General features: G+C 36.3%; 50 protein-coding genes (2 of these 50 only partly in view). 32 read left to right on the top strand and 18 right to left on the bottom strand.

All coding sequences use genetic code 11. The features are described 5' to 3' along the window. The 3 genes from VBZ51_RS04990 to VBZ51_RS04980 all read left to right on the top strand — a co-directional run. On the top strand, positions 1–217 hold the end of the coding sequence (locus VBZ51_RS04990) for a DUF3050 domain-containing protein (protein WP_416576242.1). It extends 557 nt beyond the left edge of the window; the window shows 217 of its 774 coding nt (coding positions 558–774); the start codon falls outside the window, past its left edge; its stop codon occupies positions 215–217. Positions 218–266: 49 nt separating this feature from the next. Then, positions 267–1,643 carry an MATE family efflux transporter gene (locus VBZ51_RS04985; RefSeq protein WP_416576241.1) on the top strand — a complete coding sequence of 459 codons (1,377 nt, stop codon included), beginning with the start codon at positions 267–269 and terminating at the stop codon, positions 1,641–1,643. Between the two features lie 69 nt (positions 1,644–1,712). Further along, a complete protein-coding gene (locus tag VBZ51_RS04980) occupies positions 1,713–1,853 on the top strand; it encodes a hypothetical protein (RefSeq protein ID WP_416576240.1) in 141 nt (46 codons plus the stop codon). 1 nt (position 1,854) lies between these two features. Here VBZ51_RS04980 and VBZ51_RS04975 read toward each other — a convergent pair whose 3' ends face one another. Continuing rightward, entirely contained in the window at positions 1,855–3,159 is a 1,305-nt protein-coding gene (locus tag VBZ51_RS04975; protein ID WP_416576239.1) for an alpha/beta hydrolase family protein, read from the bottom strand. A 272-nt stretch (positions 3,160–3,431) separates the two neighbouring features. Between VBZ51_RS04975 and VBZ51_RS04970 the strand changes: the two genes are divergently transcribed. The 4 genes from VBZ51_RS04970 to VBZ51_RS04955 all read left to right on the top strand — a co-directional run bounded on the left by VBZ51_RS04970 (position 3,432) and on the right by VBZ51_RS04955 (position 11,627). After that, the gene (locus VBZ51_RS04970) at positions 3,432–6,575 is read left to right on the top strand and encodes a WD40/YVTN/BNR-like repeat-containing protein (RefSeq protein ID WP_416576238.1); all 3,144 of its coding nucleotides are present in this window, start codon (positions 3,432–3,434) and stop codon (positions 6,573–6,575) included. A 155-nt stretch (positions 6,576–6,730) separates the two neighbouring features. Beyond that, positions 6,731–9,856, top strand: coding sequence for a VPS10 domain-containing protein (locus VBZ51_RS04965; protein WP_416576237.1), 3,126 nt, complete (start codon positions 6,731–6,733; stop codon positions 9,854–9,856). Positions 9,857–9,985: 129 nt separating this feature from the next. Further along, positions 9,986–10,537 carry a CopD family protein gene (locus VBZ51_RS04960; RefSeq protein ID WP_416576236.1) on the top strand — a complete coding sequence of 184 codons (552 nt, stop codon included), beginning with the start codon at positions 9,986–9,988 and terminating at the stop codon, positions 10,535–10,537. 91 nt (positions 10,538–10,628) lie between these two features. Beyond that, entirely contained in the window at positions 10,629–11,627 is a 999-nt protein-coding gene (locus VBZ51_RS04955; protein WP_416576235.1) for an alpha/beta fold hydrolase, read from the top strand. Positions 11,628–11,695: 68 nt separating this feature from the next. Here VBZ51_RS04955 and VBZ51_RS04950 read toward each other — a convergent pair whose 3' ends face one another. Next, positions 11,696–14,944 carry a two-component regulator propeller domain-containing protein gene (locus VBZ51_RS04950; protein WP_416576234.1) on the bottom strand — a complete coding sequence of 1,083 codons (3,249 nt, stop codon included), beginning with the start codon at positions 14,942–14,944 and terminating at the stop codon, positions 11,696–11,698. A gap of 297 nt (positions 14,945–15,241) precedes the next feature. On the opposite strand from VBZ51_RS04950, the gene VBZ51_RS04945 reads away from it, so the two are divergent. The 5 genes from VBZ51_RS04945 to VBZ51_RS04925 all read left to right on the top strand — a co-directional run bounded on the left by VBZ51_RS04945 (position 15,242) and on the right by VBZ51_RS04925 (position 21,897). Beyond that, positions 15,242–16,654: an ATP-binding protein gene (locus VBZ51_RS04945; protein ID WP_058104423.1), complete on the top strand. Its 1,413-nt coding sequence runs from the start codon at positions 15,242–15,244 to the stop codon at positions 16,652–16,654. 18 nt (positions 16,655–16,672) lie between these two features. Next, the gene (locus VBZ51_RS04940) at positions 16,673–17,455 is read left to right on the top strand and encodes an enoyl-CoA hydratase/isomerase family protein (RefSeq protein WP_416576233.1); all 783 of its coding nucleotides are present in this window, start codon (positions 16,673–16,675) and stop codon (positions 17,453–17,455) included. 17 nt (positions 17,456–17,472) lie between these two features. Further along, positions 17,473–19,026, top strand: coding sequence for a hypothetical protein (locus VBZ51_RS04935; RefSeq protein ID WP_058104421.1), 1,554 nt, complete (start codon positions 17,473–17,475; stop codon positions 19,024–19,026). A gap of 47 nt (positions 19,027–19,073) precedes the next feature. Then, positions 19,074–20,147 (top strand): PA0069 family radical SAM protein, encoded by a 1,074-nt coding sequence (locus tag VBZ51_RS04930; RefSeq protein ID WP_416576232.1) that lies wholly within the window; start codon positions 19,074–19,076, stop codon positions 20,145–20,147. Positions 20,148–20,463: 316 nt separating this feature from the next. Then, positions 20,464–21,897: a glycosyltransferase gene (locus VBZ51_RS04925; protein ID WP_074671118.1), complete on the top strand. Its 1,434-nt coding sequence runs from the start codon at positions 20,464–20,466 to the stop codon at positions 21,895–21,897. Between the two features lie 84 nt (positions 21,898–21,981). Here the strand turns inward: VBZ51_RS04925 and VBZ51_RS04920 are convergent, their stop codons facing one another. From VBZ51_RS04920 to VBZ51_RS04910, 3 genes are all read right to left on the bottom strand, one after another. Next, on the bottom strand, positions 21,982–22,659 hold the full coding sequence (locus VBZ51_RS04920) for an HD domain-containing protein (RefSeq protein WP_058104418.1): 678 nt from the start codon (positions 22,657–22,659) through the stop codon (positions 21,982–21,984). Beyond that, positions 22,656–23,240: a lysophospholipid acyltransferase family protein gene (locus tag VBZ51_RS04915; RefSeq protein ID WP_317038729.1), complete on the bottom strand. Its 585-nt coding sequence runs from the start codon at positions 23,238–23,240 to the stop codon at positions 22,656–22,658. Before VBZ51_RS04915 ends, VBZ51_RS04920 begins: the two co-directional genes overlap by 4 nt. Before the next feature lie 234 nt (positions 23,241–23,474). Continuing rightward, positions 23,475–23,885 carry a BrxA/BrxB family bacilliredoxin gene (locus VBZ51_RS04910; RefSeq protein WP_058104416.1) on the bottom strand — a complete coding sequence of 137 codons (411 nt, stop codon included), beginning with the start codon at positions 23,883–23,885 and terminating at the stop codon, positions 23,475–23,477. A gap of 130 nt (positions 23,886–24,015) precedes the next feature. Between VBZ51_RS04910 and VBZ51_RS04905 the strand changes: the two genes are divergently transcribed. The 4 genes from VBZ51_RS04905 (at position 24,016) to VBZ51_RS04890 (ending at position 27,529) form a co-directional block, all read left to right on the top strand. Further along, a complete protein-coding gene (locus VBZ51_RS04905; RefSeq protein ID WP_074671123.1) occupies positions 24,016–24,756 on the top strand; it encodes a TerB family tellurite resistance protein in 741 nt (246 codons plus the stop codon). A 25-nt stretch (positions 24,757–24,781) separates the two neighbouring features. Next, positions 24,782–25,366: a HupE/UreJ family protein gene (locus VBZ51_RS04900; RefSeq protein WP_348099900.1), complete on the top strand. Its 585-nt coding sequence runs from the start codon at positions 24,782–24,784 to the stop codon at positions 25,364–25,366. Between the two features lie 85 nt (positions 25,367–25,451). Next, a complete protein-coding gene (locus VBZ51_RS04895; protein ID WP_058104413.1) occupies positions 25,452–25,889 on the top strand; it encodes a deoxycytidylate deaminase in 438 nt (145 codons plus the stop codon). 14 nt (positions 25,890–25,903) lie between these two features. Next, positions 25,904–27,529 (top strand): S41 family peptidase, encoded by a 1,626-nt coding sequence (locus VBZ51_RS04890; protein ID WP_416576262.1) that lies wholly within the window; start codon positions 25,904–25,906, stop codon positions 27,527–27,529. Here the strand turns inward: VBZ51_RS04890 and VBZ51_RS04885 are convergent. Then, positions 27,526–27,729, bottom strand: coding sequence for a hypothetical protein (locus VBZ51_RS04885; RefSeq protein ID WP_416576231.1), 204 nt, complete (start codon positions 27,727–27,729; stop codon positions 27,526–27,528). The genes VBZ51_RS04890 and VBZ51_RS04885 overlap by 4 nt on opposite strands. A gap of 38 nt (positions 27,730–27,767) precedes the next feature. Continuing rightward, positions 27,768–28,346, bottom strand: coding sequence for a MarC family protein (locus VBZ51_RS04880; protein ID WP_058104411.1), 579 nt, complete (start codon positions 28,344–28,346; stop codon positions 27,768–27,770). A gap of 115 nt (positions 28,347–28,461) precedes the next feature. Between VBZ51_RS04880 and VBZ51_RS04875 the strand changes: the two genes are divergently transcribed. Beyond that, complete coding sequence (locus VBZ51_RS04875; protein ID WP_058104410.1) at positions 28,462–29,031, top strand: DUF3109 family protein; 570 nt, start codon at positions 28,462–28,464, stop codon at positions 29,029–29,031. Here the strand turns inward: VBZ51_RS04875 and VBZ51_RS04870 are convergent. After that, the gene (locus tag VBZ51_RS04870) at positions 29,024–30,859 is read right to left on the bottom strand and encodes a tetratricopeptide repeat protein (RefSeq protein ID WP_082642952.1); all 1,836 of its coding nucleotides are present in this window, start codon (positions 30,857–30,859) and stop codon (positions 29,024–29,026) included. The two genes, VBZ51_RS04875 and VBZ51_RS04870, sit on opposite strands and share 8 nt — an antisense overlap. A 146-nt stretch (positions 30,860–31,005) precedes the next feature. Then, entirely contained in the window at positions 31,006–31,740 is a 735-nt protein-coding gene (locus VBZ51_RS04865; protein ID WP_058104409.1) for a LytR/AlgR family response regulator transcription factor, read from the bottom strand. A 305-nt stretch (positions 31,741–32,045) separates the two neighbouring features. Here VBZ51_RS04865 and VBZ51_RS04860 point away from each other — a divergent pair, with 305 nt between their 5' ends. The 4 genes from VBZ51_RS04860 to VBZ51_RS04845 all read left to right on the top strand — a co-directional run bounded on the left by VBZ51_RS04860 (position 32,046) and on the right by VBZ51_RS04845 (position 36,847). After that, on the top strand, positions 32,046–32,186 hold the full coding sequence (locus VBZ51_RS04860) for a hypothetical protein (RefSeq protein ID WP_157490883.1): 141 nt from the start codon (positions 32,046–32,048) through the stop codon (positions 32,184–32,186). 22 nt (positions 32,187–32,208) lie between these two features. Then, positions 32,209–32,766 (top strand): hypothetical protein, encoded by a 558-nt coding sequence (locus VBZ51_RS04855; protein WP_157490882.1) that lies wholly within the window; start codon positions 32,209–32,211, stop codon positions 32,764–32,766. A gap of 491 nt (positions 32,767–33,257) precedes the next feature. Further along, positions 33,258–34,244, top strand: a complete 987-nt coding sequence (locus tag VBZ51_RS04850) for a ribonucleotide-diphosphate reductase subunit beta (protein ID WP_058104406.1) — start codon at positions 33,258–33,260, stop codon at positions 34,242–34,244. Between the two features lie 122 nt (positions 34,245–34,366). After that, positions 34,367–36,847 (top strand): ribonucleoside-diphosphate reductase subunit alpha, encoded by a 2,481-nt coding sequence (locus tag VBZ51_RS04845; protein WP_058104405.1) that lies wholly within the window; start codon positions 34,367–34,369, stop codon positions 36,845–36,847. A 557-nt stretch (positions 36,848–37,404) separates the two neighbouring features. On the opposite strand, the gene VBZ51_RS04840 is transcribed toward VBZ51_RS04845, so the two are convergent. The 3 genes from VBZ51_RS04840 to VBZ51_RS04830 all read right to left on the bottom strand — a co-directional run bounded on the left by VBZ51_RS04840 (position 37,405) and on the right by VBZ51_RS04830 (position 40,766). Then, positions 37,405–38,328 carry a hydroxypyruvate isomerase family protein gene (locus tag VBZ51_RS04840; RefSeq protein ID WP_416576230.1) on the bottom strand — a complete coding sequence of 308 codons (924 nt, stop codon included), beginning with the start codon at positions 38,326–38,328 and terminating at the stop codon, positions 37,405–37,407. 78 nt (positions 38,329–38,406) lie between these two features. Continuing rightward, positions 38,407–39,054 carry a gluconate 2-dehydrogenase subunit 3 family protein gene (locus VBZ51_RS04835; RefSeq protein ID WP_071340965.1) on the bottom strand — a complete coding sequence of 216 codons (648 nt, stop codon included), beginning with the start codon at positions 39,052–39,054 and terminating at the stop codon, positions 38,407–38,409. Then, on the bottom strand, positions 39,054–40,766 hold the full coding sequence (locus VBZ51_RS04830) for a GMC oxidoreductase (RefSeq protein WP_074671152.1): 1,713 nt from the start codon (positions 40,764–40,766) through the stop codon (positions 39,054–39,056). The genes VBZ51_RS04835 and VBZ51_RS04830 overlap by 1 nt, the downstream gene beginning before the upstream one ends. Positions 40,767–40,937: 171 nt before the next feature. Here VBZ51_RS04830 and VBZ51_RS04825 point away from each other — a divergent pair, with 171 nt between their 5' ends. From VBZ51_RS04825 to VBZ51_RS04810, 4 genes are all read left to right on the top strand, one after another. Then, positions 40,938–41,930 carry a sugar phosphate isomerase/epimerase family protein gene (locus tag VBZ51_RS04825; RefSeq protein ID WP_416576229.1) on the top strand — a complete coding sequence of 331 codons (993 nt, stop codon included), beginning with the start codon at positions 40,938–40,940 and terminating at the stop codon, positions 41,928–41,930. A gap of 17 nt (positions 41,931–41,947) precedes the next feature. After that, positions 41,948–42,391 carry a DinB family protein gene (locus VBZ51_RS04820; protein WP_305522277.1) on the top strand — a complete coding sequence of 148 codons (444 nt, stop codon included), beginning with the start codon at positions 41,948–41,950 and terminating at the stop codon, positions 42,389–42,391. After that, positions 42,392–43,621 (top strand): nucleoside permease, encoded by a 1,230-nt coding sequence (locus tag VBZ51_RS04815; RefSeq protein ID WP_416576228.1) that lies wholly within the window; start codon positions 42,392–42,394, stop codon positions 43,619–43,621. A gap of 151 nt (positions 43,622–43,772) precedes the next feature. Continuing rightward, complete coding sequence (locus VBZ51_RS04810) at positions 43,773–44,912, top strand: Gfo/Idh/MocA family protein (RefSeq protein WP_071340970.1); 1,140 nt, start codon at positions 43,773–43,775, stop codon at positions 44,910–44,912. 67 nt (positions 44,913–44,979) lie between these two features. Here VBZ51_RS04810 and VBZ51_RS04805 read toward each other — a convergent pair whose 3' ends face one another. Then, on the bottom strand, positions 44,980–45,441 hold the full coding sequence (locus VBZ51_RS04805; RefSeq protein ID WP_416576227.1) for an ASCH domain-containing protein: 462 nt from the start codon (positions 45,439–45,441) through the stop codon (positions 44,980–44,982). Positions 45,442–45,505: 64 nt separating this feature from the next. Beyond that, the gene (locus VBZ51_RS04800) at positions 45,506–47,209 is read right to left on the bottom strand and encodes a GMC oxidoreductase (protein WP_416576226.1); all 1,704 of its coding nucleotides are present in this window, start codon (positions 47,207–47,209) and stop codon (positions 45,506–45,508) included. 158 nt (positions 47,210–47,367) lie between these two features. Here VBZ51_RS04800 and VBZ51_RS04795 point away from each other — a divergent pair, with 158 nt between their 5' ends. The 6 genes from VBZ51_RS04795 (at position 47,368) to nadD (ending at position 52,170) form a co-directional block, all read left to right on the top strand. Further along, the gene (locus VBZ51_RS04795; RefSeq protein WP_058104395.1) at positions 47,368–48,420 is read left to right on the top strand and encodes a sugar phosphate isomerase/epimerase family protein; all 1,053 of its coding nucleotides are present in this window, start codon (positions 47,368–47,370) and stop codon (positions 48,418–48,420) included. Between the two features lie 11 nt (positions 48,421–48,431). After that, positions 48,432–49,172 (top strand): 3-keto-disaccharide hydrolase, encoded by a 741-nt coding sequence (locus VBZ51_RS04790; RefSeq protein ID WP_210706439.1) that lies wholly within the window; start codon positions 48,432–48,434, stop codon positions 49,170–49,172. Between the two features lie 12 nt (positions 49,173–49,184). Beyond that, positions 49,185–50,006, top strand: coding sequence for a 3-keto-disaccharide hydrolase (locus VBZ51_RS04785; protein ID WP_416576225.1), 822 nt, complete (start codon positions 49,185–49,187; stop codon positions 50,004–50,006). Between the two features lie 133 nt (positions 50,007–50,139). Then, positions 50,140–50,997, top strand: a complete 858-nt coding sequence (locus VBZ51_RS04780) for a YicC/YloC family endoribonuclease (protein ID WP_091607635.1) — start codon at positions 50,140–50,142, stop codon at positions 50,995–50,997. Further along, positions 50,998–51,579 (top strand): guanylate kinase, encoded by a 582-nt coding sequence (gmk, locus tag VBZ51_RS04775; protein ID WP_071340976.1) that lies wholly within the window; start codon positions 50,998–51,000, stop codon positions 51,577–51,579. Positions 51,580–51,585: 6 nt separating this feature from the next. After that, on the top strand, positions 51,586–52,170 hold the full coding sequence (nadD, locus tag VBZ51_RS04770; RefSeq protein WP_058104390.1) for a nicotinate (nicotinamide) nucleotide adenylyltransferase: 585 nt from the start codon (positions 51,586–51,588) through the stop codon (positions 52,168–52,170). Positions 52,171–52,190: 20 nt separating this feature from the next. Here the strand turns inward: nadD and VBZ51_RS04765 are convergent, their stop codons facing one another. The 4 genes from VBZ51_RS04765 to VBZ51_RS04750 all read right to left on the bottom strand — a co-directional run bounded on the left by VBZ51_RS04765 (position 52,191) and on the right by VBZ51_RS04750 (position 56,608). Then, a complete protein-coding gene (locus VBZ51_RS04765) occupies positions 52,191–52,910 on the bottom strand; it encodes a hypothetical protein (RefSeq protein WP_416576224.1) in 720 nt (239 codons plus the stop codon). Between the two features lie 66 nt (positions 52,911–52,976). Continuing rightward, the gene (locus tag VBZ51_RS04760) at positions 52,977–53,693 is read right to left on the bottom strand and encodes a DUF6503 family protein (RefSeq protein WP_416576223.1); all 717 of its coding nucleotides are present in this window, start codon (positions 53,691–53,693) and stop codon (positions 52,977–52,979) included. Positions 53,694–53,721: 28 nt separating this feature from the next. After that, complete coding sequence (locus VBZ51_RS04755) at positions 53,722–55,989, bottom strand: anion permease (protein WP_416576222.1); 2,268 nt, start codon at positions 55,987–55,989, stop codon at positions 53,722–53,724. A gap of 220 nt (positions 55,990–56,209) precedes the next feature. Next, a complete protein-coding gene (locus tag VBZ51_RS04750; protein ID WP_416576221.1) occupies positions 56,210–56,608 on the bottom strand; it encodes a carboxypeptidase-like regulatory domain-containing protein in 399 nt (132 codons plus the stop codon). 179 nt (positions 56,609–56,787) lie between these two features. Here VBZ51_RS04750 and VBZ51_RS04745 point away from each other — a divergent pair, with 179 nt between their 5' ends. Then, positions 56,788–57,671, top strand: the 5' portion of a protein-coding gene (locus VBZ51_RS04745; RefSeq protein WP_416576220.1) for a deoxyguanosinetriphosphate triphosphohydrolase. The gene runs 460 nt beyond the window's last position; only the first 884 of its 1,344 coding nucleotides appear in the window; its start codon is at positions 56,788–56,790; its stop codon lies beyond the right edge, outside the window.

The following is a 57,671-nucleotide window of genomic DNA, read 5'->3' as shown; positions in this document are numbered from 1 at the left end:
ATACCCTAAATTAGAATACTACCTAAGAAGGCATATAGAATTGGATGGGGATGAACACGGTCCGCTTTCATTAAAAATGATTCAAGAATTGTGTGGTGATAATGAAGACAAATGGCACGAGGTGTTAGAATGTTCAGAAAAAGCATTAAAAGAGCGCATTAATTTGTGGGATCATATTGCAGATTCCATTGTTAAGAACCAAGCATCAGTAGTGTAGCGCCGTTATTTCTTTTAAGAATGAAAAATAAAAGTTAAAACTCAATGCAATGGCAAACGTTTCCGCAGAACAATTAGGAACGGAATCAATATCTAGTTTGCTTATAAAACAAGCATTGCCTGCCAGTATCGGTATTTTGGTAATGTCACTCAATGTACTTGTAGATTCTATCTTCGTTGGTAATTGGATAGGGTCCATTGCTATTGCAGCTATAAACGTAGTTTTACCCATTTCTTTTTTTATAGGAGCTTTAGGTATGGCCATTGGTATTGGCGGTGCCAGTATTATTTCAAGGGCCTTGGGTGCCGGAAATAAAGAAAAGGCATTACGCACTTTTGGTAATCAAATTTCATTTACCATTTTGATCACCACAACAATGGTTGCCCTAGGGCTTACTTTTGTAGATACCCTAATCCCTGCATTTGGCGGTAAGGGCTCTATTTTTGAGTTGGCTAAAATCTATTATGTTATTGTACTGTATGGTGTCCCTTTCTTGGGTCTTAATATGATGGGCAATAATGTGATCCGATCGGAAGGCAAACCCAAATTTGCCATGATCGCCATGATAATTCCGTCAATCGGGAATTTGATTTTGGATTATTTGCTTATTAACGTGATGGATTACGGTATGGAAGGAGCCGCTTGGGCCACAACCATAAGTTACTTGCTATGTTTTCTATACATCGTTTATTTTTTTCTGTCCCATAATTCAGAATTAAAACTGAGTCCAAAATATGTACGCATCAAGTTTTCAATAATCAAGGAAATAAGCTCACTTGGGATGGTGACCCTTTCTCGACAGGCTGTAGTGAGCGTAATTTATCTATTGATGAATAATATTCTTTTTGATTTGGGAGGTGAGGCAATGGTAGCGGTATATGCTATTATCGGTAGAATGTTAATGTTCGCACTTTTTCCGGTATTCGGTGTCACACAAGGCTTTTTGCCCATTGCAGGGTTTAATTATGGTGCTGAAAAGTACGATAGGGTAAAAGAATCTATATACACCGCTATAAAATATGCGGCAATATTGGCAACAATCGTTTTCGCCGGACTCATGATTTTTCCTGCGGAAATAGCCGGACTCTTTTTGAGCCATAAACCAAATATGAGCGAATTGGAATTGGCAACCAATGCATTTGTTTTGGAGAATACCCCTTCTGCCATGCGATGGGTATTTGCCGCTACTCCCATTATTGCCTTACAGCTTATTGGTGCGGCATACTTTCAAGCCATAGGAAAAGCTGTGCCGGCATTGTTATTGACCTTATGTCGACAAGGGTTCTTCTTTATTCCCTTAATACTGATCCTACCAAATTTTCTAGGCGAACTAGGTGTTTGGATTTCCTTCCCCATTGCAGATGTACTTGCAACCATTGTTACGGGGTATTTTTTGAAAAAGGAAATTGATAAGAATTTGGTTTAATTCAATAGTAAATCAAACCTTACAAAACATATTCCGTAAGTAGCGTTAGAAACGCTAAATAATACGAATATGATTTTTATCTTATCACAATTCATTGCGGTTGCCATATTTCTATTGGTATGGAAATTGAAAGAGTTGATTTCCAATCAAAACACATATATGAAGCTGCTAAAGGAAGAAGTTCCTAAAGCAGCTAAATTGAGAAATTAGGTTAGTTTGCAGGTTGTGCATGTAACAACTCCATTCCGGTAGATGACCTAGGTTTAAAACCTGTCCAGTCTTTTTCGTTGGAATCTTCCTGAACTTCTAAAAACTTGGTGTTGACTTGGTTTTTTAAATGCTTACCTATGAAGGCAGTTACAAAATGCTGGTTTATATTGTTCATTTTGCGCTGATCCCAAGATGGCTCTGCGTATCTGTAATATTCATCTATATGTAGACCTGGTGCCAAAGCTTCTGCTGGTGGTGGGTTAGGGGCTACATTATGTCTCGCATTCATATAGGTCAGCAAATAACGGTCGGCATTTACTGCACCTTCGTATATGGCTTTAATTCCCTTTTCATAACCAGAGATATCATCTTGGCTGCCGGCAATAAAGAAAGTAGGGGTTTTTAATCCTTTTAATCCTTCGGCATCCCAAACACCACGTTCCATTCCCCATGGTGCAAATGCTACGATTGCCTTAATTCTAGCATCGGTCATTTTTTCGTATGCAGCATTTCCGGCTGTATGTACTGAGATTGCAGTGCTGCCACCGGTCATTCCTGTAAAGAATTGTGCCAGACCAGCGCTATAACCGGCCCCGCCAACATTTAATACGCCGTAGCCTCCCATGGAGTACCCTATAATTGCGGTATTGTTAGCGTCTACTGCACCTTCTAAATTATTTTTAGAGCCTTTTGCACCCATTTTTTCCATTTCATTGATTACAAAACGAATATCCTTTGGTCTATTCAATAATGTGCTTTGAAATGCATTGGCGTCTTTGAAAGTAGAATCGGTATGATCTATGGCGGCAACGATATACCCTTTAGATGCGAGGTTTTCGGTTAAATAGGTCATTAAGTATCTAGAGCCAACATAACCGTGAGAAACAACAACCAAAGGAAATTTATTTCCGGTCTTTGGTGTGGCATCTCTGTATGCGCGTCCCTTAAAGGAAAATGGAGTTAAAGGTCTTAACGAATCTCCCCTAGTCCCCATGACTTCATCATATACAACGGTTTTAGCATCGTCGCCTACATTGGCAGGATACCAAACTTCAATCGTAATTGGTCTGTCATACGTTGGGTCGTTACCTTCTTTTGAATTTAAAATATCTACTTGGTTGGGGTTAACAAGGTTTACCGTCTTTACACCTACCTTATATTCCCCTCTGGCACTTAGTTCTGGTGCATCTGGTAATTGGTCTCCGTAAAGAAAATCATTGGTTTGGGCATTAACCGTATTTATTGTCAATCCGTTGAATAGAATGGCAATTAACGATGCCGAAAATAATAGTGTTTTAAATTTCATAATTGTTAGTTTGTTGCTCTAAATATAAGAATACTTTAATTGTTCGCATATTTTATTGTTAATGTTACAGAACCGATTTTTTTACTTTCTGGGAATACTTAATTATTTAAATAGGAATAGTTGCCCTTCTTTTTAAAGATTGAATTTATAAATGCCTAGTAAATTTTCATTTTGATAATAATACTGTTCTAGAGATGCTAATAAAATCTTAAAATCAACATTTGCTCAACTAATTGTTTAATTTTAGAGAAGACTAACTTCAAACTATCAAAATGAAAAAGCACCTTACCAATGCTGGCATACTCTTGCTGGCATGTTTGCTATTGCCGTTATCGGTACTATCTCAAAGAAGAAACAAATCACAAAGTACTTTACCGACCTACCCAGAAGAATTATATTCTAGTTTAGATTATAGATTAATAGGTCCGTTTCGTGGTGGCCGTTCTGCAGCAGTAACTGGAGTACCAGGGAAACCCAATTTATTTTACTTTGGCGCAGCTGGTGGCGGAGTATGGAAAACACTGGATGGCGGCCGTACTTGGGATAATATTTCCGATGGATATTTTGGTGGAAGCATTGGAGCCGTAGAAGTTGCAAAAAGCGACCCTAATGTCATTTATGTTGGTGGTGGTGAAAAAACCTTAAGAGGTAATGTATCTTCTGGTTACGGAGTGTGGAAAACCGAGGATGGCGGTAAAACATGGGCTACCGCCGGATTGGAAAAAAGCAGGCACGTACCTCGTCTTCGCGTGCACCCTACAGATTATAATACAGTTTATGCTGCTGTGCTTGGTGATATCTATAAACCAACAAAAGACCGTGGTATATATAAAAGTACCGATGGTGGAAAAAATTGGAAGCAGGTACTTTTTGTAAACGAACAGGCCGGTGCGGTAGATCTGACTTTTGATCCTAACAACCCAAGAATATTATATGCATCTACATGGCATGCACAACGTACACCTTACAGTTTAATTAGTGGTGGCGATGGTTCTGCACTTTGGAAAAGTATGGATAGTGGTGAGACCTGGACAGAGATTTCCAAGAATGATGGTTTTCCTACCGATACTTTAGGTATTATAGGAGTAGCTGTTTCGCCAAAAAACTCGGAAAAAGTTTGGGCAATTGTTGAAAACAAAGATAAAGGTGGATTATATCGTTCAGAAAATGGAGGTAAAACATGGTCTCTTGTAAATGAAGAACGTAAAATTCGTCAGCGCGCATGGTATTACACTAGAGTGTATGCCGATACTCAAGATGAAGATGTTGTTTATGTGCTGAATGTAAACTACCATAAGTCTACCGATGGTGGTAAAACGTTCAATACCTTCAATGCTCCGCATGGGGATCACCATGATCTGTGGATTTCTCCTGAAAATTCTCGACGTATGATCATTGGTGATGATGGTGGTGCACAAATTTCCTATGATGGCGGAGAAACGTGGAGTACCTACTACAATCAGCCCACAGCTCAATTTTATAGGGTCACTACGGACAATTCTTTCCCGTATAGAATTTATGTGGCACAACAAGATAATTCAACCTTGCGGATAGAGCATAGAAGTGATGGTCGTACTATTGATGATAACAACTGGGAGGAAACTGCAGGAGGTGAGTCTGCATGGATTGCCGTAGACCCAACCAATGATGATATTGTATACGGTGGTAGTTATGACGGATTTCTAACTCGTGTTAATCATGAAACGGGTTCTGTAAGAGGAGTCAATGTATGGCCGGACAATCCTATGGGAGCCGGAGCAGAAGCAATGAAGTACCGTTTTCAATGGAACTTCCCTATTCTGTTCAGTAGACATAATCCTAAGAAACTATATACCTTCTCCAATTATGTGCATGTAACGGAAAACGAAGGCCAAAGCTGGGAAGTTATAAGTGGTGACCTTACAAGAAATGACCCTACAAAATTAGGTTCAAGTGGCGGTCCTATTACTCAAGATAATACCAGTGTTGAATATTACTGTACCATTTTTACGGCAAACGAGAGTCCTTTAAAAGAAGGTTTGCTTTGGGTAGGTAGTGATGATGGATTAATACATGTTTCAAAAGATGCCGGTGCAACGTGGGAAAATGTAACTCCGCCGAATATGCCAGAGTGGAATATGATCAATAGTATTGAACCTTCTAATTTTGAGGAGGGTACCTGCTATGTTGCGGCAACGAGATATAAGCTGGGCGATTTTCAACCCTACCTTTATAAAACAACGGACTATGGTAAAACATGGTCAAAAATAACGAACGGTATACCTGCTGAACATTTCACAAGGGTGCTTCGTGAAGATCCTAAAAAGAAAGGTTTGTTATATGCCGGTACAGAAACCGGTATGTATGTTTCGTTCAACGACGGGGCAAGCTGGTCTTCTTTTCAAATGAATTTGCCAATTGTGCCAATTACGGATTTAACGATCAAAGATGATAACCTAATAGTAGCTACACAAGGTAGAAGTCTATGGATTATTGATGACCTTACTGTTTTACATCAGTTAGATGAATCTAAGAAAAGTGCAAGTACTGTATTGTTTAAGCCAAAGGATTCTTATAGAACTAAGGGTATGGCAGCTAAAAAGCCCTCCAAAACATCAGGACAGAATTTGGAGAACGGTGTAATTACCCATTTCTTACTTAAAAATTACTCAGAAAAAGATACGGTTCAGCTTACCTATACCAATATGGTAGGTGATACCTTGGCGAACTATAGTTCTATCGCAAAGAAAAAAGAGGAGAAGCTAAACCTTAAAAAAGGCGGGAATACTTTTGTTTGGAATACGCGAGGTAAAGGAGCTACCAAATTGGAAGGTATGATTTTCTGGTGGGCTAGTTTTGACGGGGCAAAAGCAGTGCCTGGTGATTATAAAGTGCATTTGAACGTAAACGGCGGCAATAGTAGCGAAACGTTTACCATTTTGCCAGACCCAAGAGCGGAAAGTTCAGTGGCAGAAATGCAACAGCAATACGATTTTATTACCGATATCAATACTACCATTGAAAATGCGCATCAATCTATAAAGAAGATTAGAGATGTTACCAAGCAACTGAATTCATTTACGGAGCAGTATAAAGATGACGCCAGAACCAAGGATTTGATCGAAAAGGCAAAAGTGATGAAAGAGAAACTTGGTGAGGTAGAGAAGGCGCTATATCAGACCAAAAATAGAAGTAGACAAGATCCTTTGAACTTCCCTATTAAGTTGACCAATAAATTAGGACATTTGAACAGTTTGGTTTCTATAGGGGACTTTCCACCAACTGAACAAGATATTGCCGTAAAGAATGAACTAACGGCTAAGATCAATAAAGAGCTTCAAATTTTTAACGAGGTAATATCATCAGAACTTAAAGAATTCAACAAAGGCTTCAATGAATTGAACTTGAACTATTTGTTTATTGATGACAGTAAGTAAGGTTCAAAACTGTCATTTCGAGTGAATTTTTGAAGTATGAAAAAATTAGTATCGAGAAACCTTTTGTGTTCCCAATGGTTCTCGATACATTTTTTCTTTAGGCTTTACAGAACAGACAATTTAGAATATCACAAATAACCACCGAACTACCACACATGAAAAAACAATTACTCTGCTTTGTAACGATACTGGCAACGACCTTAACTTTTGCACAAACTGCCAATGATTACTTTGAACCTTTAAAATTTAGAAATATTGGTCCGTTCAGGGGTGGACGTTCGGTAACTGCTACGGGCGTTATTGGTGACCCAATGACGTATTATATGGGTACGACAGGTGGCGGAGTTTGGAAAACAGAATCTGCAGGGCAACGGTGGGAAAATATTTCTGATGGATATTTTGAAATGGGTTCCGTTGGTGCTGTTTCGGTATCGGGATCTAACCCTAATATTGTGTATGTTGGTATGGGTGAACATGCGCCACGAGGGGTAATGACCTCTTACGGAGACGGTGTATTTAAATCTACGGATGCCGGAAAAACATGGAAGAAAATGGGACTTGAAAAAACTCAGCATATATCACGAATTATCATCCACCCGACAAATCCAGATATTGTTTATGTTGCCGCGCAAGGAGCTCTATTTGAAGGCAATGCCGAACGTGGTATCTATAAATCTACAGATGGAGGCAAAACGTGGAAAAATACGTTGTTCGTAAACAACTTAACCGGTGCTTCTGAACTGTCTATGGATGCCAATTATCCAGAAATTATGTACGCTGCCATGTGGGAACATCAACGTATGCCCAATATGGTGGTGAGTGGCGGACCCGGTAGTGGACTTTATAAATCTACCGATGCAGGTGAAACATGGCAAAAAATACATAAAGGATTACCTGAGGAAAAAGGGAAAATGGCTATTGCCGTTAGTCCGTCTAATTCCGATAAGGTATATGCATTAATTGAAAGTGATTCCAATGCGGACAAAGGTGGTCTGTTCGTTTCAAATGATGCTGGGGAATCTTGGAGTATGGTCAGTGGCGATAATCGTTTGGTACAACGGGCATGGTATTACATAGAGGTTTTTGTAGACCCTAATGATGAAGATACCGTTTATGTGTTGAGTGCTCCTGCTTTACGATCAGAAGATGGTGGTAAAACCTGGGAGGATCTAGATGTTGCACATGGCGATACACACGATTTGTGGATCAACCCTAATAACTCTAAAAATATGATCTTGGCAGATGACGGTGGTGCATCTATTTCCTTTGATTATGCTAAAACGTGGTCTACACAGAACAATATGCCAACAGCACAGTTTTATAGAATTAGTGTAGACAATCTATTTCCATATAATATTTATGGTGGTCAACAGGATAATACCTCTGTAAAAATTGCAAGTTTATCTACAGGTAGCGGTAGTATTACGACAAGGGATTGGACCGATTCTGCCGGTGGTGAAAGTGCTTTTTTGGCATTTGACCCAGATAACCCAAGGTATGTTATGGGCGGTCAATATTTAGGTACTGTTGAGGTAATGGATATGGTGTCAAAATCGGCTACCCAAATTATGCAAGCGCCTATTCAGTATTTAGGTCGCGAGGCTAGGGACATGAAATACTTGTTCAATTGGAACGCCCCAATTATAGCTTCGGTACATGAACCTGGAACTTTTTATCATGGTGCCCAATATGTTTTTAAAACTACGGATATGGGTAAAACCTGGGATATTATTTCGCCAGACCTTACGCGTGATATCGATGCAAAACAAGGAAATGGTGGAGGTCCGTATACCAATGAAGCTGTTGGTGCGGAAAATTACGGTACGTTGGCATATATCTTGGAATCCCCACACGAAAAAGGATATATATGGACCGGAAGTGATGACGGATTGGTGCATTTGACCAAAAACGGTGGCGAAACTTGGGAGAACGTTACCCCTAAAGGGTTAAAGGAATGTTTGATCAATGCCATTGAAGTTTCTCCGCATGATCCGGCTACGGCTTATATTGCTACCACAAGGTATAAGTTTAATGACTACACGCCTGGTTTCTATAAAACAACCAATTATGGCAAAACATGGACGGCAATAAACTCCGGGATTCCGCACGGCGCATTTACCCGGGTAGTTCGTGAAGATGAGTTTAAGAAAGACCTGTTATATGCAGGTACCGAAAAAGGAATATATGCATCATGGAACGGAGGTAAATCTTGGGAGCCTTTTCAATTGAATTTGCCAAAAACCCCTATTACCGATTTAAAAGTTCATAAAGGTGATTTAGTAGTGGCTACTTCTGGACGCTCGTTTTGGATTTTGGATGATATCATTGCCTTAGGTCAATATCAGCCATCTAAAAAAGGACTTCAGATGCTTAAGCCAAAAGAAGCTTATAACGGTTCTTGGGGCAGTCCTTTAAATGGTGATTCTTCAAAATTTACGGGCAGTGATCCTTTTGAAGGTATCAATCCTGCAAATGGTGTGGTATTGTATTATGAGCTTCCAAATTTAAAAGATAGTACGGCTATAACTTTGGAAATCACAGATGCTAAGGGAAAAATAATCAGAACCATTAGTTCCGAAAAAGATCCTTCTTACAAGCCTCATAATGGTGGTGGCGCTCCACCGGCACCGGTTTTAAGTAAAAATGAAGGTTTAAACCGTTTTGTTTGGGATATGAAATATCCTATCATGCCAGGTATACCAGATGTCTATATTGAAGCTGGGTTTTCAGGTCATAAGGTTTCTCCTGGTAGCTACACGTTTACGTTAAATGTTGATGGTCAAAAAGTGACTACTACGGGTATTATAAAAGAATTGCCTACCTATGAAACAAAACCTGGACAGTATGAAGAGTTCGATGTATTTATGACCGCTGCCGAAGCAGAATTGACCGTAATGCACAATATGGTCAATCAATTATATGCTGCTCAAAAAGAGTTGACCGCAATTTTAAAGAAAGTAACGGATCCAACAGTGAAATCTGCCGGTGAAAAACTATTGGCCGATATGAAAGCCTGGGATACTGAAATGGTGCAACGTAAATCCCAAGCTTATGATGATGTGGAGAACTTCCCTAATAAATTTACGGCTGAATATCTGTTCATGATCAACCAGACCAATAGCAGTATCCCCAGGTTGAATAAGTCTAGTATAGACAGAAAGACTGAATTAGACGCGCAATGGACGGGTCTAAAAGCTAGGGGAACTCAATTAAAGGATACGGCAATACCTAATTATAATAAAACCCTGTGGGATGCAGGAATTGGGGCAATAAGATTATAAAATACATTCAATCGACTTTTACTAACTTTGAATTTCTATAAGACTAGAAAAGAGAATTGAGCTTGAACTTGAGTTTTGCATTTGAACTTGTTTCTTGCTTCTTGAACTTGAGTTTGTTTTTATAATCCTATGTCAGAATATTACAATTATATAAAGTCCTTGCATCTCATCTTTGTAATCACATGGTTTGCAGGACTTTTTTATATACCTAGGTTATTTATTTACCACATTGAGGCGAATGCTAAACCATCACCTGAAAAAGAGATTCTTTCCAAACAGTTGAAGTTGATGACCAAACGCTTGTGGTATATTATTACATGGCCATCGGCGGTATTGGCAGTGTTCTTTGCTATTTGGTTGCTGGTCATTTATCCAGGATGGTTATCACAGCCTTGGATGCATGTTAAACTAGGTTTCGTGGTCCTATTGATTTTATATCACTTCAAAAACCATCAGATTTTCAAGAAGTTTCAACGCGATGATATTCACTATACTTCTAAATTTATGCGAATATGGAATGAAGGTGCTACGTTGATTTTGTTCGCCATTGTATTCTTGGTGATTTTAAAGAGTTCTTTTAATTGGATTTTCGGAGTAATAGGTATTATCGTTTTAGGTATCCTTTTAATGCTGGGCATAAGATTATACAAAAGGATTAGAAGTAAGAATCCAAATGCATAGAGCCATCACATTAACTTTTTTTAATATTAGTATAATTGATTTTAACACGTCCCCATAGATTTATTGCAGATCTTTGACTTTAAAGAAGTATATGAGAAATTTAATGGTAGTAGGGTTTGTGATTCTCTTTGTACAGTTCTCTAAAGCACAAACAGACAACTTAAAATGGCTAGATATTGAACTATCTAATTATGAATATCCTTATGAAGTTTCGGTTTTAAACTTAAAGGTTCAAGATCAAGATTTACAAATGTCCTATATGGATGTAAAACCTAGTCAGTATAACGGAAAAAACATTGTCCTTTTACATGGCAAGAATTTTAATGGAGCGTATTGGGAGACAACCATAAAGGCATTGACAAAAGAAGGGTACCGAGTTATAGTACCTGATCAAATCGGTTTTGGAAAGTCTACCAAACCTCTACATTTTCATTATACTTTTCAACAATTGGCACGTAATACAAAAGAGTTATTAGATACCTTAAACATAGATAAAACGGTAATTTTAGGTCATTCTATGGGTGGTATGCTAGCAACTAGATTTGCATTAATGTACCCGGAAACAACAGAGAAATTAGTTTTGGAAAACCCTATAGGACTTGAAGATTGGAAATTAAAAGTACCTTATAAACCAGTTGAATGGTGGTATGCCAATGAGCTTAAAAAAAGCTATGAAGGCATTAAAAATTACCAATTGGTAAATTATTATGATAATAAGTGGAAAGAAGATTACGATCAATGGGTTAATTTATTAGCCGGGTGGACTTTAAATTCTGATTATAAAAGAATTGCGTGGAATGCCGCTCTTACTTATGACATGATTTTTACTCAACCTGTAGTGTATGAATTTGAAAAGATTAAAGTTCCTACGCTTTTGATAATTGGAACAAGAGATCGTACGGCACTTGGCAAACCATTGGTTTCTGAAGAAGTAAGAAAAACTATGGGTTTATATGATACGTTGGGAAAAACAACAAAACAGAAAATTAAAAACGCTCAATTAGTTGAAATCGAAAATATTGGTCACTTACCACATATTGAGAAGTTTGAAAGTTTTATTGATCCGTTGATCAAGTTCATGAAAGAATAACGGTTTACTTTTGTTCATTACCAATTGAAGGTAAATAAATACACGTGTTGATGATTAGTTTCTTCACCTTAAGAAGTAAGATTCTTTTTGGCTTGTTTTGCAGCAATTTTTGCTTTTGGTAGTATGAGCTTAAAAGTGGTTCCTTTTCCTTTACCTTTTGACTCTGCGGTAATGGAGCCTCCATGTGATATGGCTATTTTTTTGATCATATAAAGACCAAGACCCGTACCTTCTACATTTTGGTGAAAACGCTCAAAAGGAGTAAACAATTTTTTTAAATCAGTTTTGCTTAGACCTGAACCGTTGTCGTGTACTAGAAAACTATTGGTTTCATCATGCTCTTCATAATCTACGATTATTTTAGGGTTTGGTTGGTCTCCCATGTATTTAACGGCATTATCTAAAAAGTTACCAAAGACTTGAATAATTCTATTACGATCCCCATATATGGGCGGTAAATCATTAGCTATAGTAAGGTTTATATTTTTCTTACCAAGTTTACTTTTAGTAAGATCTCTTGATAAATTTAAAATTTCATTGGTTTTCAGTAATTCGTTCCTATTTTCTATTTTTCCTAACCTGGCAATTTCAGTAATATCAGAAATCAACTCGTTCATGTTATTGCAAGAAACATCTATTAAGTTTAAATACTCTTCTACAAGTGGATGTTCTTCAATGGGCATCTCGGAAGGTATGAGACTTGCAAGCCCTTTAATATTGCTCAACGGACTCTTTAAATCATGGGATACTGCAAAAGTAAATCGCTGTATTTCTTGATTCATTGTTTCTAAATGGTCTGCAGCTTTTACAAGCTTATTTTTTTGGCATTGTAATTCATTAGTTCGCTCGGCTACTTTTAATTCTAACCTTCGTTGGTTTTTTTTGATGGTTCTTAATTTAATATAATGTGCAACATAGAATAACATTAGCAATAAGAAGACCATCAGTAGTTTAAACCACCAAGTTTGCCAATATGGAGGAGTTATTATAAGGGTTTTGCTGATTTCATTAGCTGTCCAAATACCATCTGAATTGGTAGATTTTATTTTTAATGTGTAATTACCAGGGTTTAGATTGGTATAGGTTGCGGTAGGTTTGTTACCTACATAATTCCATTCTTTTTCAAATCCTTCCAAATAGAAAGCATAATTGACACTTTCTGGATGTCTAAAAGTGAGTGCCTTAAAGTCAATATTAATAACAGATTGGTCATAACTAAAAATCAACGTATCTACTTGACTCACATTTTTTTTCAATACTCCAAACTCATCATTGGGCAGAACAGGTTTATTAAAAATCTTTAATCCTGATACAAAAAGAGTAAGCGTGTCTTTTCGCTTTTCAACATCTTTGGCTGTGAAAATGTTAAATCCGTTTATACCACCAAATACATATTCCCCCTTACTTGTGGTTAACGTAGAACTAGCAATAAATTCTTTGGCTTGTAGACCTTCATCAACATCATAATTTAAAAAATCGCCCGAGCAAGTGTCATATCTCGTAACTCCGTTTTCTGTACTTAACCATAAGTGGTTATACGTGTCATCAATAATACCCTTAATAGCATCGTTTCTAAGACCATCTACTTCAGTTATTGGTTTAAACGAGTCGCTTTCAGAATTATATTTGTTCAAGCCACCTTGGGTACCTACCCATATAGTGCCTTCGCTATCTTGAATAATGGTATTGACAAAATTATTACTCAAAGAATTGCTTGTACTATAATGTTTGCTTATCCAGTGATTTTCGTTTTTAGTTAATTTAAACAGTCCCGAATTTAAAGTGCCAATCCATATATGAGCTTCCTTGTCTTCAAAGATTTGATAAATTGATTTTACTTCAGCACCATCTATATCCGATATTAGTTTAATGTTTTCATGAGTGTTGGTTTCAGCGTCAAATACCTGCACTCCCGCAAAATAGTTTATGATCCAAATGCGCCCTCTTTTATCTTTTAAAAAATCGACTATAATGTTCGAGTTTAAAAACGAGTTTTCCGTATTGAGTTCCTTGTATTTCTTGGTTTTGGTATTGAATATGGTAATTCCATTGGTCCAAGTGCCAAGCCACAATTCATCTTCTTTATTCTGTAGTATAGATAGCACAACATCAGAATTCAATGTTTTGTTCTTTAATGAATAATGTTCAAAGGTGTCGGTGGTCCTTTTCCAATAATTGAGTCCTCCACCATCTGTGCCGATCCATAGATTGCCTTTAGGGTCTTCAATAAAACAATTGACCAATTTGTTGCTTAGCGATTTGGAGTTAAACGGATCTGTATTGATATGTTTGAACTTAAAATACTCAGGATCATAAAAATTGAGACCACTTTTATAGGGTGCTACCCACATAACGCCATTTCGGGTGCATAATAGTGACCAAATTGAATTTCCGGAAATTGAGCTGGGTTTAGAAACATTATACTCTAAATGTCTTTTAAACTCAAGCTCGTTAGAGTATATATATAGCCCATTGTTTTCAGTGCCTATCCAAAAGTCGTTATTTAAATTTTTAGCTAGTGAACGAATGCTAAATCCGGGACTAACCGGTTTTCTTTCCTTTTCAATTTCAGATGTAAGACTAACGTTTAGGCGAATTAATGAACCATTATTTGTTCCAAGTAATAACGTATTGTCATCAAGGACAATGGTAGAAATTATGTTTTCTATTTCTTGAACTTCGTTTAGAATTTCTAAATCGTTATTGGTGACAATGATATTGTATGATGAAATAATGAGCACTCTGTTGGCATCTAATTGCGCAATTTTGATAATTCTGTTTATTCTTGGGTTCGCAATATCCAAGTTATTATTTACCGGTAAATGCTTGAGGTTTCCGGTATTTTCATCGTATTTATAAATACCAGAAGATTCTGTGCCTAGCCATAAATTTCCATTTATTCTTTTAACCGATTGAAAACTGTGGTCTTTAATTTGTAGACCTTCATTTTTAAAAGGAAAAGGTGCTACGATATTTAAACTGCGGTTGAATACGTTTAAGCCTTGGTTGGTACCTATCAATAAATTTTCATCGTCTTCGTAAAGCTCAACTATATATTCATGACTAAGCCCTGTTTTGCCATCGGAACTCTTTGTGAAAATTTCAAAATCTTTACCATCGTATTTGTTTAATCCGTTACGCGTACCCACCCAGATAAAACCATACTTGTCTTCTAATAGCACAGTAGAAGAACTTTGTGACATGCCGTCTTGAATATGATGAAATTTTAGGGGTTCTAAATTTTGGGTATACGCATTCAAAGAGGATAGAACCAATAATATAAAGGCAAGATTTTTAGAAAAAGTATTGAAAATCATATAGGACCTTTATAGGTATACTAAGAGTTAACGTAATTAAATATAAGAAATTACTTTCAAAATTAACAAAATGTATTTTGTGTGCTCCTATTTGATAATTTGAGTAGTAGTGATGTAGTTTTTGTAAAATGGGCTACGCATTTAATAAGATAGCTGCTCTTAAATAAATGCTTTTATCTTATGAAAGTAGGTTCAACAACGCAATTAGTGCATTTTGGTGCGATATTTGCTAACTTTAAACGAAATAACGAAAGCTTGTTAACAAGGGTATCTTTACGGTCGCGCATTTTCTTATCCATGATTTTTTTGGTGCTGATTGCATCTGTGTTGATTGCGGGTGTTACTGTGTATCAATATCGCGAACAATCAAAGGATTATCATGAAAATAGAATGGAGCGTAAAGAGGAACAAATACGTCAAAGTATAGACCTTGCCATTCAGAAAACAACGTATCCGGTTACCACCGAGAATCTAGATTTAATTTTTAAAAATGAAATCTATGAGATTGCCGTTGTTCAAAACATGAACTTTAATATCTATAGTTTGGAAGGCGAGCTAATTAAGAGTTCTAGGCCCAAGTTTGCCAATGATTCTATTTCTATGTGCCTAGATGCTGAGGTACTTAATAAGCTAGAAATAAGTCCCAATAAACGTTATGTCATGGAAAATGCTTTGGCGGGAGATAAGTATCAAGCTTCATTCACCTATATAGCGGATCAAAAGTTTAAACCAATTGGTATTTTAAACTTGCCGTATTTTGAAGATAACTCGTTTAACGATTATGAGTTGAAAGAATTTTTGTTTCGTTTATCTGGGGTTTATCTGCTAATGCTATTAATGGCAATATCTTTTGCTTTTTTCATTTCGAAGTATATAACTCGTTCACTGGAGACCATTTCAACCATGATGGGAAAAACCGAGTTAAGTAAACAGAACAAGAAAATTTACTTGGATAATCCGGGTGAAGAAATAGAAAAACTAATTTCTGCATACAATGGAATGATTGATGAATTGGGGCAAAGTGCGGTTAAATTGGCTCGTAGCGAACGTGAACAGGCATGGCGGGAAATGGCCAAGCAAGTGGCACATGAAATTAAGAACCCACTTACGCCTATGCGACTGAGCGTGCAGAGTTTTGAACGAAAGTTTGATCCCAATGATCCAGATATACATCAAAAAGTAAAAGAATACTCCAATACTTTAATTCAGCAAATAGATACCATGAGCAGTATAGCATCTGCATTCTCAAATTTTGCAGAAATGCCGGCGCAGCAAAATGAGACATTGAATGTGGTTAAAATCGTGAAATTAGCTTTGGATATATTTAATGAAGACTATATTCATTTTATTGCCGATGAAGAGGAAATTATTGCGAAATTGGATCGTACCCAACTTATTAGAGTGGTTACTAATTTGGTAAAAAATGCTATACAGGCAGTGCCAGATGTAGAATCTCCAAGAGTATTGGTAACGGTAGCATCTGAGGGTAATATGGTAAAATTATCTGTGGCAGATAATGGTCATGGTATAGAGAAAGATAATGAAGACAAAATATTTGAACCAAAATTTACTACTAAAACCAGTGGTATGGGCCTAGGTCTTGGCATGGTTAAAAATATAGTGGAAACGTATAAAGGCACCATTAAGTTTACTTCGCAATTAGGTAAGGGTACGGTGTTCTGTGTAAAATTCCCTAAAGAAAATGTATAATTCAACAACTTAATAAAAATGGCATACGAAACAATATTAATTGAAAAAGAAGCAACAACGGCAATTGTAACTATTAATCGCCCTAAAAAATTAAATGCTTTAAATAAGGAGACCATTGGGGAGTTACATGATGCTTTCAAAGATTTGCAAAAAGATAAGGATGTCAAAGCCATAATTTTGACCGGAAGCGGTGAAAAAGCATTTGTAGCGGGTGCCGATATTTCTGAATTTGCAGATTTCGATGTTAAAGAAGGAAAAAAATTGGCGGCCAAAGGTCAAAAACAATTATTTGATTTTGTTGAAGGCTTATCTACACCTGTTATTGCTGCGGTCAACGGTTTTGCTCTAGGTGGCGGATTAGAGCTTGCAATGGCTTGCCATTTTAGAGTGGCCAGTGATAATGCCAAAATGGGACTGCCAGAGGTTTCTTTAGGATTAATACCTGGGTACGGTGGTACGCAACGTTTGCCTCAATTGGTGGGTAAGGGTAGGGCAATGGAAATGATCATGACCGCGGGCATGATCACTGCAGATCAAGCTAAAGCTTACGGGCTTGTAAACCATGTGACTACACAAGAAGAACTATTACCGCTATGCCATAAGATAATAGCAAAGATCACCAATAATTCCTCTGTAGCCATTGCTCATGCAATAAAAGCGGTAAATGCTGGTTTTAAGAATACTGTAAATGGTTATGAGCAGGAAATTGAGGCTTTTGGTGACTGTTTTGGAACAGATGATTTTACCGAAGGTACTACCGCATTTTTGGAAAAAAGAAAAGCTGAGTTTCCGGGTTCATGACATAAACCAAACTGGTTATGTTAAAACGTAGCGTATTCTTATTTTTGTTCATTACCAATGTACTAGCTTCTTTAGCACAAGAAGAATTGGTTACCTATACCATTGGGGAAAAATTTCATGACAAGTACAGATATTCCAATATGCTGGCAATTGCTGATGACGGCAATGAAGGTACCGTTGTGGTACGTGCATATTATACCGGTATAGTTTTAAAGCCTAAAGGTTATTTTATTGAACATTACAATAAAGATCTTGAATTGGTTTCTGAGTATAATTATAAGCTTAAGGGTGCTAATTTTATAGATGCCTATGTCCGTAATGGACAGGTTTATCTATTATTTTTAGAGTATAATTATAATAACAGAAGCTACCAATACGAAGTACATAGGAGTCCGTTTTCCCAATTTCAATTTACCAAAGAGACCATTTTATCCATTGCTTCTGAACCTGTAGAGCAACCTTTAGATAGAAATTTCTATAACCGAAATTTTTCATCGGGTTTTACAACTTCCATTTTGTTTAATGATGATAAATCGGCATTCGCAATAACTACGCATTATAAAAAGAGAAAAGTTGACCAGCATACCATCTATGCCTTTAATGCCAATTTGAATAAGCTCTTTGAGCATGATTTCTCTGATGAGGTAGAAGAAAAAAATTACGCTTTTGAAAACGTAGTTTTTTCAAAAGATATGCAAAATGTGTATTTGGTAGGTAAGGCATACTTTAAGAAAAAACGCTTTAACGCTACCGAACGTAAATTTCAGTATGAAATGGTAAGGGTTTCCAGCAGCGGAAGAAGTTTACAGTCTTTTTATACCCCAGGGAAATTTCCAGAGGCATTAAAACCTATATTTAAAGGAGGTGAATTACTGTGTATAGGATTTTATGCGGATAGAAAGGATAATAGGTATAACGGCATTTCCTATTTTAATTTAGACCCTAGGTCGCTTACTTTAAAGACAGAAAAATTCAATGCCTTCTCAGAACAGTTTATGTTGGATAAATTTGGAAGGGAAGATGATAAAGCTATTAAAAACTTGGTGTTTAAAGGGATGGATATCACATCTGAAGGTAATATCCTGTTCAATGCAGAAGAATATTTTACCAGTAACAGCGTACAATCGAATTCGAGCGGTGGTAGGGTGATGGTTACTAGGTATCATCATAACGATATTATAAGTGCAAAACTTAGCGCCACTGGTGACTTAGTCTGGGCAAGAAATATAAACAAAACAGAAGTGACGCAAGGTGATGGTGCTTATGCTTCTTACAGTGCCTACACTAAGAATAATAACACGTATTTCTTTATAAGCACATCAGCTGAAAATCCACAGCAATTAAGTGATGACCGTATTATGTTTAAGCAAGGGTTGAGTAGAAATAGAAATGTATTTTTAATTCGTTTGGATGAAAACGGACATATGAAGTATAATAAGGTTATTGATGATACTGAAGCACGTTTGCCGTTAATGGTTTCTGCACCATATATTGATCGTCAAAAAGATGAATTAATGTTCTATGCCAAAAGGGGAACAAAAAAGCAACTGGTTCAAGTAGGTGTTAAATAAAATTGTAATTAGGATTTAATCCATAATTTTGGATTAAATCCTAATTAATGAAATCAGACTTTTCTATAAAAGGTAGAGGCGCCCAAAAGAATACCTTAAATAAGTTTTCAGCATACAACTACGAAACTAGGGACGATTTTCTTGAATTTTGCCGTCTTGAAGGTGAAATTGCCGATAACAATAAGACGCAATACATACCTGTTTTCCCAAAAACAATAGTGAATAAAGTAACTAGCCCAGATGTGGGTATGAGTTATTCTATGAACATGTACCAAGGTTGTGAGCATGGTTGTATTTACTGTTACGCTAGAAATGCACATGAATTTTGGGGCTATAGTGCAGGTTTGGATTTTGAACGTAAGATTTTGGTAAAGCATAATGCGCCAAAATTGTTAGAAGAGAAATTAAAAAGTAAAAGTTGGAAGGCATGTACCATTGTGCTTTCAGGAAATACAGATTGCTACCAACCTGCGGAACAAGAGTTTCAATTAACCCGTAAATGCTTAGAGATTTTCTTGAAGTACAGGCATCCAGTGGGAATTATTACTAAGAATGCATTGATTTTGCGCGATTTGGATATTCTAAGGAAATTAAACGAGCATGGTTTAATTGGTGTAAACATATCGGTTACATCTTTATCTGAAGAAACCAGAAGGATATTAGAACCAAGGACTACCACCATTAAAAAGAGGTTAGAGGCTATTAAAGTTTTATCTGACAATGGCATTCCGGTAAATGCTATGTTGGCTCCGATCATACCTGGCATCAATAGTCATGAAATTTTAAATTTAGCTAAGACAGTTGCGCACCATGGGGCATTATCAATGGCCTTTACCGTGGTTAGATTAAATGGAGCCATTGGTCATATTTTTACCGATTGGATTCGTAAAACACTTCCGAATAAAGCAGACAAGGTTTTGCACCAAATTGAGGAGTGTCATGGAGGAAGTTTAAATGATAGCAGATTTGGTATCCGAAGTAAAGGAGAAGGTAAAATTGCTACTCAAATTCATGATATGGTAAGTTTGGCAAAACGAACCTATTTTAAAAACAGCACTTTCCCAAAATTAAATACTGATTTGCACGCATCATATAAAGATGGTCAATTGAAATTATTTTAAAATTTTTCTGCAATTGCTGAAAATCCCAAGGAAAATATAATTAGATAAAAATGGTAATGTTTTTTACATCCATTGGGTTGAAATGTTTCAATTTTATTTGAAATAGATATTTCCCAAATAAATGGTATAACCGCATGAAAATGAGTAAAATATTGTTATTAAGTCAAAAATTTATGGTTTTAAATTAGTGTGCTAAGTAAAAAAATCGTGGTAAAGTTTAAGGTAGAAAAAATCTTTAAAAACTTTTGTTAAAATAAGATCTAAAAGATGATTCTAAGCGTAGATAGGGAGAATGAAATAAATATTAGAACCATTTATGAAAACCAAGAACACTACCATAAAAAATATGAAAACCGTAAACAACAAAACCGAAAAGAAAACTAAGAAGTCTTTCTTTTCCAAAATTGCCAACCAAATAGAAAATGCCAATGCATGGGGTGTTTTTGTAATGGGCAGCACATTTGTATTAATGTTTGGATCTGCTTATTTGGCTTATATATTACAGAGCGATTTTTCAGACTTACATTTAGAACGCAGAAGTAGCTTAATAGGATTTATTTTTATGATCGTTGCTGCGGCCTTCTTTGTATTCAAGTTAAGTTTTTTCATCTATACTTTTGTCCGTTTTTTAAAGTACAAGGCTATACCTTCAGTTTCAGATGATGAACTGCCTACGGTAACCGTTATTGTACCGGCTTATAATGAAGGAAAACAAGTTTGGGCCACCTTAAAAAGTTTGGCAGATAGTGACTACCCAGAGCATAAAGTGCAATTATTGGCAATTGATGATGGTAGTAAAGATGACACTTGGAACTGGATGCAAGAGGCAAAAAAAGAATTAGGTGACAGGGTTTCTATTTGTCAACAGCCTAAGAATATGGGTAAACGTCATGCACTTTACAGAGGCTTTAAAGAAGGTACAGGTGAAATTTTCGTTACTGTGGACAGTGACTCTATAGTTGATCCAGATACTTTAAGAAATTTAGTTAGTCCGTTCATCGTTGATGAAAACTGTGGTGCGGTTGCAGGTAATATTCGTGTTTTAAATAACAAGAAAGAAATTTTACCTAAAATGTTAGATGTAAGTTTTGCACTTAGTTTTGAGTTTGTACGTTCTTCCGAAAGTACTTTAAATTCAGTCTTGTGTACTCCAGGAGCTTTGGCAGCTTATAGAGCTACTGCGGTATTTGGTTGCTTAGATGAGTGGATCAACCAAACCTTTATGGGGCAGCCTTCTGATATTGGTGAAGATAGAGCTATGACCAATATGATTTTAAAGCAAGGTTTTCACGTATTGTTTCAAAGAAATGCTTTTGCTTATACCAATGTTCCTGAAAAATACAAGGGTCTGTATAAGATGTTCATTAGATGGGGTAGAAGTAATGTTCGTGAGAATATTCAAATGTCTAAATATGTATTTACGAACTTTAGAAAAGGACCAAAAGCAGGTACCAGATTATTATTCTTCAGCCAGTTTTCAAGAATTGTATTGTGTTACCCATTTGTACTGTTCATGTTAGTTTTTGTTTTCACGCATCCGTTGTTGTTCTTAAGCTCAACGTTCTTAAGTATTTTGGTACTGTCAACATTCCCGGTAATATTTTACGCAAAAAGATATACGTTCTCAGAATCTTTCTGGGCATATTCTTACAGTGTTCTATATACTTTTGGTCTGTTTTGGATTACCCCTTATGCTATTGCAACGGCAAGTAGAAGAGGTTGGTTAACAAGAGAGTTGCCCCAGAAATAAATAATACAGAAAATATTAAGGGTCTCAATTTCAATTGAGACCCTTTTTTTATGACTTAAAATTTTAGATATGATTCGGTAAAGGCTAGCTTAAATTTTTAAGAGGACTCCACTCTTGGTAAAATTGTTCTAGAAAGTCTATCATATATTGGTGTCTTTGCTGGGCCAATCGCTTTCCGGTTGCGGTGTTCATTTTATCTTTAAGTAATAATAGTTTTTCGTAGAAGTGATTTAGAGTAGGCGCTTTTGACTTTTTATACTCCTCTTTACTCATTTCCAAGTTAGGAGGTATACTGGGGTCATAAAGGGCTCTATTTTTAAACCCACCATAATTAAAGGCTCTTGCAATACCTATGGCGCCAATAGCATCTAAGCGATCGGCATCTTGTACTACCTGAAGTTCTTTTGACGTAAATAGTTTTTTCTTCATTTTACCATCATTTAGACCAGCCTTAAAAGAACTATATTTAATGATATTGGTGACGTGGTTAATGGTTCTTTTGGGAACTTTTAGACTTAACAAAAAGTTCTCTGCCATCTTTGGCCCTAAAGATTCATCACCATCATTAAATTTGGCGTCTGCAATATCATGAAGTAAGGCACCAAGGCTTACCACCAATAAATTTACGTCTTCCTCTTTAGCAATAAGCATGGTATTATTGAAAACACGTTCAATATGGAACCAATCATGACCTCCCTCGGCATTTTTTAGTGTTTCTTTGACGAAAATGATAGTTTCTTCTACGATTTCTGAGTTGGTCATTTAAAGGAGTTTATACCGCTTACTACGGATGCTTCAATTTGTGTTATTAGTTCATCAAGATTACCCTTGTTCTCTATGGGTTGTTGTACCTCTAAACGTACCTTGGAACCTAATCCCATAGGAAATTGACCGAATCTTACCAGCTTCCATGAATTATTGATGCTTATGGGAACGATCAAAGCTGAAGGCGCTTTTTTAAGAAGCATTTTAAGTCCCATAGGTTTAAACGGTTTTGGGTGCCCATCCCTACTTCTGGTACCTTCAGGAAAAATTACCGCACTTCTATTATGTTTTTCAATGTACGATCCAAGTTTGCCTATCTCCATAATAGCGGATTTCCCATCCTTTCTATCTATAAGAACAGAACCACCATGAACAAGATTGAAGGAAACGCTTGGTATACCTTTACCCAATTCTTTTTTACTGACAAACTTTGGGTGGTGTTTGCGCATGTACCAAATCAACGGGGGTATGTCATACATACTTTGGTGATTGGTTACAATTATTAAAGGCCTGTTTGTAGGAAGATCGTATTTGTTGGTGAATTTATACGTAGTCCCTAAAATATTAGTGCTTCGCATTAAAAAGAAATTCAGCTTGCTAACAACAGGCTTTAGTCCATTGTACCCAAAAACTTTAAAACCAAACCATTGAATGGGGTGAAAAATAAGAAGACATAGCCCAAAAGCTATGAAAAAAAAGGGGGTTATTATATATGAAAGCAGTTTCTGCATCTTACAAAAATAAAAAACCGCTCAATTAGAGCGGTTTTTTAATACTATTATTTTACTTAAATAGAGTCTAAGACCATAGTTTTAGCAAAACTCATCATAAGCTTGTGCTAAATTTTGAGCGATCATTTCAGCTGGTCTACCTTCAATATGGTGACGTTCGATCATGTGAACCAATTCTCCATTTTTGAACAAAGCCATTGATGGCGATGATGGAGGAAAAGGGATCATTAAATTTCTTGCTGCATCAACCGCTTCTTTATCAACACCGGCAAATACCGTTACGGCATGATCAGGTCTTTTACTGTTCTGCAAGCTCATTTTGGCCGCAGGTCTTGCATTGGCAGCTGCGCAACCACAAACAGAGTTTACAACAACTAAAGTTGTTCCTTCTTTGTTAATGGCATCGGTAACTGCATCTGCAGTATATAATTCTTCAAATCCGGCAGAGGCCAGATCATCTCTCATTGGTTTAACTAATTCCGCAGGGTACATATTCTTAATTTTTTAATTAATTGTTACAAAGATAATCAATTAGTCGTAGGACTGCTTTATACCTTAACGTTTCATTGGCCATACTTTCTATTCGTAATATTTTATCTTTGGCAAAATTGAGCATACGAAAATGATTAAATGGTTAGGGGCCGTAATTGGTTTTTCTTTTAGAGGGTTATCTGGAGCAATTTTAGGCTTCTTTGCCGGCAGTATTATAGATAACTTTTTTGGGTCTAGTAAGGGCAGTGCACGTAGCGTTTTTGAAGATTATACCAGACCAAATGTTACGGCTGCAGATTTTGAATTGAACTTGTTGTCTTTATGTTCTATAGTTATAAAGGCAGACGGACAAGTAAGCCAATCAGAAATGGACTATGTACGTCAGTACTTTGTAAGCACTTATGGGAAGGATAAGGCAAATGCCATTTTTAGGAGATTCAATGAAATCAATAAAAAAGGGCAGATATCCGCACAAAACGTGTGTACATTTTTGGCACAACGTACCCGCTATGAGGTTAGATTGCAATTATTACATTTTTTATTTGGTATAGCACAATCAGATGGCAACATTAGTAATCCTGAAATTCAAAAAATAAGGGAGATTGCAGGTTACCTTAGGGTATCATTGAACGAGTTTGAAAGTATTAAAGCCATGTTCGTGAAATCTGCTAACAATGCTTATAAAATTCTTGATGTGCCTAAAACTGCTACTGATGCCGAGGTGAAAAAGGCGTACAGGCAAATGGCAAAAAAATACCATCCGGATAGGGTCAATACTCAAGATGAAGCTATTAAGAAAGGTGCTGAAGAGAAATTTAAACAAGTACAAGAGGCTTACGAAACTATACAAAAGGAACGCGGATTAAATTAGTTTGAACAGATAATATAAAAGTGCAATGCAAGAATTTTGGTTTTATATAAAATTAGGTTTGCAACATGTATTGGATATCAATGCATATGACCATATCCTTTTTTTGACGGCGATGGCGCTGCCATTTACGTTTAAAAGCTGGAAAAACGTATTATGGTTGGCAACCGTTTTTACGGTAACCCACTGTTTAGCTTTGGTTTTCTCGGTTTATGAGATTATGGTAGTAGATGCTACCTGGATAGAGTTTTTAATACCTGTAACCATTTTAGCAACCGCGTTGTTCAATATAGTAGATGTATTGTTGCTTAAAGAAAATAGAACAATTTGGTTTCATATGTTGGCAACTGGTTTTTTTGGCTTGGTTCATGGTTTTGGCTTTTCCAACTACTTTAAGATGATGATTATGGGTGAAGAAGATAAGCTTGCACCTTTACTGGGTTTTGCTGGTGGAATAGAATTATCTCAAGTGGTTATTGTTTTGTTGGTATTGGTCCTAGCTTTTGTTGTCCAAACACTAATGAATGTAAAACAGCGTGTTTTTATATTGGTAGGCAGTATTGTTGTGATACTGATAACCTTACCGTTGTTATATGAAACATTTCCTTTTTAGATTGTTAAAGTTTAGCCTAACATAATGTTGTTACTGTTCAAAGCAGGTAACTTAGGGTTATGCGCTTTTATAAAGCTCACCGTTCATGAAAAAAGAAAAACAATTAAAATACGATAGGGCCTATTTAAGAATGGCCACGGAATGGGGAAAATTATCGTCATGTAAAAGAAAACAAGTAGGTGCAATTATCGTTAAGGATAGAATGATCATATCTGATGGTTATAACGGTACCCCTACCGGTTTTGAAAATTATTGTGAAGATGAAGATGGGTATACCAAGTGGTATGTTTTGCATGCAGAGGCCAATGCCATTCTTAAGGTTGCCAGTTCAACACAATCCTGCCAAGGGGCTACTTTGTACATTACTTTATCTCCCTGTAGAGAATGTAGTAAACTAATTCATCAGTCTGGCATTAAACGTGTAGTGTATCAAGTTGGTTATAAAGATGATTCGGGATTAAAATTTTTAGAGAAAGCTGGGGTTGAAATAGAACATATGCCAGAAATAAATGTGACAAACTAACGTTAACACTAATGATGAATAAAAAATACAGTGCTCTTTTTCCTTTAATTATCGCTTCTGCTCTTGCATTAGGGTTTTTTATTGGTGGAAAACTGAATTTTAATGATTCTCCCGAAAGACTATTCTCTACCAATTCTAAAAAAGATAAATTAAACAGACTTATAGATTACATTGATTACGAATACGTAGACGATGTAAATACAGATAGTATAGTCGATGTTACCGTGAATAGTATCCTAGAAAAATTAGATCCCCATTCGGTCTATATTTCAGAAAAGGAAATGTCTAGCGTGGCAGACAATATGAAAGGTGATTTTGTTGGTATAGGTATTAATTTTTATACTTATCATGATACCATTGCAGTAATCAGAACCGTTAAGGATGGTCCTAGCCATGCAAAGGGAATTTTACCTGGCGATCGTATTTTAATGGCTGATGAAGACACGCTTTACGGTCATGATTTTCCTAGTGAAGTTATTGTGGACAAGCTAAAAGGAAGAGAAGGTACTTCGGTTGACCTTACTGTCTTTAGAAAGTCTGAAAATAGAACGTTTAACGTTAAAGTAAAACGTGGTATAGTGCCTTTAAAAAGTGTAGATGCCTTCTACATGTTAACAAAGGATATGGGCTATATTAAAGTGAATCGTTTTGCTGAGTCTACCTATAAAGAATTTAAAGATGCTTTAGGAAAATTACAAAAACGGGGTGCCCGCAAGTTGGTTCTTGATCTAAGGGATAATCCAGGCGGTTATTTGGGTATGGCAGAAGAAATGGCGGACGAGTTCTTGGAAGATGGTAAACTGATCTTGTTTACTAAGAATAAGAAGGGAAAGATCAGTAAAAGTTTCGCAACTGACGAAGGTAGTTTTGAAGATAAGCCTATTTATGTTTTGATCAACGAAAGATCTGCTTCGGCTAGTGAAATTGTTGCCGGCGCTTTACAAGATAATGATATAGGTACCATTGTTGGTCGTCGTTCTTTTGGTAAAGGTTTGGTACAGCGAGAAATGGCTTTAGGCGATGGTTCTGCAGTTAGACTGACCGTTTCTAGATATTACACCCCAACGGGTAGAAGTATTCAAAAAACGTACGCAAATGGCACCAAAGATTATTATCAGCGTTTTACCGACAGATACCATAGTGGCGAAATGATTTCGGTTGATAGCATAAAAGTGGCAGATTCATTGAAATTTGTAACCCCTAAGGGAAAAGTGGTCTATGGCGGTGGCGGAATAATTCCGGATGTCTTTGTGCCTATCGGTTCAAATGAGGAAGAGGCAGTGGATAGCATGGATAATTTGGGCTTTATTTCATTTTTTGTATTTGAACATTTAGATGAAGATCGTGAACGGTATGCCCAGTATACCCAAGAGGAGTTCGTGAACGATTTTAGGGTAGATGATATCCTTTTTGAAAAGTTTGTGGAGTATTCGGTAGATAGAAATCTAAGAATGAACTTCTATGAGCATGAGAATAGCATTAAACTGTTCTTAAAGGCTAATATTGCAGAACAACTGTTCAATACAAATATACATGCCAAAATTAAGGCAGATGAGGACTTAATGCTGCAGAAAGTATTGGAGTTAGATGGTGGTGGTATTGAACAGCAAGAGTCTGGCGCAATTAAGACCTACAACTAATCTTGGTTCATCTTATCCTGAATCTTCTTGCTGGTTACAAATACCAAAAGTAGTACTATAGCACATAAAGAAGCCATAATGCCGATCAATGCAATGGTACTGTTCTTTTCAAAAGGATCTGCAAAATTTACCAATGTGACATTATAGGCAATTAAAGCAATTGCAATAACTATGAATATAATGGATAACGTCCTGCTCATATAATCTTGTTTTTATAAAAGTACAATCTTCTAACGGTCTAGAAAAGTTGATTAATGTTAGCGGCGAATAATTTAACGGCGATGGCCATAAGAATTACCCCAAAAACCTTTCTAATTACATTAACACCATTTTTGCCTAGCATTTTTTCGATCTTGCCCGATGATTTCAATACTATGAACACGAATATAATATTGACGATAATGGCAACGATTATATTTTCTACATAATATTCAGCTCTTAAAGAAAGTAAAGAGGTCAATGTACCGGCACCCGCAATTAATGGGAAGGCAATGGGTACAACAGATGCACTCTCTGGTTCGTCATCCTTGTATAGGGTAATGCCTAAAATCATCTCAATAGCCAAAAAGAAAATAATAAAAGCTCCCGCAACGGCAAATGAATTTACATCAATACCGATCAAGTTCAATATCTCCTCACCAAGGAACAAAAAGGCTACCATGATCACGGCAGCTACAACAGAAGCTTTTTCAGATTGTATGTGCCCAACCTTTTTGCGTAACCCTATGATAATGGGTATACTGCCTAAAATATCTATTACGGCAAAAAGAACCATGCTAGCTGTAGCAATCTCCCTTAAGTTAAAATGAAATTCCATCTTTCAAATTTTTTGCAAATTTACGTTTTATGTATGCATTTGGATCTTTATTCTTAAAATAATCCATCTCAAAGACTTTTTTAAAATATGTATCTTGCGGCCTTTAAACTAAGCCATGTTTCAATTAGGGAAAACCATAGTATCTGAGGAAATAATAGAGAATGATTTCGTTTGTAATCTTAGCGCCTGTAAGGGTGGTTGTTGCGTAGACGGAGAGGCAGGTGCTCCCGTAGAGGATAGTGAAACGGAAATTATGGTAGATATCTATTCAAAAGTAAAACCTTTTCTAAGACCTGAGGGAATTTCGGTTATTGAAAAAGAAGGAGCTTTTGTTAAGGGAGAAGATGGTGAATGGGAAACTCCGTTAGTAAACGGTAGTGAGTGTGCCTACGTAATTTTTGATGAAAAAAAAGTTGCCAAATGTGGTATTGAAGAGGCTTATAACCAAGGTGTGATCAACTGGAAAAAACCGGTTTCATGTCATTTATATCCTATAAGAGTTCGAGAGTACACAGAATTGACTGCGGTTAATTACCATAAATGGCATATTTGCGACCCTGCTTGCGCCTTGGGTGACGAATTAAAAGTGCCTATTTATAAGTTTGTGAAAGAAGCGTTAATCAGAAAATTTGGTGAGGCTTGGTATAAAGAGTTAGAAGAGGTAGCTACGGACCATCTTAAATAGTAGGTATATAAATTACGATCTGTGTGCCGATCGGATTTGTATCATCATCGAATTTGTCAATGATATCAACGTGGAAATAGTTTTCATAGTCACGGGAGAAATTTGCTAAACGCTCTTTGGTAATATCGATGCCAACAGATTTTCTTTTAAGTACTTTACTGTCTTTTATTCGCTCTGCAGCATCTCTACCTACGCCATTATCGGTTATAACTATCTCTATAAAGCCGTTTTTACCTTTTTTTACTTCTAAGTCAATATTTTTGGCTCCTTCCTTTGAAGATAGTCCGTGCCATAATGCATTTTCTAAAAACGGTTGTAGAATTAGCGATGGAATTTTAATGTTATGAATATCAATGTCGTCTTTTATATGGACGTTGAAGTTGATTTCATTAGAAAACCTAATGTTCTCTATGTTCATATAAAGCTCAACAGTTTCTAGTTCCTCTGCCAGTGAAATCTCGCGTTGGGAAGATGCCTCAAGTATCTTTCTTACCAGTTTTGAAAATTTGTTGAGGTAATGAACGGCATTTTTCTTCTCATTGTTTATGATATATAATTTAATTGAGTTCAGTGAATTGAATAAAAAATGTGGATTCATTTGGCTCCGAAGCATACTTTGTTCCAATGTCAATAGCTTTTTATCTGCATTCAATTGACTCTGGCGATAGAGAATGTATAAAATACCTATCAATAGTATAAGTGATATACCTATGATAATCAACATGGTCTTGTTTTTCTTCAACTTTAAACGAACAGATTCATTCTCTTCTGCAAGACGTTCTAGTTGATTGGCCCTCATTTCAGATTCATATCGTAAAATCATATCATTCACATACCTAAGGTTGAGTGAGCTTGTTATGCGTTCTTCATATTTTTTAAAATCTTTATAGTAACGCATTCCCTTTTGGTAATCGTCACGTTTGATCCATAGTTCAGATAGAAATTTATTTGCTTCTGCTATTTCCGCGTTCAGTTTGTTCGTTTTTGCCAATGCTAAACCAGATTCTAAATTGGTTTCTGCGGCATTATAATCCCCTAAACGAATAAAGGCCCAGCCAAGGTTTATGTAAATGGTAGTAATGAGTTTATTGTCAGCTAAGGAAATTGCTTTCAACAAATTTGATTGTAGAATGTCTATAGCTTCCTGAATTTTACCTTGATGGACATATACATGGGCAATGTTGTAGTTACACGTTATTTTGCCCTTATTAGAGTCCATAATCTCATAATAAACAAGGGATTTTCTGAAGTTTTTTAAAGCGGGCTCCAATTTGCCTTGAGCTTCATAACATTCGCCCAGGTTTTTATGGTTAATGGCCAAGCCCAGTTTATCGTCCAATTCTTTTTCAAGAATCATCGATCTCTCGTACTTTTCTATGGCCAGGTCATACTGCTCAAGCATTTGATAGGTTGCTCCTATATTATTTAAAGACGCTATAATGCTCTTTTTGAGTCCGTCGCTGGGTGTAGCTACAGTTTCAGCCAATTCAAGTGCATTTTGACTATAGTCCAATGAGGACTTAATGGCTTCTGTCCTTGAATATACACTGCTGATCATATTTAGGCTGTAGACCCTAAATTCTATATTGTTTGCTTCAACCGATAATTGGAGTGCGTCTTGGTATAAGGCTAAGGCTTCTTGGTATAGTGCTTGATCACGGTACAATGAACCAAGTTGATTGAGCGCATATACTTGTCCTAAAACATACTTTTTGGTAATTGACCTTTCTTGAATATAACGAAGCGATGTGCTGTCATTACTGTATGGTTTTAGAATATCATTAATTTCTTTACGGGTTTCTGGTACTACCGTTAAAAGGCTGTCCATGTTTTCCTTTAAAACAGTAGATATGTCTTGCGAGTAACCGTAAAAAGACAGCACTAAAGCATAGAGAAGTAAGAATGGAATTTTATACCTAATGATGTACACTATTATTTTAGAAAAGCTTTGAAATGGTTTTTACGGATGTTGACTTACAACATGTCTAAAAAATCTGATTTTTTTTGTCTGGAAACAGGTATTTTATGGTTGGACTTTAATACCACGTAACCATCTGTCTTCAAGAATTCCTTTATTTTATTTAAATTAATGATGTATGAATTATGAATTCTGAAAAATGAATCGGAAGGTAGTAATTCATTTACCTCTTTCAATTTTTTGGTTAACACTATTTTTTGACCATCTGTTAAAAAAATGGTGCTGTAGTTACCATCAGATTCTGCGTATAATATTTCATCGCTTTCTAGAAATAACAATTTGCCGTCGGTATTTAAAGTAATACGCTTATGTATGGCTCTTGAATTATAGTTTAAAAGCACCATTTCCAATTTCTCGACAGAAAAATTGTTATTGTTGAATTTTTTGATCTTTGCAATGGTTTCTTCCAAATCATCGGTATCGATCGGTTTTAATAGATAATCTAGAGCCTGACTCTTAATGGCCTTTAAGGCATATTGGTTATAGGCGGTAGTTATGACAACAGGAAAATTTTTGTTGGTCAGTTTTCTAATGAATTGAAAACCGTCCATTGTGGGCATTTCTATATCTAAGAATAGACAGTCTGGCGTGTGTTTTTCTAAGTAGGTAAGTGCTTCATTTGGATTGGTAAATGAGGCAATTACATTGATTTCATCACTAAAATTAGTGAGCTCCCACGTTAAGCTTTGCAGTGCTTTTATTTCATCATCAACAATTACAGCTTGTAGCATAAGGTTAGGGTATCAAGTTAGAAAGTTATGAAAAATTAAGTTTTTGTATGGTTTTTGAATGCTATTTTGTGTCAATGGATCTAATTTTAGTGTAATCGGTATATTTTGACTAGGTGGCGATTATTTGGATTTATAAATACAAAAAGAAAGAAAAATACTACAAATTATATTTATGAAAATTCTTTTGAATTTTTCATGCTCCGATTATACATAAAAGAGTGCAGATTATACAAAATAGGTGTTTGCTGTTTCAGCTTAAAATTACCTTTAGCCTAGAGTTTCAGTATATTATAAATGAAATTGAAATGAGAAAATGCGGTTATATGTTGGCATTTTTTATTGTAATCTTATTGATTGCATCTCATTTTATGGAAGGTGAAGAGCCAATTAATGAGGGATTGGAAGTAGCTATTGAACTAAAACAAAATAAAGTGACCAGACCATAATTCAAAAACTCAACTAATGATCATGAAGAATAGTTTTCGGTTTGTTGGTAAATTTTTGAAGTTAGTTTGCTTTGGTATTGTACCATTTATGCTATTAAGTGGTGGGTCAAAAGTTGGGGTTACTAATAATAAATTGGATGATGGCACTTGTAGTTTTAACATCATAGGCAGTACTAATTTTCATATAGACGGTTTTGCATCGTTTAAGAGAATTACTGAACCTGATAACTTTGGAAATATTGCAGATAAATTAGTGTTGAGTTTTTCTGATTGTGATACTAACAAGATGCATAATCTGGAAATTGTTATCGCATCGACTAATACTGATGACGTTGGTGTTTCGGTCGGTAAACATAAAATTAAAAACATTCATTGTCTGATCAATAGGTTCAGCGGTGTATATGGTTTTGCCGATTTAAGTGAGGTAGGTGAACTGCCTTTCTTTGTGAAATCTGGTGATGTTATAATAAAGGAAAGTATTTCTAATAAAGTTGATGGAAATTTAGAAGTACAATTAGAAAATGCTAACGGAGAATCTTTGAATGTCAAGGGCTCTTTCAATGCACTAATAAAAGTTTAAAAATAGTACGGTTCTTTATAAGGTAGTGTATGTTGCCTTATATCTAATGTTTGAGCGCCATATAGTATAAATACGATTAGTCGTATGATTACATTCTAAGAAAAGGTTTCGGGGGAACTACCTTTATTAGTTTTGGTGGGCATTTTTCATAATAGAAGCATTAGTGGGGCCGTACATTTTTTATGGAATACACTTACCTGTTTTACCTCTTTTTATAAGCTAGTTTTAATAAACCATTGAGTATGATTTTTTATACTTTTTGGTTTAAAAAAATCATGTTTAAAGTTTACCTAAAATTAATGCTAAGTCCTTATTTCGCAAAGGTTAATGAACACTAGGAGTACAGGTACATTTCAACACACGGTGTTAAAAACTTTGTGGTCAAAATACCTAAACTAACTTTATATTTTCAATGCAATTTTAAATCTTTGTTAGTACCTTCAGAGAAGAAAACTATTTCTTTTTCACTACTAATTTTAAATCTAAATTATATGTCCGCAGCTTTAGAGCCTATTTTGGAGCCAAATGATGATCGCTTTGTTATTTTTCCTATCAAACATGATGATTTATGGGAATGGTATAAAAAATGTGAGGCTTGTTTTTGGACAGCGGAGGAGATTGATCTTCATGAAGATTTAAATGATTGGAATAACAAACTGAATGATGACGAGCGTTATTTTATAAAACATATTCTTGCATTTTTTGCAGCTTCCGATGGTATTGTTAATGAGAATTTGGCTGAAAATTTTGTGAGTGAGGTTCAATATGCCGAAGCAAAGTTCTTTTATGGATTTCAAATAATGATGGAGAATATTCATTCTGAAACCTATTCACTTTTGATAGATACTTATGTAAAAGATGAAAAGGAAAAGAATGTTCTTTTCAAAGCTTTGGAAAATTTTCCAGCAATAAAGAAAAAAGCAGATTGGGCCTTAAATTGGATCGAGTCGCCAAGTTTTGCAGAACGATTAATTGCTTTTGCAGCAGTAGAAGGTATATTTTTCTCCGGTGCCTTCTGTTCCATATTCTGGTTAAAGAAAAGGGGCTTAATGCCAGGTCTAACTTTTTCTAACGAACTTATATCAAGAGATGAAGGCATGCATTGTGATTATGCGGTTCACCTGCATAACAAGCATTTAATGAATAAAGTGCCAAAAGAACGTATTACTCAAATTTTGACCAATGCCCTGGATATTGAGCGTGAGTTTATTACAGAGTCGTTACCGGTTAGTTTAATTGGAATGAACTCTAAATTAATGACGCAGTATTTGGAATTTGTAACAGATAGGTTATTGGTTGAACTTGAATGTGATAGAGTGTACAATGCCTCCAATCCATTTGATTTTATGGATATGATTTCTTTACAAGGTAAAACCAACTTCTTTGAAAAACGTGTTTCTGAATATCAGAAAGCAGGCGTTTTGAACAAGGATAAAGATGATGATTCCCAGAAAATTAGCTTTGATGCTGATTTCTAATTAATGTAGTGCACAATTTTACCAATAGAAGTATACGGGAAAATTGTGTCATCATTTAAAATGTTAAAATTTTAACATTAATAACGTAAATATAATATTAACCCTTAATTGTTTGTAGCCAAATGTTCGTAGTTAAAAGAGATGGAAGAAAAGAAGTGGTCATGTTTGATAAGATCACCGCACGTGTACGTAAGTTATGTTATGGTCTAAATGGTCTTGTTGATCCGCTAAAGGTAGCTATGCGGGTAATAGAAGGTCTTTACGATGGTGTAACTACATCTGAGTTAGATAATCTAGCAGCGGAAATAGCGGCAACAATGACTACCACACACCCAGATTATGCAAAATTGGCTGCACGTATATCTGTATCTAACTTACATAAGAATACTAAAAAATCGTTCTCACAAACCATGAACGACCTATATACTTATGTAAACCCTAGAACTGGTAAAAAGGCCCCTTTATTATCAGATGAGGTTCATAAGGTAATTGCTGAAAATTCAGAAAGATTAGATTCTACGATCATCTATAATAGAGATTTTAGCTATGACTATTTTGGTTTTAAGACTTTGGAGCGTTCTTACTTATTAAAAATCAACGGTAAAATTGCAGAACGACCACAACACATGCTAATGCGAGTATCCGTAGGTATACATTTAAATGACCTTGATGCTGCTATAGAAACGTATGAACTAATGTCTAAAAAGTTCTTTACACATGCTACGCCAACATTGTTCAATTCAGGAACACCAAAGCCTCAAATGTCATCATGTTTTCTTTTGGCTATGAAAGATGACAGTATTGATGGTATTTATGATACTTTAAAACAGACCGCCAAAATTTCCCAATCTGCAGGAGGTATAGGTTTATCTATACATAACATTAGAGCAACTGGGTCTTATATAGCTGGTACAAACGGTACATCAAATGGTATAGTGCCCATGCTACAAGTGTTTAATGATACTGCTCGCTATGTAGATCAAGGTGGTGGTAAACGTAAAGGTAGTTTTGCAATATATCTTGAGCCTTGGCATGCCGATATTTTTGAATTTTTAGACCTAAAAAAGAACCATGGTAAGGAAGAAATGCGTGCAAGGGATTTGTTTTATGCCATGTGGATTTCAGATTTGTTCATGAGAAGGGTAGAAGCCAATGAAGATTGGACTTTAATGTGTCCTAATGAATGTCCAGATTTGTTTAATAGACATAGTGATGAGTTTGAAAAACTTTATCTACAATATGAAGCTGAAGGTAAAGGGCGCAAAACTGTCAAGGCGCGGGAACTTTGGGAAAAAATATTAGAATCGCAGATAGAAACCGGCACACCGTATATGTTGTATAAAGATGCAGCCAACCGTAAGAGCAATCAAAAGAATCTTGGAACCATACGTTCATCAAATCTTTGTACCGAAATCATGGAGTATACGTCGCCAGATGAGGTAGCCGTGTGTAATTTAGCATCTATTGCGTTACCTATGTTTGTAAAAAACGGTGAGTTTGATCATAAAGAATTGTTTAAGGTAACCAAAAGAGTGACTAAAAACCTTAATAAGGTCATTGATAGAAATTACTACCCTGTTAAAGAAGCGGAGAACTCAAACATGCGCCATAGACCTATTGGTTTAGGTGTACAGGGTCTTGCAGATACTTTTATAATGCTGAGAATGCCCTTTACAAGTGACGATGCAAAAAAATTAAACCAAGAAATTTTTGAAACTTTATATTTTGGTGCGGTTACGGCATCTATGGAAATGGCCAAAGAAGAAGGTCCATATTCCACATTTGAAGGTTCTCCAATGTCCAAAGGTGAATTTCAATATAATATGTGGGGAGTAAAAGATGATGAATTATCCGGTAGATGGGACTGGGCAAAACTTCGTAAAGAAATGCAGACCAATGGTGTAAGAAACTCTCTTTTGGTAGCACCTATGCCCACTGCATCCACTTCGCAAATATTAGGGAACAATGAGTGTTTTGAACCTTATACATCTAACATTTATACCAGACGCGTTCTTTCAGGTGAATTTATTGTGGTCAATAAACATCTTTTAGAAGATCTTGTTGGTTTAGGTATGTGGAACGAGAGTATGAAACAAGAGCTTATGAGAGCCAATGGATCTATTCAACATATAGAAACAATACCCCAAGATATCAGGGATCTGTACAAAACGGTTTGGGAGCTCAGTATGAAAGACATTATAGATATGTCTAGACAAAGAGGCTACTTTATTGATCAGAGCCAGTCCTTGAACTTGTTTATGGAAAATGCCAATTATTCTAAACTTACTTCAATGCATTTTTATGCTTGGAAGAGTGGTTTAAAGACTGGAATGTATTATTTACGTACCAAAGCAGCTGTTGATGCGATCAAGTTTACATTGGATAACAGTAAGAAAAATGTTGTAGCCACAGATGAGGTGAAGAAGACAGAAGTTGTTACGGCAATAGACAGTGAAGTGGTTATTACAGATACAAAGGTTTCTAAAGTGGCTCCTCAAGCAGAATTGGATATAGCACCTTTGTCACCTCAGGAGATGAAAGAAATGATTGCTAGGGCTAAGGAAGGGCAGGCAGATGATGATTGTTTAATGTGTGGTTCTTAAATACCATTTTTAAAAATAACCATAAAAAAGACCCCACATTTTGGGGTCTTTTTTACATACGGCTAAGCCGGAGGTTAAGTAAGGGGGCGTTTATTTATCGTTTGTGATATATGGCTTTAATACCGTCGTAAATACCAACGCGGCTACATATATCATTAATATTGTAATGTAGTTTTCCATAACTTAAGTAAAAGGGTATAAGATATATACGTATTAAAAACCTGTTTGGATTACGGAAATTTAATGGTATCGTTAAAAAGACTGTGATACATTAATCTTACAGCGTGTTTAAAGTTGAACCATTTATAGGTTAGTCTCATTTGAAATAATTCAAATGAATTGAACCTTATCTTCTTATAGATGTAAAAAGATAATTTTGAAGCCAGTAATAAACCGGCATAGACGAGTATTGCTTGTAGGTATTGGGACATATACAAAAGAACGAATAAGTAGGTTAATTCTTACAAAGTGAATATGTATTTCATCGAATAAATATTATTTTTCGATGAAATACATTCAGTTCTTCTTTTACTAATCGGTCATAGTGTTGCTGAACCCTATTTAAAGCTATCTACTTTTTTATATGCTTCAATAACGGCGAGTTCACCTTCTTTGCCCTCTCTAGAGTTTCCATGTTCCATGCCTAAAATACCATCATAACCCTGCTCATGAATCCATTTGAATACGTTGCCATAGTTTATTTCGCCAGTTGTGGGTTCTTTTCTACCGGGGTTATCTCCAATTTGTATATAGGCTATTTCAGACCAAGAAGCTTCCATATTGGGTATTAAATTGCCTTCTTGTATTTGTTGGTGGTAGATATCGAACAATATTTTACATGAAGGTGAATCAACAGCTCTACATATTTCATAGGCTTGGGGCGAATCCGTCAGGAATAATCCTGGATGATCCCTGAAATTCAAAGGTTCCAAAACCATTGCAATATTATGTGGTTCCAGTAAAGCTGATGCCTGTCTAAGACTTTCAATAACGTTGGCAGTCTGATAGCCCATTTTTAGTTTCAAATCTAAATGTCCGGGTACTACTGTCATCCATTTGGCGTTCACCCGCTTGGCAACCGCTATAGAATTTTTAATTTCATTTAAGAACTCTACTCTTTTTGTCTTATCCCCAGACGCCAAATTAGGGGTTTTCCAATGTATTTCATGTGCTACGAAAACGCCCATCTCCAAACCACGTTCCTTCATGGTTTTTGCCATCTTCTCTTGCAGTTCAATAGGTCGTTTACGCATTTCATTATCTTCGAATGCGGTATAACCTTGATCGGCCATAAAGTTTAATTGGTCAATAGGATCTTCACCTGCAAGATTTTTGAACATCCCTAAATGGGGAGCATATTTTAGGTTGTATTTATGAACTTTTGGCTTCTGGTTCATAGAATTTGCATAAGCTAAACTGCTAGCTAATGAAATGGCCCCTGTGGTCAAGGCGGACTTTTGAATGAAATTTCTTCTTTTCATAAGTGGTTTTTTTATGTAAAAAGCCAAGAACTATGTAAGATCAAGTTCTTGGCTTTTAATAATTAGAAAGTTATTTGGTTATAAGGACCATGCCTTACCACCTGTAAGCTCTTGCATATCTCCACATGCTACGTATTCACCCGGTACAGGTAAATATGCCAATACTTCTTCGCCTACATATTCAGAAGCTTTATAGCCCCAAATGGTCATTCCTCTCAAGTTGTTGGCAAATGCAAATCTTGATATTTCATCGTCTATTTCCGCGGTTGTACCTTCAGATATAGCTTTTGTGTAACTATTGATAGTTTCGAACATTTCTGCTTGCTGATCTTTTGTGTATTTCAAAGAACTTGCCAATACTGGCTCTAAGTCTTCGGTGGTAAGATCTTCGGCATTTTCCTTGCCAGAATCTGCTAACGCTTTATCAATAAATTTGGTCATTGACATTTTAAGGAAATCCTGTTGTTCCTTTTCCATTACATCTTGCGCAAATTTGTCGATAAAAATATCTACTTGTACTTCAGAAGCAGAGGGAGTATCTGTTTTAGGTAAAATGATGTCTACCAATTTTGTTAAAACGTTACCTTGGGATTGAGCTAGAAATTCGGGAGTCCAGGTAATTGCCGGTTCACTTTTACAGCTTTGAACGATCGATAATAAAGTTGGGGTAGCCACCATATATCCAAGTGACATTCCCATATTTTTTAATACGCGTCTTCTATCCATTATATATTTCCTTTTTTAAGTTCTTGAACCGCATGGTTTGCAGCTCTGGCCGTAAAGGCCATATAGGTTAATGATGGGTTTACACAACTTGCAGAGGTCATAAATGAACCATCGGTTACGTAAACATTTGGTACATCATGTAGTTGATTGTTGCCATTCAATACCGATGTTTTTCTGTCTCTTCCCATACGGGCAGTTCCCATCTCATGAATACCTAAACCTAATGCACTTTCGTTATCATATCCTTTTACATCTCTTAAACCTGCTTTTTCTAACATATCTACAGCAGATTCAAGCATGTCTTTTCGCATTTTAAGCTCGTTTTCTTGTAATTCGGCATCAAATGTCACGGTAGGCAGTCCCCAGTCATCTAATTTGTCATAGTCTAGGGTAAATCTATTGTTCTCATATGGCAATACTTCACCAAAGCCCATCATACCGAACGTCCATCCACCTGGCTTTAATACGGCATCTTTTAAATCTTTACCATAAGATAGCTCGGCAATGGTTTCTTCCCAATTACCTCTAGAGGCACCACCTTGGTATCCAAATCCTCTTTTGTAGTCTTTTCTGTCAGAATCACCACCTAAATTTCTAAATCTTGGAATATAGATACCGCTTGGCTTTCTTCCTTTGTAATATTTATCATCAAAACCATCAAACTTACCAGACGCACCCACTTGTAATTGGTGGTCCATAATATTACGTCCTAATTGATCAGATGCGTTACCCATACCATTAGGGAACGTTTCAGATTTAGATTGCATTAAGATAGATGTAGAGGCAATGGCCGATGCACATAAGAAAATCACCTTTGCTTTGAACTCAAAAGTTTCTTTAGTGTTTGCGTCAATTACTTTTACACCTGTTGCTTTCTTGGTATTTGGATCATACATTACTTCATGTACAATAGAGTCTGGTCTCAAGGTCATGTTTCCTGTAGCTTCCGCTGCCGGTAATGTTGATGATAAACTACTAAAGTAAGCTCCAAAAGGACAACCTCTAATACATCTATTTCTAAATTGACATTTACTTCTTCCGTCAAATTGTTTTGTTCCTGTAATATGGGCCGTTCTACCAGCTGTTACCACACGGCCATCAAAATTCTCCGCCACCTTTTCCCTGAATTCCTGCTCAACACAGTTAAGCTCCATCATGGGTAGAAATTTACCATCAGGTAATTGTTCCAAACCTAAGTTCTCTCCACTTACCCCTATATATTCTTCTACCTTGTCATACCAAGGTGCTATATCTTTATAACGTACAGGCCAATCTACGGCAATACCCTCTTTTTTATTTGCTTCAAAATCAATATCGCTCAAACGGTAACTTTGACGGCCCCATTGTAAAGAACGTCCACCTAAATGGTAACCTCTCATCCAATCAAATCGTTTGGTTTCGTTATACGGATGTTTAAGGTCATTAACGAACCACATGTGACTGGCTTGGTTTGTAGTGTAGCCGGTTCTGTTTTGTTTTGGTTGTTGTGCTATAATTTCCTTTGTTGGTTGCCCGGCATTCGGGAAATCCCATGGGTCCATATTGGCGGTCTCATAGTCTTCAATATGTTTTACCATTCGACCTCTTTCCAAAACTAGTGTTTTAAGGCCGGCTTCACATAATTCTTTTGCGGCCCAACCACCACTAATTCCTGTTCCTACAACTATAGCGTCATAGGACTCCTGCTCTTCATTGTAATAAAATTTGCTCATAAAAGTTGTTTAATCTCTAAATTTATTAAATATTAAATTAATTCTATACATTTATTGTCCATTCTTCTTGCGAAATTCGCTAAAATATGCATCTTGCATATGTATAAAATCTAGACATGGTTTTACGCAAACGATTGAGAATATTATTCAAACAACAACAAACAACCAAAAATGAGAACAAACAAGTTTATTAAGATTACAACAGCAGTATGTGTTGGACTATTAGTATTAGGTACTTACTCCTGTAAAGACGCCAAGAAAGAAAAAGTGGCAGAACCTGATGTAGTAGAAGAAACAAGTAATGCCGAACCATTTTTTGATTTATCACTCGCGCAGTGGTCTATGCATAAAATGATTAGGGAAGATGGCGTAGATCCGTATTCTTTTGCCGAAAAAGCTAAAAATTGGGGTTTTACCGGATTAGAGTATGTTAGCCAATTGTACAATCCGGAACTTGAAAAAGCAAATTACTCTGAAGAGGCTATGGCAAATTTTGTTGCCAAATCTAATGCCGAAGCTGAAAAGCACGGAATGAAAAATGTGTTGATCATGATCGATGGCCAAGGTAATTTGGCGGTCAATGATGAAGCAGAAAGAAATGAAACCGTAGAAAAACATAAAAAATGGGTAGATGCAGCTGCAGCAATGGGTTGCCATGCCATTAGAGTAAATCTTAATGGTAGTACCGTGCCAGAAGAATGGATAAAAAATTCGGTAGACGGATTAACAAAATTAGCTACCTATGCAAAAACCAAGAATATTAATATTTTGGTAGAAAATCATGGCGGACTCTCTTCTAACGGTGAACTTCATGCGGAGGTAATGAAAACCGTAAATATGGATAATTGTGGAAGTCTACCTGATTTTGGTAATTTCTGCATAGAACGTAAGCCAGATAGTTGGGATTGCCTTAAAGAGTATGATAAATACAAGGGGGTTAAAGAACTTATGCCTTATGCAAAGGCAGTTAGTGCCAAATCAAATAATTTTGATACCGATGGGTATGATACTGGTATAGACTATGTACAAATGTTGCAGATTGTTAAAGACGCAGGTTATACAGGTTTTATTGGTGTAGAATATGAAGGTTCTGAAATTAGCGAAGAAGCTGGTATTATTGCTACTAGAGACTTATTGATAAAAGCCTCAAATGAAATAGAATAATTTTTATGGAATGATGTATGGAAGCTTTTTTTAATGAAATTTTCGACTATAATTTTCACTGTAATAAAAAATTGATCGAGCAATGTTCAGAGCTAGACGAGGTACCGGCAAACACGGTACGTTTGTTTAGCCATATTCTGAACGCGCACCATATATGGAATGCTAGATTGGTGGATAAGCCTAGCAAATTGCAGATTTGGCAAGAGCATGAGATAAAGGACTGGTCAGATATTCATTATGATAATCAGCGTACATCTTTTGAGATTATCTCTAATGCAGATAATTTTGAAAAGCGCATAGATTATGAGAATACGGAGGGTAGACTTTTTACAAATACCGTTCAGGATATTCTATTCCATATCATAAATCATTCTACCAATCACCGCGGTCAAATTGCTGTGGATTTTAGAAATAATGAGAAGAAGCCAATAGGTTTTGATTATGTTTATTATAGAAGATAGATGAAAAGTTTAGTTAGGGCACAGCTTTGCTTCATGATGTTTTTAGAGTTTTTTATTTGGGGTGCATGGTTTGTAACATTGGGCACTTTTTTAGGGAATAACTTAAAAGCAACAGATGGGGAAATAGCATTGGCATTTTCAACACAATCTTGGGGGGCTATTATAGCTCCCTTTGTTATAGGAATTATTGCGGACAGATATTTCAATGCGGAAAGAATCTTGGGAGTTTTACATATTCTAGGCGGGGTACTTATGTATTTCATGTACGGAACAACGGAATTTGATGATTTTTATATTTTGGTTTTAGGATATATGATTTTGTACATGCCTACATTGGCATTGGTGAACTCGGTCTCTTTCAATCAAATGAAAAACCCTGCCAAGGAATTCTCTTTGGTTCGTGTGTTTGGAACATTGGGTTGGGTAATAGCCGGCCTATCGATCAGCTATGTGTTTAATTGGGACCAAGGCATGAATATTGGAGCTGGTCTGCTTAGAAATACATTTTTGATGACCGCAATTGCATCGGTCATACTAGGTGTTTTTAGTTTTACATTACCTAAAACACCACCAAGAGCGGCAACTACGGGTAAGATTAGTTTCAAAGAAATACTGGGTTTAGATTCCTTAACTCTGTTTAAGGACAAGAATTTCTTAATATTCTTTATGTCATCGGTCTTAATATGTATTCCTTTGGCATTCTACTATCAGAACGCCAATCCTTTTTTGGTAGAGATAGGAATGAACAATCCTACCGGTAAAATGACATTGGGGCAAGTTTCTGAAATTGCCTTTATGCTTTTATTACCCTATTTTTTCACCAAGTTCGGTTTCAAAAAAACTATTCTTGTTGCCATGGCCGCTTGGGTAGTACGTTATTTGCTTTTTGCTTTTGGAGATGTAAACGAGCTAGGCTTTATGCTGATAATCGGAATTGCATTACACGGAATCTGTTATGATTTTTTCTTTGTTTCAGGACAGATTTATACGGATAGCAAAGCTGGTGAAAAATTTAAAAGTTCTGCCCAAGGTCTCATTACATTGGCAACTTATGGGGTAGGTATGCTCATAGGTTTTTGGGTAGCAGGTAAAATATCTACTGCTTATGTAATAAATAATGGGGAACATATATGGCAAACCATTTGGATGTATCCTGCTGGTTTTGCATTAGTTGTTTTTATTTTGTTCGCTATTTTTTTCAAAACGGAGAAAATAGATTATCAATCTTAGATAAATTCTTTAATTTAAGCGCCAGAAATCAATAGCCAATTAGTACAAATAGCCTTTGTTTTATATATAAATGGCTTCAATATTTCAAATTAGATAATAGTAATCCAACAAATTTTAGTAAATATTATTTTCAATTTAAACAACAACAAAAATGCCAAAGAAAATACGATTAGGAATATTAGGTGGAGGAGGAGATTCACTTATAGGAGTTTTACATAGAGTAGCTTCTTTTATTAATGACAATTACCAAATTACAGGTGCTGTGTTCAATCCGGATCATGATGCCAGTATTGCATTTGCAAAGGAAATAGATGTACCCTTAAATAGAATATACAAAGATTTTGACACCCTTATAGAAGAGGAGTTGAAATTGCCTGAAGATGAGCGTATACAGGTATGCTCTGTTCTAACACCAAATTTTTTGCATTACCCAATGGCAAAGAAGTTATTGGACAATGGCTTTAGCGTTATTTGCGAAAAGCCAATGACCACAACGTTAGAGGAAGCAAAGGATTTACAAAAGGCACATGCCAAAGCAGGTACTGTTTTTGCCTTGACGCATACATATACCGGGTACCCAATGGTACGTCAAATGCGTGAAATGATCAAAGCAGGTGCTTTGGGTAAAATACATAAGGTTGATGCCGTTTATTACCAAGGGTGGATCAATACCATTATACATGATAAAGAGAAAAGATCTTCAGTTTGGAGATTGGATCCTAAAAAAGCGGGTATTAGTTCTTGTATGGGTGATATAGGTGTTCATGCTTTTAATATGGTAGAATATACTACCGGATTAAAAGTTAAAGAGCTACTTTGTGATTTCAATTACCTATACGAAGACAATCAAATGGATGTTGATGGTACCGTACTTATTCGCATGGGAGATCATGTAAAAGGTGTTATTAGAGGTAGTCAGGTGGCCACAGGTGAGGAAAATGGTTTGGCTATTGCTATTTATGGTGAAAAAGGAGCATTTAGATGGGAGCAGGAACGACCTAATTTTTTATATAAATTAAGTGATACGGAACCTACGCAAGTTTATAAACCTGGTCATGCCTATAACTCTGAATTATCATTAGACGGAACAAAATTACCAGCAGGTCATCCTGAAGGTATATTTGATTCTATGGCGAATATTTACAAAGGTGTTGCAAAGGCCATTAGAGGAGAAGATTACAATGATGGCGAGTTCCCCACCATGTCAGATGGTGTTCGCGGTATGAATTTCATAGAAGCCACTGTAGAATCGCACAAAAGCGGTAATAATTGGGTAGCTCTAGAAAACTAATCCATTATATAGTAGAAAATAAAAGAGCCGCATTTTGCGGCTCTTTTTTATGTTGTAAAATGAAAAACTAGGAATGTACCATTTTAAATTCTTGACAGACAACGATCATACTTTCCCTAGGTTCCCTATTGAATTTTTGCAACTCTCTACTGAAAAGGTCCCAATGGTATTTTTTCCAGTACTCTAACGTTTTATCCCCGTTTGCTTCAAGTTGGGCATAAGCCGAATCAATACTAAAATAAGGTTTAATTGTAACTGAGGTGGTAGCAACTATGCATTGTGCTTCACCATTATAATTGGTTACCACAATATAGTCTCCTATTTTAGGTAAGGGTTCATGACGGTTTTGTAGGCCTAACAAAGAATGTGTAATCGCTTTTTTAACACAGGTTTTAATTAAATTGGCATTCTCATTTGCGTCGGTTTCATTGTCGCCAAAATACATAGTTTTAGGCGTTTCGTGAAAAACGTCTTCCAAGTGGTTTTTTAAATAACTTCCCCACATGTTTCTTGCCGATGCATTCTCCATAGATTAATATTTTCTGTAATGTATAGTTTGTAGTAAACGCTATTCTTTGTAATAAATTTCAGTATCAAGAAAATTTACCTTCTTTTAACTGTTCGGCTGCATGGTTTGCAGCTCTGGCAGTAAATGCCATATAGGTCAAAGATGGGTTTACACAACTAGACGAAGACATAAAAGCGCCATCCGTTACATACACATTAGGTACTAAATGTACTTGGTTGTTCTTGTTGATTATTGAGGTCTTTGCGCTGTGCCCCATTCTGGCGCCTCCCATTTCGTGAATGCCCAAACCTGGTCCGCTAGACTCTTCATAAGAAGCTACATCTTTAAAGCCTGCAGCTTTGAACATGGTAACAATCTCTTTTTTGATGTCTTCACGCATATTATACTCGTTCTCTTTAAACTCTACATCAAAAGCTAGTTGAGGTAAACCCCATTTGTCCTTTTCGGTAGGGCTTAGGGTTACTCTATTATCATCATAGGGTAAAAACTCACCAAATCCCGTTACGCCAATGGTCCAGCGACCTGGTTTCAATACAGACTCCTTTAAGTCTTTACCATATGAAAGTTCTCCAATTTCTTTTGACCAATCTCCCCTGCTGGCCGTGCCTTGGTAGCCAAAACCTCGTAAATATCCATTCCGTTTTGTTTTTTCGTTCAAGTTTACAAAACGTGGTATGTAAAACCCGTTGGCTCGCCTTCCTTTATAGTATTTGTCTAGGTAGCCATCAACTTTTGCCGTAGCACCTAATTTATAATGGTGGTCCATAATTCCTCTTCCCAAAGCATCAGAATCGTTTCCTAATCCGTTCGGGAAGCGCTTGGATTTAGATTGTAATAGAATACCGACCGATGCCATTGCAGATGCGCAAAGAAAAATCACCTTTGCCTTAAATTCAATTTTCTCATTTGTTTCTGCATCTATAATTTTTACGCCTGTTGCTTTTTTGGTATTATCATCATAGATAACCTCATACACTATAGAGTTTGGTCTAAGGGTCATATTTCCGGTTCGTTCCGCTGCCGGTAATGTTGATGAGTTACTACTGAAATAACCGCCAAATGGGCAGCCGCGCCAACAACGATCTCTGTTTTGGCAAGTACCACGACCTTCAAAAGTGGCATTGGGATCGGTAATGTGTGCAGCCCTACCTATAGTAATCAATCTTCCGTCTTCGAATTTTTCTGCAACGTTGTTTTTAAAATCCTCTTCTACACAATTTAATTTCATGGCAGGTTGAAAAATTCCGTCAGGTAACACATCTAACCCTAAGGCCTCACCGCTTACACCTATATATTCTTCAACTTTATCATACCAAGGCGCAATATCCTTATATCTTACGGGCCAGTCTACGCCAATACCTTCTTTTTTGTTGGCTTCAAAATCAATATCGCTCCAACGGTAACTTTGTCGACCCCAGGTAAGTGATCTACCGCCTACTTGATATCCACGTATCCAATCAAAGCGTTTGGTCTCAACATAAGGGTGTTCCAGGTCATTGACAAAAAAATGTTTAGAATCTTCTGTAGGTGCCCAATTTACCCGTTTTTGAACATGGTATTTTTCTTTATCTTCTTTAGAAAGTTGCCCTTTTAACGGGTAATCCCAAGGGTCATCGTGCATGGTAGGATAGTCTTCAATATGCTTCACCATAGAGCCACGTTCCAAGACAAGTGTTTTTAAGCCCTTCTCTGTTAATTCCTTAGCGGCCCAGCCACCACTTATTCCTGTGCCGACCACGATTGCGTCGAATATTTCATCTTGATTCATGCTTCAATTTTTATCTTTTTCTGATGGTATTCCCTATATTTATAGCAAATCTTTAAAGTATTGAGAAGAACACTATTCAATTCTTAAATATAAGATAAATTGATGCATTTAATGTGTCTTTTTCAACAACTAAATCAAACAACAGACAGTAAATTTTTATGAAAACAATCAAAGGACCAGCCGTATTTTTGGCACAGTTTGTAGACAGTAAAGCCCCTTTTAACACCCTTGACGGAATGTGTAAATGGGCATCTGACCTTGGTTACAAAGGCATTCAGATTCCTACATGGGAAAGTTTCCTAATCGATTTGGACAAGGCGGCCGAAAGTCAGACCTATTGCGATGAGCTAAAGGGAAAAGTAAACTCATATGGCTTAGAAATCACAGAACTTTCAACACACCTTCAAGGTCAATTGGTAGCGGTACACCCTGCGTATGACCTTATGTTCGATTCTTTTGCGCCCGATAATGTACGTGGCAATGCAAAGGCAAGAACAGAGTGGGCAGTAGAAACGGTTAAAAAAGCCGCTACGGCCAGTAGAAGATTAGGGTTGAACGCACACGCAACTTTTTCTGGGTCGTTACTATGGCATACTATGCACCCATGGCCACAAAGACCAGCCGGTTTAGTGGAAATGGGCTTTGAAGAATTGGCAAATAGATGGTTGCCGATCTTAAATCATTTTGATAAAGAAGGTGTAGATGTATGTTATGAAATTCACCCGGGAGAAGATTTACATGATGGCGATACTTTTGAGCGTTTTTTAGAGGCTACGGGAAATCATAAAAGGGTTAATATTCTTTATGATCCAAGCCATTTTGTATTACAGCAGTTAGATTACATCACCTATATAGATCATTACCATGAATTTATAAAATCTTTTCATGTAAAGGATTCAGAATTTAACCCAACAGGTAAGAAAGGTGCGTTTGGTGGGTTTAATGATTGGGGAGATAGAGCTGGTAGATATCGCTCTTTGGGTGATGGACAGATAGATTTCAAGACCATCTTTTCTAAATTGACGCAATACGGATGTGATGTATGGGCAGTAATGGAATGGGAATGCTGTATTAAAAGTCCGGAGCAAGGTGCTCGTGAAGGGGCTAAATTTATTTCGGACCATATTATTGAGGCCACTGAGAAGACCTTTGATGATTTTGCTGGTGCGGAAATAGATAAGGAAATGTTGAAGAAAATGTTAGGACTTTAAAAAGAGGATAAATGAAGAAGTTATTGGTAAGTGCCACTTGTTTATTGGCAATGATGTCGTGTAAGCAAGAAAAGAAAGAAACGGTAAACGCTACAGTAGTAGAAGAAGTTGAAGTCGTTGAAAATGAATGGGAAGTACTGTTTGACGGTACTTCGTTAGATCAGTGGAAAGAGTTTAAGACTGACGGCGTAAGTGATGCATGGAAAATTGAAGGTGATGCCTTGGTATATACGCCACCAGCGGAAGGTGAAGAACAAAAAAACCATGATTTGGTTACCAGAAAAGAGTATACCGATTTTGTTTTGACACTTGATTGGAAAATATCGGAAGCAGGTAATAGTGGTGTATTTTGGGGTGTAAGCGAAGATGAGAAATTTGGTACGGGTTATCAAACCGGTCCTGAGATTCAAATTTTAGATAACGATAAGCATCCAGATGCCAAAGCGGGTACAACGCACCAAGCATCGGCTTTGTATGATATGGTAGCCCCTGCCAAAGATGCAACCAAACCAGTAGGTGAATGGAATACAATGGTCATTACGGTGAACCATAAAGAGCATAAGGGTAGTGTTACTTTGAACGGTGAAGAAATGGTAACTTTTCCGGTAGCTAACGATGAATGGGACGCTATGGTTGCAAAGTCTAAATTTGCCGGATGGGACGGATTTGGAAAGTATACCACTGGTAAAATTGGTTTGCAAGACCACCACAATGTAGTGTCTTTTAGAAATATTAAAATTAAACAACTTTAATAGCATTAGGTTATGAGAAAGAATAACACTTTAATGATGTTGGGGGCTATTTTGGTATTGGTGTCTTGCCAAGAAAAAGTATCTACCGATGTTGTGGAAACTATGCAGGCTAAAGATAGTGTGATCGTTTATAAGGAGTATATGGGCGAGGAGCCTACAAAACCGGAAGAAACTGAATTCTATGAACCCAAAGTGCCTGTTGTTAAACCTGGCGGGGTTGGGTCTGCCCCAAGTGATGCCATTGTGCTTTTTAATGGTACTGACTTAAATAATTGGATAAGTACAAATGATAGTACAGCTGCTAAATGGCACTTGAACAAAGATGGTAGTATGACGGTAAATGATAAGACCGGAAACATACAGACCAAGCAAAATTTTGGAGATGTACAATTGCATATAGAATGGAAATCTCCATTACCCGTACAGAGAGAAGGGCAAAATAGAGCCAATAGCGGTGTGTTTTTAAATGGTATTTATGAAGTACAGGTATTGGATCAAAATGATAACCCAACCTATGTAAATGGGCAAGTAGCTTCTATATACAAGCAACACGTGCCATTGGCTATGGCTTCTGTGCCAACAGGGGAATGGAATACTTATGATATTATTTATCACGCACCGGTATTCAACAAAGATGGCGGTAAAATAAAATCTGGTGATATCACCGTAATCCATAATGGCGTGTTGGTTCAAGACCATGTTGAACTAAAAGGTACTACGCCATATATTGGATGGCCAAAAAACCCACCACATGGCAAGGGACCTTTAATGTTACAAGATCATGGGGACGATAGTCGCGTAAGTTTCCGTAATATTTGGGTTAGGGAGCTTTAAAAAAAATAATTTAATAATTGAGGAGTAAACAAGAGTTCGGTTTTGTTTGCTCCTTCTTTACATATGTATGGTAATAGGTTTTACATTAGATTTTTCAATTACCTTACCTTTGTCTTAATCTTAAAATGAATTTATGATTCAATCCATGACCGGTTTCGGTAAGCATGTAGTTCAGTTACCTAATAAAAAGATTACCGTTGAAATCAAATCACTTAACAGTAAGAGTATTGATTTAAATGCGCGTATGCCCTCCAGTTATCGTGAAAAAGAGTTAGAACTTAGAAAGTTGGTAGCTAATTCTTTGTTACGTGGAAAGGTAGATTTTAACTTGTACGTGGAACTTACCGGTAATGAAACCTCTACACAGGTAAATGAAATAGCGGTTAAGCAATACATGAATCAATTAAAGAATATAGCTTCTGGTGATGATCTTAGATTATTGGAAATGGCATTGCGTTTTCCTGATGCCATGAAGACAGATAAGGAAGATATTGATGAAGAGGAGTATAAAGCCATTAAGGAAGCTTTAATAGGTGCTTTAAAAGAGATCAATGAATTTAGATCCGAAGAAGGCAGTGTTTTAGAAAAGGATTTTTTAGATAGAATAGCTTCTTTGGAAAAATTGTTGGAAGAGGTGATTGCAATTGACCCAGATAGACAGGCAACAATACGTGAGCGATTAGAAAAGGCGGTGCAAGATATAAAAGCTGATGTTGATGCAAATAGGTTTGAGCAAGAGCTTATTTATTACTTAGAAAAATACGACATCACCGAAGAAAAAGTTCGGCTGGCCAATCACTTGGATTATTTTAGTAAAACATTACGTTCAAATGATAGTAATGGTAAAAAATTAGGGTTTATTTCCCAAGAAATAGGTCGTGAGATCAATACTATAGGGTCTAAGGCCAACTTTGCCCCAATGCAACAGCTTGTGGTGCAAATGAAAGATGAGTTAGAGAAAATCAAGGAACAAATGTTAAACGTATTATAGATGAAAGGCGGTAAACTAATCATTTTTTCTGCGCCATCGGGTAGTGGCAAAACTACCATTGTTCGGCATTTATTGGCGCAACCAGAGCTGAATTTGGCTTTTTCGGTCTCTGCGACGTCACGCCCTAGAAGGGGGAAAGAAAAAAACAAGGAGCATTATTACTTTATGTCGGTTTCAGAATTTAAGAATCATATTAAAAATGATGATTTTCTGGAGTGGGAAGAAGTTTACAGGGATAATTTCTATGGTACGCTTAAAAGTGAGGTAGAACGTTTATGGGCAGAAGGCAAGAACGTTATTTTTGATATTGATGTTGTTGGCGGATTACGTATTAAAAAGAAATTTCCTGAACAGACCTTGGCGGTTTTTGTAAAACCCCCTAGTGTTGATGAGCTTAAAATAAGACTTAAGAAGCGTAGTACCGAGAGTGAAGACAAAATTAACATGCGTATTGCAAAGGCATCGGTAGAATTGGCGACGGCACCTCAATTTGACAAGATTATTAAAAATTATGATCTTGATGTGGCTTTAAAAGAAGCGGTGGATCTAGTAGCAGATTTTGTTTCTGAAGACAAAGACTAGTATGTTATGAAGAAGGTAGGATTATACTTTGGTACCTTTAACCCTATTCATATTGGTCATTTAGTCATTGCGAACCATATGGTAGAGTTTTCTGATTTGGATGAGGTTTGGTTCGTTGTAACCCCACAAAGTCCGTTTAAGACCAAGAAAACGCTTTTAGACAACCATCAAAGATTCGAGATGGTATATGAAGCCACAAAAGAGTACGATAGATTAAAACCTAGTAATATTGAATTTAACTTACCCCAACCGAATTACACGATAAATACACTTGTTCATTTGGGGGAAAAGTACCCAAATGGATATGAATTTTCGTTGATAATGGGTGAGGATAATTTAAAAGGGCTGCATAAATGGAAGAATTATGAGGCTATTTTAGATCTGCATAACATTTATGTGTACCCTAGAATTTCAGAAGGTGCTATAGAACATCAATTTCAAGACCATGAAAAGATACATCGGGTAAATGCTCCTATTATGGAAATCTCTTCCACTTTTATACGAAAGGAACATAAAAACGGTAAAAACATTAAGCCATTATTACCACCAGAGGTTTGGAAATATATGGATGAAATGAATTTTTATAGATAGTACACCAAGAATCCCAATAATTAACTCGCTGGCGCTATGTTTGCTGGAATTATATTTTTGGTCTTTGCGAACGCAAGGGAAAGCTGGCCGTCCTGAATATCGTCTAGTACCCATTGTCTATTAGTATATTCCATTACCCAAATTTTTTCTTCTTCATCAAATTTATTACTTCCCTGAACAATTTTATGGGTGTCAATATCTTTTAGATAATCCATAATGTTGGCAGTAATTAGAAAGGCAATTCTTGAACCTTCTAAACCTTCATCTTCTGAAATCTCAAGATATAATGGTTTAACTGATTTTATGCCATCTACTTTACAAACATTCCTTAGGTTCTCTTTTTTCCATTCGTCCAAATGCACCAATTGTTGATTTTGCCAGAACCAATGACTAGTGTAGCTAGAGGCTTCTTTTAAGTCTTGATTATTCCAAGCGATATAGACCCTGTTGAATATATTACGTACATTCTTATCTAAATTGAGCCAAGAGAAATCTTTATTTCTTTTGCCTAATTCCAATAATTCTTTTTTACAGTTTTTAACGGCAAAATATTCCCTGAAATAAACGTAGATAGTAAGAGGAAAAAATATAATTCCAATAATGCTTAAAAGTACTTTTCCCCACCAGGTCTTAAAAATTGCCTTCACCACAGTTCCGCCAGGTCCGGCATACATAGGATCAATATCAAAAAGAACTAGGGTAATAACCAGTATCAGTAGTATATAATGACTTTTTCTCATGCTAAAAATGAATTAGGGTTCATTTAATAACTGAGAATATACTGAATTTAGTATATCACTATATAATTATAGTGAATTCGCTTTACGTAGGTTATCGGTAGCTAGGTATACATCACCTTTATTATAATACCATGCACGTACTTTAGGAATTTTAATGCCGTTTACCGTAATCATCTCTGAAAGTAGAATGTACTCGCCATCATTTTTACTTTCATCATGAAAGAACTGATATACTTCCATGGCGTAGGTTTTAGGGTCAAAGTAAAAATACCAAGTATCATTACCTACTTCTTTTTCATACGTGGCTTTTAATACTAAATACTCCTTTCCCTTAAAAGTCTTATTAACTACGTTATCATCTATTATAGTGCCCGGATCTTTCAATTTCATAGGGAGACCATATAGATAGGTATAATAGTTTTTCATCATCTTAGCGCGATCACAGCTAATATTCAAGCTATCCTTAATCTTTGGGAAGATAGAAGTACTGCCGTTCAATTTCAATGTACATTCACCATTGTCCAATTCAGATTCAATAGTATAATTGTCTTTTTTAACTGTAGATTTAAAATAGTTGTTAGGCAGCTTCATTTCAATCACAGTGCTACGTGGACTGCTTTTAGGGTTTTCCATTTCAATGAGCATTTTACCTTTAAAACTAGACCAGTTATTTTCTGGGTCATGATAGGCAATGGCGCGTTCTAATAACTGAGTTCCTGTAATTTCTTGAGCATAATTTAATACCCCGTGTAGCAAGAAAACGGATAGCAAAACATATTTCATAAAACGTGTTGTTTAAAGTGTATCTCCTTTAGTCTAATGTTGCCGGTTTAACATCGGCATCATGTTCCTTGTAATATAGCTCTAGAAGGTTCATGGTCGCCGTCATCAAATCTTTAGTCTCTAGTAAGATAGTAAAATATAACGTAGTGTTTTTAGGACTGGATTCTTCTGACCTGGTGCGCTCAACCTGAAGGCTTATCTTTTGGGATACCAAATCATATAATTCTTGTTTGTTATTAAGAATGTTACCTATTTTCTCAAATGATCTTTCGTCAAAAGCATGATAGGTATTATCTAGAATTTCGGCAAGTTTAATATCTATTTGCTTCAGTTCCTTGATTTGGTTATACTTTAATTTTTTATGGTTATTGTTAACGTGCTTGTGACTTACCTTACCAATATATTCCAATGATTGTGAAATATCTGTCAAGTGACCCATGGCATTTATATAGAAATTACTGGCACCTATATGTGCTTCTTCCAAATTTTTAATAAAATAGAAGGTGTGGTTTCTTAGGTCTTCAATTTCGTTGGCCAATTTGGCGCCTTGCTTTTTGTTTTTATGAAGAGAGCTTAAGTCTTGTTTTGCAAGTCCGTTAATGGAGTTCGAGTATATTTTGTTGGCTCTTTTAACAACGTTTGCAATATTCTTGGCACTTTCCTCAATAACCCCTTGAATAGAACTGCTTTCAGCACGTTGTAAGATTTCCTCTTCTTTGGTTTCCTTTAATTTTTTAGTGTGTGATAAGTAGTTCTTGCCAATTAAGATAAAGGCAAAAATCAATAAGGCTCCAATTGCCCAAATACCTCCTAAATGTATAACATAAGCAATGATCGCTGCCGCAACAAAAGCTACAATGGCGGTAAAGAACCATCCGCCTATAACATTAAGCACACCCGCAACTCTATATACAGCACTTTCGGATCCCCAAGCTCTATCTGCCAAAGATGTACCCATAGCAACCATAAAGGTTACGTAGGTTGTAGATAATGGTAGTTTTAACGATGTAGCCAAAGAGATCAATACGCTGGCAACCATTAGATTTACCGAAGCTCTAATTAGATCAAAAGCAGGCTGATCTTTAGCTTTTGCTTTTTGGGCATATGATGTTGGCTTAATAAATTGTTCGTTGATTCTATTTTGAATTGCTACTGGAATTAATCCGTTTAAATTTTCTGAAGCTTTAATGGAGAATTTAACAATTTGCCTAGACAGGTAATTGGGCTCAAAACGTTCTTCTCCTTCATCTTGTCTAGAAAGATCCACGCTAGTCTTTACAACATTTTTTGCTTTAGATGAGAACCATAGCGTAACCACCATGATTATACCAGATGCCAGTAATAGATACGTTGGTGTCTGTACAGCGACCGCAAGTCCTTTCATATTGTATTCTGAAGCTAATTGACCAGATTCTGACCAACTTAAAAAAGATTCATAAGCAGCCAATGGAACCCCAATAAAGTTTACCAAATCGTTACCTGCAAACGCCATGGCCAGGGCAAAAGTTCCTAAAATGATAATTACGGTATAAATATTCCACTTCAAAAAAGTGGTTGCTGCCCAAGACAGCACAAACCATAAAGCGAAATTTCCTAAAAGAAATAATTCTGGATTTTCGGAAATGAACATAGCTGCCTCAGGACTAATGATCGAAGTGCCTTTAAGACCTTTGATCAATATGAAATATATAATCGCAGTGATGGCCATACCACCAAAGATTGCACCTACCCACTTTGGTTTTTCGTTGAATTTAAAGGATATTAAAACCCTAGTAAAAAATTGAACAATGGCTCCAATGGTAAAAGCAATGACGACCGATAATAAGATTCCAATGATAATCTCAGTGGCCTTATCTGTATTTATATAGTCGGTTAAATGTGTAATATTACCATCGCCAGAATATATTTTAACAAGCGATATTGCTACGGCCGCACCCAATAGTTCAAAAACAATGGAAACTGTTGTTGATGTGGGCATACCAAGGGTATTGAAAAAATCCAGTAATAATATATCCGTAATCATAACGGCCATAAAGACGATCATGATTTCTGCAAACACAAATTCTGACGGATTAAAGATTCCTTTTCTGGCAACTTCCATCATGCCACTAGAGGATATTGCGCCAAAGGCTATACCAACACTGGCAACGATCATTATAGTTTTAAAGGAAATTGCTTTTGAACCTATTGCTGAATTTAAAAAGTTGACGGCATCATTACTAACACCTACAATTAAATCGGTTATGGCCAGTACGGCCAATGCAATAATCATGAATAAATATATGTTCTCGCCCATCAAAAAATTAAATAAGGAACAAAAATGATACTATAAATTATCATTCAGGTTAACATAAGGTTATGAAGTTAAAATCGTATTTCATGCAATGATGATTAATACTTTCAAAGAAACCAAGTTTTGTTGATGAAAATACTACTTTTCTTTTGAAATGGATTTTTAAAAGCACGTATTGGTCAATTTTTAAAGAATAAAAATCGACTAGAAAAATGTGCTAATATTACTTGGTCTTATTTACGGCCAACTCCAATGCGGTTTCCGTCTCGGCAGATGCGAAACTTACTTTAGTAGAAGAAGGCATTGGTAAACTTTTGGCATAAAGTGTTTCTAAAATTGTAGCCTGTTCCCCTTCTTTTACCAAAACCTCTAGACGCATAGGTTCGTAACCCATGAATTGAACAAGAATATTGTGCTTGCCAGGGGCAATATCATTGAATTCAAAGTTACCTCTAAAGTTGGTTTGTGTAGAAAAAGTGGCATCGTCCAAAGAAACAGAGGCCATTAATAGAGGCTCGTTATAGAACTCACCGTCCAAAATTTTACCTTTAATAGAGCTAGTCTCTTGTGCAAAAGACAAGGAAGTTATCACTAGGGCAAATAGAACAAATACTTTTTTCATCGGTTATTTAGATTCTCGCGCAAAGAAAGGCACTCAAGGTTAAGAAAATGTTACCTAAGAATTATGAATACGTATTTTAAAGGTTAAGATTCTAGTATATAATGACTTAGTTGTGTCATAATTCAAAAGCTAAAAAGTAGTAAATGCCGTATCTTGCGGCTTGTAAATAATGGGTTAAAATGAATTGGGAGCAACTACTTTCTTTGCGCAGACAAGGCGATAAAAACAAACGATTAAGAAATGAACAAGATGAAACTAGGTTAGGGTTCGATGTTGATTATGATCGTATCATCTTTTCATCCGCTTTTAGAAGTCTTCAAGATAAGACCCAAGTTATTCCGTTATCTAAAACTGATTTCGTTCATACAAGACTGACCCATAGTTTAGAAGTATCTGTTGTTGGCAGAAGTTTAGGTAGGTTAGCGGGGAAAAAAATCATAGAGAAACATCCGCATTTAAAAGAAGTACATGGTTACCAATTCAATGATTTTGGAGCTATAGTCGCTGCGGCTGCCTTGGCACATGATATTGGAAATCCTCCCTTTGGCCATAGTGGGGAAAAAGCAATAGGAGAATATTTTAAAACTGGAAACGGACTAAAATTTAAAGAACAGTTTACGCCGGTAGAATACCAAGATATTATCGACTTTGAAGGTAACGCAAATGGATTTAGATTATTGACCCAAGATAGGGCAGGAGTGTCTGGGGGTCTGCGTTTAAGCTATGCCACTTTAGGGGCATTTATGAAGTACCCTAAAGAATCTTTGCCCAAGAAACCTACCAAACACATTTGCGATAAGAAATTTGGATTTTTTCAAAGTGAGAAAAACATATTTGATGAGGTTGCCAAAGATTTAGGTTTACCTGCCAGAAGTCTAAACGGTTCCGTTGCTTATGGTAGGCACCCTTTAACCTTTTTGGTAGAAGCCGCAGATGACATTTGTTACACGATAATTGATTTTGAAGACGGTATTAATTTAGGTTTGATTTCTGAAGATTATGCTTTGGAATACCTGATAAAATTGGTTAAGGATACTATAAATACCAAGAAGTATAATTCCTT

The organism is Maribacter sp. HS, assembly GCF_048059195.1.
Lineage (GTDB): Bacteria > Bacteroidota > Bacteroidia > Flavobacteriales > Flavobacteriaceae > Maribacter > Maribacter dokdonensis.
The sequence above is the reverse complement of the archived record's forward strand: the minus strand, read 5'-3'. Positions and strand labels throughout refer to the sequence as shown.

Excerpts from the sequence above, each read along its gene's own strand:
- VBZ51_RS04985 (WP_416576241.1), top strand. The coding sequence starts at position 267 with ATGGCAAACGTTTCCGCAGAACAATTAGGAACGGAATCAATATCTAGT.
- VBZ51_RS04980 (WP_416576240.1), top strand. The coding sequence starts at position 1,713 with ATGATTTTTATCTTATCACAATTCATTGCGGTTGCCATATTTCTATTG.
- VBZ51_RS04975 (WP_416576239.1), bottom strand. The coding sequence starts at position 3,159 with ATGAAATTTAAAACACTATTATTTTCGGCATCGTTAATTGCCATTCTA.
- VBZ51_RS04970 (WP_416576238.1), top strand. The coding sequence starts at position 3,432 with ATGAAAAAGCACCTTACCAATGCTGGCATACTCTTGCTGGCATGTTTG.
- VBZ51_RS04965 (WP_416576237.1), top strand. The coding sequence starts at position 6,731 with ATGAAAAAACAATTACTCTGCTTTGTAACGATACTGGCAACGACCTTA.
- VBZ51_RS04960 (WP_416576236.1), top strand. The coding sequence starts at position 9,986 with ATGTCAGAATATTACAATTATATAAAGTCCTTGCATCTCATCTTTGTA.
- VBZ51_RS04955 (WP_416576235.1), top strand. The coding sequence starts at position 10,629 with ATGAGAAATTTAATGGTAGTAGGGTTTGTGATTCTCTTTGTACAGTTC.
- VBZ51_RS04950 (WP_416576234.1), bottom strand. The coding sequence starts at position 14,944 with ATGATTTTCAATACTTTTTCTAAAAATCTTGCCTTTATATTATTGGTT.
- VBZ51_RS04945 (WP_058104423.1), top strand. The coding sequence starts at position 15,242 with ATGATTTTTTTGGTGCTGATTGCATCTGTGTTGATTGCGGGTGTTACT.
- VBZ51_RS04940 (WP_416576233.1), top strand. The coding sequence starts at position 16,673 with ATGGCATACGAAACAATATTAATTGAAAAAGAAGCAACAACGGCAATT.
- VBZ51_RS04935 (WP_058104421.1), top strand. The coding sequence starts at position 17,473 with ATGTTAAAACGTAGCGTATTCTTATTTTTGTTCATTACCAATGTACTA.
- VBZ51_RS04930 (WP_416576232.1), top strand. The coding sequence starts at position 19,074 with ATGAAATCAGACTTTTCTATAAAAGGTAGAGGCGCCCAAAAGAATACC.
- VBZ51_RS04925 (WP_074671118.1), top strand. The coding sequence starts at position 20,464 with ATGAAAACCAAGAACACTACCATAAAAAATATGAAAACCGTAAACAAC.
- VBZ51_RS04920 (WP_058104418.1), bottom strand. The coding sequence starts at position 22,659 with ATGACCAACTCAGAAATCGTAGAAGAAACTATCATTTTCGTCAAAGAA.
- VBZ51_RS04915 (WP_317038729.1), bottom strand. The coding sequence starts at position 23,240 with ATGCGAAGCACTAATATTTTAGGGACTACGTATAAATTCACCAACAAA.
- VBZ51_RS04910 (WP_058104416.1), bottom strand. The coding sequence starts at position 23,885 with ATGTACCCTGCGGAATTAGTTAAACCAATGAGAGATGATCTGGCCTCT.
- VBZ51_RS04905 (WP_074671123.1), top strand. The coding sequence starts at position 24,016 with ATGATTAAATGGTTAGGGGCCGTAATTGGTTTTTCTTTTAGAGGGTTA.
- VBZ51_RS04900 (WP_348099900.1), top strand. The coding sequence starts at position 24,782 with ATGCAAGAATTTTGGTTTTATATAAAATTAGGTTTGCAACATGTATTG.
- VBZ51_RS04895 (WP_058104413.1), top strand. The coding sequence starts at position 25,452 with ATGAAAAAAGAAAAACAATTAAAATACGATAGGGCCTATTTAAGAATG.
- VBZ51_RS04890 (WP_416576262.1), top strand. The coding sequence starts at position 25,904 with ATGAATAAAAAATACAGTGCTCTTTTTCCTTTAATTATCGCTTCTGCT.
- VBZ51_RS04885 (WP_416576231.1), bottom strand. The coding sequence starts at position 27,729 with ATGAGCAGGACGTTATCCATTATATTCATAGTTATTGCAATTGCTTTA.
- VBZ51_RS04880 (WP_058104411.1), bottom strand. The coding sequence starts at position 28,346 with ATGGAATTTCATTTTAACTTAAGGGAGATTGCTACAGCTAGCATGGTT.
- VBZ51_RS04875 (WP_058104410.1), top strand. The coding sequence starts at position 28,462 with ATGTTTCAATTAGGGAAAACCATAGTATCTGAGGAAATAATAGAGAAT.
- VBZ51_RS04870 (WP_082642952.1), bottom strand. The coding sequence starts at position 30,859 with ATGGACAGCCTTTTAACGGTAGTACCAGAAACCCGTAAAGAAATTAAT.
- VBZ51_RS04865 (WP_058104409.1), bottom strand. The coding sequence starts at position 31,740 with ATGCTACAAGCTGTAATTGTTGATGATGAAATAAAAGCACTGCAAAGC.
- VBZ51_RS04860 (WP_157490883.1), top strand. The coding sequence starts at position 32,046 with ATGAGAAAATGCGGTTATATGTTGGCATTTTTTATTGTAATCTTATTG.
- VBZ51_RS04855 (WP_157490882.1), top strand. The coding sequence starts at position 32,209 with ATGAAGAATAGTTTTCGGTTTGTTGGTAAATTTTTGAAGTTAGTTTGC.
- VBZ51_RS04850 (WP_058104406.1), top strand. The coding sequence starts at position 33,258 with ATGTCCGCAGCTTTAGAGCCTATTTTGGAGCCAAATGATGATCGCTTT.
- VBZ51_RS04845 (WP_058104405.1), top strand. The coding sequence starts at position 34,367 with ATGTTCGTAGTTAAAAGAGATGGAAGAAAAGAAGTGGTCATGTTTGAT.
- VBZ51_RS04840 (WP_416576230.1), bottom strand. The coding sequence starts at position 38,328 with ATGAAAAGAAGAAATTTCATTCAAAAGTCCGCCTTGACCACAGGGGCC.
- VBZ51_RS04835 (WP_071340965.1), bottom strand. The coding sequence starts at position 39,054 with ATGGATAGAAGACGCGTATTAAAAAATATGGGAATGTCACTTGGATAT.
- VBZ51_RS04830 (WP_074671152.1), bottom strand. The coding sequence starts at position 40,766 with ATGAGCAAATTTTATTACAATGAAGAGCAGGAGTCCTATGACGCTATA.
- VBZ51_RS04825 (WP_416576229.1), top strand. The coding sequence starts at position 40,938 with ATGAGAACAAACAAGTTTATTAAGATTACAACAGCAGTATGTGTTGGA.
- VBZ51_RS04820 (WP_305522277.1), top strand. The coding sequence starts at position 41,948 with ATGGAAGCTTTTTTTAATGAAATTTTCGACTATAATTTTCACTGTAAT.
- VBZ51_RS04815 (WP_416576228.1), top strand. The coding sequence starts at position 42,392 with ATGAAAAGTTTAGTTAGGGCACAGCTTTGCTTCATGATGTTTTTAGAG.
- VBZ51_RS04810 (WP_071340970.1), top strand. The coding sequence starts at position 43,773 with ATGCCAAAGAAAATACGATTAGGAATATTAGGTGGAGGAGGAGATTCA.
- VBZ51_RS04805 (WP_416576227.1), bottom strand. The coding sequence starts at position 45,441 with ATGGAGAATGCATCGGCAAGAAACATGTGGGGAAGTTATTTAAAAAAC.
- VBZ51_RS04800 (WP_416576226.1), bottom strand. The coding sequence starts at position 47,209 with ATGAATCAAGATGAAATATTCGACGCAATCGTGGTCGGCACAGGAATA.
- VBZ51_RS04795 (WP_058104395.1), top strand. The coding sequence starts at position 47,368 with ATGAAAACAATCAAAGGACCAGCCGTATTTTTGGCACAGTTTGTAGAC.
- VBZ51_RS04790 (WP_210706439.1), top strand. The coding sequence starts at position 48,432 with ATGAAGAAGTTATTGGTAAGTGCCACTTGTTTATTGGCAATGATGTCG.
- VBZ51_RS04785 (WP_416576225.1), top strand. The coding sequence starts at position 49,185 with ATGAGAAAGAATAACACTTTAATGATGTTGGGGGCTATTTTGGTATTG.
- VBZ51_RS04780 (WP_091607635.1), top strand. The coding sequence starts at position 50,140 with ATGATTCAATCCATGACCGGTTTCGGTAAGCATGTAGTTCAGTTACCT.
- gmk (WP_071340976.1), top strand. The coding sequence starts at position 50,998 with ATGAAAGGCGGTAAACTAATCATTTTTTCTGCGCCATCGGGTAGTGGC.
- nadD (WP_058104390.1), top strand. The coding sequence starts at position 51,586 with ATGAAGAAGGTAGGATTATACTTTGGTACCTTTAACCCTATTCATATT.
- VBZ51_RS04765 (WP_416576224.1), bottom strand. The coding sequence starts at position 52,910 with ATGAGAAAAAGTCATTATATACTACTGATACTGGTTATTACCCTAGTT.
- VBZ51_RS04760 (WP_416576223.1), bottom strand. The coding sequence starts at position 53,693 with ATGAAATATGTTTTGCTATCCGTTTTCTTGCTACACGGGGTATTAAAT.
- VBZ51_RS04755 (WP_416576222.1), bottom strand. The coding sequence starts at position 55,989 with ATGGGCGAGAACATATATTTATTCATGATTATTGCATTGGCCGTACTG.
- VBZ51_RS04750 (WP_416576221.1), bottom strand. The coding sequence starts at position 56,608 with ATGAAAAAAGTATTTGTTCTATTTGCCCTAGTGATAACTTCCTTGTCT.